The sequence below is a fragment of the Bacteroidota bacterium genome (genome assembly GCA_019637975.1).
GTDB lineage: Bacteria > Bacteroidota > Ignavibacteria > UBA10030 > UBA6906 > CAADGV01.
In genome coordinates this window covers 1-57671 of sequence record JAHBUR010000013.1, presented here as the reverse complement: position 1 = coordinate 57671, position 57671 = coordinate 1, and the positions used below count along the sequence as shown (strand labels likewise).

Annotated in this window: 56 protein-coding genes (1 of these 56 running past the window's edge); 23 read left to right on the top strand and 33 right to left on the bottom strand. The window is 52.9% G+C overall.

Annotated elements, in window-relative coordinates; genetic code table 11:
• A protein-coding gene (locus KF749_09150; GenBank protein ID MBX2991324.1) for a trypsin-like peptidase domain-containing protein crosses the window boundary here: on the bottom strand, positions 1 to 902 show its 5' portion. Its footprint begins 31 nt before the window's first position; 902 of the gene's 933 nt are visible here — the first part of the coding sequence; the start codon lies at positions 900 to 902; its stop codon lies off the left edge, out of view.
• Between the two features lie 340 nt (positions 903 to 1242).
• On the opposite strand from KF749_09150, the gene KF749_09145 reads away from it, so the two are divergent.
• Positions 1243 to 2613 (top strand): insulinase family protein, encoded by a 1371-nt coding sequence (locus tag KF749_09145; GenBank protein MBX2991323.1) that lies wholly within the window; start codon positions 1243 to 1245, stop codon positions 2611 to 2613.
• Positions 2610 to 4076: an insulinase family protein gene (locus KF749_09140; GenBank protein MBX2991322.1), complete on the top strand. Its 1467-nt coding sequence runs from the start codon at positions 2610 to 2612 to the stop codon at positions 4074 to 4076. The genes KF749_09145 and KF749_09140 overlap by 4 nt, the downstream gene beginning before the upstream one ends.
• A 62-nt stretch (positions 4077 to 4138) precedes the next feature.
• Here KF749_09140 and KF749_09135 read toward each other — a convergent pair whose 3' ends face one another.
• The 7 genes from KF749_09135 to KF749_09105 form a co-directional block, all read right to left on the bottom strand.
• Positions 4139 to 5164, bottom strand: a complete 1026-nt coding sequence (locus KF749_09135) for a PP2C family protein-serine/threonine phosphatase (protein ID MBX2991321.1) — start codon at positions 5162 to 5164, stop codon at positions 4139 to 4141.
• Positions 5165 to 5223: 59 nt separating this feature from the next.
• Positions 5224 to 6156 carry a bifunctional enoyl-CoA hydratase/phosphate acetyltransferase gene (locus tag KF749_09130; GenBank protein MBX2991320.1) on the bottom strand — a complete coding sequence of 311 codons (933 nt, stop codon included), beginning with the start codon at positions 6154 to 6156 and terminating at the stop codon, positions 5224 to 5226.
• A 53-nt stretch (positions 6157 to 6209) separates the two neighbouring features.
• Positions 6210 to 7358: a butyrate kinase gene (buk, locus tag KF749_09125; protein MBX2991319.1), complete on the bottom strand. Its 1149-nt coding sequence runs from the start codon at positions 7356 to 7358 to the stop codon at positions 6210 to 6212.
• Positions 7274 to 7900 carry a PAS domain-containing protein gene (locus tag KF749_09120; GenBank protein ID MBX2991318.1) on the bottom strand — a complete coding sequence of 209 codons (627 nt, stop codon included), beginning with the start codon at positions 7898 to 7900 and terminating at the stop codon, positions 7274 to 7276. Before KF749_09120 ends, buk begins: the two co-directional genes overlap by 85 nt.
• Before the next feature lie 6 nt (positions 7901 to 7906).
• The gene (gene gltA, locus KF749_09115; protein MBX2991317.1) at positions 7907 to 9343 is read right to left on the bottom strand and encodes an NADPH-dependent glutamate synthase; all 1437 of its coding nucleotides are present in this window, start codon (positions 9341 to 9343) and stop codon (positions 7907 to 7909) included.
• 35 nt (positions 9344 to 9378) lie between these two features.
• Entirely contained in the window at positions 9379 to 10233 is an 855-nt protein-coding gene (locus KF749_09110) for a sulfide/dihydroorotate dehydrogenase-like FAD/NAD-binding protein (protein ID MBX2991316.1), read from the bottom strand.
• Positions 10234 to 10488: 255 nt separating this feature from the next.
• Entirely contained in the window at positions 10489 to 10866 is a 378-nt protein-coding gene (locus KF749_09105; protein MBX2991315.1) for a co-chaperone GroES, read from the bottom strand.
• Between the two features lie 141 nt (positions 10867 to 11007).
• On the opposite strand from KF749_09105, the gene KF749_09100 reads away from it, so the two are divergent.
• The 4 genes from KF749_09100 (at position 11008) to KF749_09085 (ending at position 14076) form a co-directional block, all read left to right on the top strand.
• A complete protein-coding gene (locus KF749_09100; protein MBX2991314.1) occupies positions 11008 to 11805 on the top strand; it encodes an alpha/beta fold hydrolase in 798 nt (265 codons plus the stop codon).
• A gap of 52 nt (positions 11806 to 11857) precedes the next feature.
• Complete coding sequence (locus tag KF749_09095; GenBank protein ID MBX2991313.1) at positions 11858 to 12160, top strand: hypothetical protein; 303 nt, start codon at positions 11858 to 11860, stop codon at positions 12158 to 12160.
• A complete protein-coding gene (locus KF749_09090; GenBank protein MBX2991312.1) occupies positions 12157 to 13548 on the top strand; it encodes an amidase in 1392 nt (463 codons plus the stop codon). The genes KF749_09095 and KF749_09090 overlap by 4 nt, the downstream gene beginning before the upstream one ends.
• Positions 13549 to 13725: 177 nt before the next feature.
• Positions 13726 to 14076: an RNA-binding protein gene (locus KF749_09085; GenBank protein ID MBX2991311.1), complete on the top strand. Its 351-nt coding sequence runs from the start codon at positions 13726 to 13728 to the stop codon at positions 14074 to 14076.
• A 495-nt stretch (positions 14077 to 14571) separates the two neighbouring features.
• Here KF749_09085 and KF749_09080 read toward each other — a convergent pair whose 3' ends face one another.
• Together KF749_09080 and KF749_09075 are read right to left on the bottom strand one after the other, a co-directional pair.
• The gene (locus KF749_09080) at positions 14572 to 16593 is read right to left on the bottom strand and encodes a hypothetical protein (protein ID MBX2991310.1); all 2022 of its coding nucleotides are present in this window, start codon (positions 16591 to 16593) and stop codon (positions 14572 to 14574) included.
• Positions 16594 to 17068: 475 nt separating this feature from the next.
• Positions 17069 to 18127 (bottom strand): hypothetical protein, encoded by a 1059-nt coding sequence (locus KF749_09075; protein ID MBX2991309.1) that lies wholly within the window; start codon positions 18125 to 18127, stop codon positions 17069 to 17071.
• 283 nt (positions 18128 to 18410) lie between these two features.
• On the opposite strand from KF749_09075, the gene KF749_09070 reads away from it, so the two are divergent.
• The 4 genes from KF749_09070 (at position 18411) to KF749_09055 (ending at position 22676) form a co-directional block, all read left to right on the top strand.
• Positions 18411 to 19355, top strand: a complete 945-nt coding sequence (locus KF749_09070; protein MBX2991308.1) for an ATP-binding cassette domain-containing protein — start codon at positions 18411 to 18413, stop codon at positions 19353 to 19355.
• 70 nt (positions 19356 to 19425) lie between these two features.
• Complete coding sequence (locus tag KF749_09065) at positions 19426 to 20148, top strand: ABC transporter permease (GenBank protein ID MBX2991307.1); 723 nt, start codon at positions 19426 to 19428, stop codon at positions 20146 to 20148.
• A 7-nt stretch (positions 20149 to 20155) separates the two neighbouring features.
• Positions 20156 to 21742 (top strand): Gldg family protein, encoded by a 1587-nt coding sequence (locus tag KF749_09060; GenBank protein ID MBX2991306.1) that lies wholly within the window; start codon positions 20156 to 20158, stop codon positions 21740 to 21742.
• 31 nt (positions 21743 to 21773) lie between these two features.
• Positions 21774 to 22676 (top strand): DUF4340 domain-containing protein, encoded by a 903-nt coding sequence (locus KF749_09055; protein MBX2991305.1) that lies wholly within the window; start codon positions 21774 to 21776, stop codon positions 22674 to 22676.
• A gap of 70 nt (positions 22677 to 22746) precedes the next feature.
• On the opposite strand, the gene KF749_09050 is transcribed toward KF749_09055, so the two are convergent.
• From KF749_09050 to KF749_08980, 15 genes are all read right to left on the bottom strand, one after another.
• Positions 22747 to 23787, bottom strand: a complete 1041-nt coding sequence (locus KF749_09050; protein MBX2991304.1) for a PorV/PorQ family protein — start codon at positions 23785 to 23787, stop codon at positions 22747 to 22749.
• A 13-nt stretch (positions 23788 to 23800) separates the two neighbouring features.
• Positions 23801 to 24394 (bottom strand): hypothetical protein, encoded by a 594-nt coding sequence (locus KF749_09045; GenBank protein MBX2991303.1) that lies wholly within the window; start codon positions 24392 to 24394, stop codon positions 23801 to 23803.
• A gap of 2 nt (positions 24395 to 24396) precedes the next feature.
• The gene (locus tag KF749_09040; protein ID MBX2991302.1) at positions 24397 to 26115 is read right to left on the bottom strand and encodes a hypothetical protein; all 1719 of its coding nucleotides are present in this window, start codon (positions 26113 to 26115) and stop codon (positions 24397 to 24399) included.
• The gene (locus tag KF749_09035) at positions 26112 to 28007 is read right to left on the bottom strand and encodes a hypothetical protein (GenBank protein MBX2991301.1); all 1896 of its coding nucleotides are present in this window, start codon (positions 28005 to 28007) and stop codon (positions 26112 to 26114) included. The genes KF749_09040 and KF749_09035 overlap by 4 nt, the downstream gene beginning before the upstream one ends.
• Before the next feature lie 143 nt (positions 28008 to 28150).
• Positions 28151 to 30655: a TonB-dependent receptor gene (locus KF749_09030; GenBank protein ID MBX2991300.1), complete on the bottom strand. Its 2505-nt coding sequence runs from the start codon at positions 30653 to 30655 to the stop codon at positions 28151 to 28153.
• Between the two features lie 130 nt (positions 30656 to 30785).
• Positions 30786 to 31463: a nitroreductase family protein gene (locus tag KF749_09025; GenBank protein ID MBX2991299.1), complete on the bottom strand. Its 678-nt coding sequence runs from the start codon at positions 31461 to 31463 to the stop codon at positions 30786 to 30788.
• A gap of 4 nt (positions 31464 to 31467) precedes the next feature.
• Positions 31468 to 31656, bottom strand: coding sequence for a type II toxin-antitoxin system RelE/ParE family toxin (locus KF749_09020; protein ID MBX2991298.1), 189 nt, complete (start codon positions 31654 to 31656; stop codon positions 31468 to 31470).
• Positions 31653 to 31841, bottom strand: a complete 189-nt coding sequence (locus KF749_09015) for a hypothetical protein (GenBank protein ID MBX2991297.1) — start codon at positions 31839 to 31841, stop codon at positions 31653 to 31655. The genes KF749_09020 and KF749_09015 overlap by 4 nt, the downstream gene beginning before the upstream one ends.
• A 75-nt stretch (positions 31842 to 31916) precedes the next feature.
• Positions 31917 to 32909 (bottom strand): GTP 3',8-cyclase MoaA, encoded by a 993-nt coding sequence (gene moaA / locus KF749_09010; GenBank protein ID MBX2991296.1) that lies wholly within the window; start codon positions 32907 to 32909, stop codon positions 31917 to 31919.
• Complete coding sequence (locus KF749_09005) at positions 32906 to 33346, bottom strand: molybdenum cofactor biosynthesis protein MoaE (protein MBX2991295.1); 441 nt, start codon at positions 33344 to 33346, stop codon at positions 32906 to 32908. Before KF749_09005 ends, moaA begins: the two co-directional genes overlap by 4 nt.
• Positions 33347 to 33378: 32 nt before the next feature.
• Complete coding sequence (locus KF749_09000) at positions 33379 to 33609, bottom strand: YgiT-type zinc finger protein (GenBank protein MBX2991294.1); 231 nt, start codon at positions 33607 to 33609, stop codon at positions 33379 to 33381.
• A gap of 182 nt (positions 33610 to 33791) precedes the next feature.
• Positions 33792 to 34040, bottom strand: a complete 249-nt coding sequence (locus tag KF749_08995; protein MBX2991293.1) for a MoaD/ThiS family protein — start codon at positions 34038 to 34040, stop codon at positions 33792 to 33794.
• Between the two features lie 4 nt (positions 34041 to 34044).
• On the bottom strand, positions 34045 to 35025 hold the full coding sequence (locus KF749_08990; protein MBX2991292.1) for a glucokinase: 981 nt from the start codon (positions 35023 to 35025) through the stop codon (positions 34045 to 34047).
• A gap of 42 nt (positions 35026 to 35067) precedes the next feature.
• Entirely contained in the window at positions 35068 to 35805 is a 738-nt protein-coding gene (pgl, locus tag KF749_08985) for a 6-phosphogluconolactonase (protein MBX2991291.1), read from the bottom strand.
• Positions 35802 to 36956 carry a glucose-6-phosphate dehydrogenase assembly protein OpcA gene (locus KF749_08980; protein MBX2991290.1) on the bottom strand — a complete coding sequence of 385 codons (1155 nt, stop codon included), beginning with the start codon at positions 36954 to 36956 and terminating at the stop codon, positions 35802 to 35804. Before KF749_08980 ends, pgl begins: the two co-directional genes overlap by 4 nt.
• Positions 36957 to 37165: 209 nt before the next feature.
• Here KF749_08980 and KF749_08975 point away from each other — a divergent pair, with 209 nt between their 5' ends.
• The 9 genes from KF749_08975 to KF749_08935 all read left to right on the top strand — a co-directional run bounded on the left by KF749_08975 (position 37166) and on the right by KF749_08935 (position 44652).
• Positions 37166 to 37876, top strand: coding sequence for a hypothetical protein (locus KF749_08975; GenBank protein MBX2991289.1), 711 nt, complete (start codon positions 37166 to 37168; stop codon positions 37874 to 37876).
• Positions 37877 to 37882: 6 nt separating this feature from the next.
• Positions 37883 to 39553: a S8 family serine peptidase gene (locus tag KF749_08970; protein ID MBX2991288.1), complete on the top strand. Its 1671-nt coding sequence runs from the start codon at positions 37883 to 37885 to the stop codon at positions 39551 to 39553.
• A gap of 68 nt (positions 39554 to 39621) precedes the next feature.
• Positions 39622 to 40287, top strand: coding sequence for a DUF4230 domain-containing protein (locus KF749_08965; protein ID MBX2991287.1), 666 nt, complete (start codon positions 39622 to 39624; stop codon positions 40285 to 40287).
• A complete protein-coding gene (locus tag KF749_08960; protein MBX2991286.1) occupies positions 40287 to 41180 on the top strand; it encodes a homocysteine S-methyltransferase family protein in 894 nt (297 codons plus the stop codon). Before KF749_08965 ends, KF749_08960 begins: the two co-directional genes overlap by 1 nt.
• A 53-nt stretch (positions 41181 to 41233) precedes the next feature.
• Positions 41234 to 42043, top strand: a complete 810-nt coding sequence (locus tag KF749_08955; protein ID MBX2991285.1) for an aminotransferase class I and II — start codon at positions 41234 to 41236, stop codon at positions 42041 to 42043.
• Positions 42021 to 42404 (top strand): DUF3037 domain-containing protein, encoded by a 384-nt coding sequence (locus tag KF749_08950; protein MBX2991284.1) that lies wholly within the window; start codon positions 42021 to 42023, stop codon positions 42402 to 42404. Before KF749_08955 ends, KF749_08950 begins: the two co-directional genes overlap by 23 nt.
• A gap of 65 nt (positions 42405 to 42469) precedes the next feature.
• Complete coding sequence (locus KF749_08945) at positions 42470 to 42994, top strand: DinB family protein (GenBank protein ID MBX2991283.1); 525 nt, start codon at positions 42470 to 42472, stop codon at positions 42992 to 42994.
• Positions 42995 to 43043: 49 nt separating this feature from the next.
• Positions 43044 to 43628 (top strand): thioredoxin family protein, encoded by a 585-nt coding sequence (locus KF749_08940; protein ID MBX2991282.1) that lies wholly within the window; start codon positions 43044 to 43046, stop codon positions 43626 to 43628.
• Between the two features lie 160 nt (positions 43629 to 43788).
• Entirely contained in the window at positions 43789 to 44652 is an 864-nt protein-coding gene (locus tag KF749_08935; protein MBX2991281.1) for a polyphosphate kinase 2 family protein, read from the top strand.
• Between the two features lie 68 nt (positions 44653 to 44720).
• Here KF749_08935 and KF749_08930 read toward each other — a convergent pair whose 3' ends face one another.
• Both KF749_08930 and KF749_08925 read right to left on the bottom strand, forming a co-directional pair.
• Positions 44721 to 46181: a DUF853 family protein gene (locus KF749_08930; protein ID MBX2991280.1), complete on the bottom strand. Its 1461-nt coding sequence runs from the start codon at positions 46179 to 46181 to the stop codon at positions 44721 to 44723.
• Positions 46182 to 46313: 132 nt separating this feature from the next.
• Positions 46314 to 47834 (bottom strand): OmpA family protein, encoded by a 1521-nt coding sequence (locus tag KF749_08925; protein ID MBX2991279.1) that lies wholly within the window; start codon positions 47832 to 47834, stop codon positions 46314 to 46316.
• Positions 47835 to 48050: 216 nt separating this feature from the next.
• On the opposite strand from KF749_08925, the gene KF749_08920 reads away from it, so the two are divergent.
• Positions 48051 to 48497 carry an isoprenylcysteine carboxylmethyltransferase family protein gene (locus KF749_08920; GenBank protein ID MBX2991278.1) on the top strand — a complete coding sequence of 149 codons (447 nt, stop codon included), beginning with the start codon at positions 48051 to 48053 and terminating at the stop codon, positions 48495 to 48497.
• Here KF749_08920 and KF749_08915 read toward each other — a convergent pair.
• Genes KF749_08915 through KF749_08900 form a run of 4 tightly spaced genes read right to left on the bottom strand, consistent with a single transcriptional unit; the run spans position 48487 to position 52158 of the window.
• On the bottom strand, positions 48487 to 48927 hold the full coding sequence (locus tag KF749_08915; GenBank protein ID MBX2991277.1) for a DUF309 domain-containing protein: 441 nt from the start codon (positions 48925 to 48927) through the stop codon (positions 48487 to 48489). The genes KF749_08920 and KF749_08915 overlap by 11 nt on opposite strands.
• Positions 48928 to 48930: 3 nt before the next feature.
• Positions 48931 to 49803 (bottom strand): SDR family oxidoreductase, encoded by an 873-nt coding sequence (locus KF749_08910; protein ID MBX2991276.1) that lies wholly within the window; start codon positions 49801 to 49803, stop codon positions 48931 to 48933.
• 5 nt (positions 49804 to 49808) lie between these two features.
• Complete coding sequence (locus KF749_08905) at positions 49809 to 50840, bottom strand: MBL fold metallo-hydrolase (GenBank protein MBX2991275.1); 1032 nt, start codon at positions 50838 to 50840, stop codon at positions 49809 to 49811.
• 52 nt (positions 50841 to 50892) lie between these two features.
• On the bottom strand, positions 50893 to 52158 hold the full coding sequence (locus KF749_08900) for an NAD(P)/FAD-dependent oxidoreductase (protein ID MBX2991274.1): 1266 nt from the start codon (positions 52156 to 52158) through the stop codon (positions 50893 to 50895).
• Positions 52159 to 52265: 107 nt separating this feature from the next.
• On the opposite strand from KF749_08900, the gene KF749_08895 reads away from it, so the two are divergent.
• The 3 genes from KF749_08895 to KF749_08885 all read left to right on the top strand — a co-directional run bounded on the left by KF749_08895 (position 52266) and on the right by KF749_08885 (position 56346).
• Complete coding sequence (locus tag KF749_08895; protein MBX2991273.1) at positions 52266 to 53255, top strand: cation transporter; 990 nt, start codon at positions 52266 to 52268, stop codon at positions 53253 to 53255.
• A 99-nt stretch (positions 53256 to 53354) separates the two neighbouring features.
• Complete coding sequence (locus tag KF749_08890; protein ID MBX2991272.1) at positions 53355 to 53912, top strand: hypothetical protein; 558 nt, start codon at positions 53355 to 53357, stop codon at positions 53910 to 53912.
• A 91-nt stretch (positions 53913 to 54003) separates the two neighbouring features.
• On the top strand, positions 54004 to 56346 hold the full coding sequence (locus KF749_08885) for a carboxypeptidase-like regulatory domain-containing protein (GenBank protein ID MBX2991271.1): 2343 nt from the start codon (positions 54004 to 54006) through the stop codon (positions 56344 to 56346).
• Positions 56347 to 56352: 6 nt separating this feature from the next.
• Here KF749_08885 and KF749_08880 read toward each other — a convergent pair whose 3' ends face one another.
• Positions 56353 to 56985 carry an SDR family oxidoreductase gene (locus KF749_08880; protein MBX2991270.1) on the bottom strand — a complete coding sequence of 211 codons (633 nt, stop codon included), beginning with the start codon at positions 56983 to 56985 and terminating at the stop codon, positions 56353 to 56355.
• Positions 56982 to 57671, bottom strand: a 690-nt coding sequence (locus KF749_08875; GenBank protein ID MBX2991269.1) for a cation:proton antiporter, incomplete at its 5' end; no start/stop codon positions are given. The genes KF749_08880 and KF749_08875, both read right to left, overlap by 4 nt.

Sequence of the window (57671 nt, the reverse complement as noted above, 5' to 3'; positions counted from 1 at the left end):
CCGAAAGTCTCTGGGAAAAAGCCTTTTCTGAAGACTGTGAGACTCATCTGTTCTTGGTCGGAGCGAAAGAGATACTTGGCTTCAAGCTCAGTGCCAGCATTGTATAAAAACTCCACGCTTGAATCATCACCTATTTCATAACGGGACTGCAACGTCATCCTCCCACCCTTCTTGAACCATCCCCCACGAATCACATCTCCAAGGGGGGCAGACGTATTTTGAAAGACCACGGTCCCATCCTCATAAAACCGAAAATAGTACCACAGCTCATCGATGTGCACTTGCCCATCATACTCTCCTCCACTTACAGTACCTTTTGAAATATGCCCCTCACTTTTGTAGAGTCCGTCACAGCGAGGTATTGGTGCTAGGCTACCAAGTGTCTGAACGCTATCTAGATGCTTGAGCAATTTCTTCAAATGGTTGCTCGGCACAGCGAAATTAAGATTCTGACCTTCCCCCAGAAGCGCTGTCGCGATAGCGACTACTGACCCACTTCTGTCTAGAACGGGACTGCCACTACTGCCCGGTGATATCGGTGCTGTCAACTGGATATGCTTATCGCCTCGGCGTGCGCTGATAATTCCCTTCGACAAGGTTCCTTCCAATCCTATTGGGTTGCCAGCTACGTAGACATCGTCTCCAACCCTAGCGTTATCAGAATTCCCTATCACCAGGGGCCTGTTGCCATTTGGCGTTGCTAGCCTAAGTACGACCAAGTCGTGCTTGATGTCTATTCCGACAACCCCGATCACTTTGAATTCATCAGTGTTATTCACGAATCTGATAACGATATCCGATGCCCCTTTGACGACATGAAAATTGGTGGCCACCTCATCTGGCCGAACCAGAAAACCACTGCCAAAGGCGATCTCTTTTTGTTGATTATCAAATGCCTTCACAATCGCGACTGAGGGGAGAACTCTTTGTGCGATTCTGCTCCCCTCGTCTTGAGCTCGAAGGTTATTCGTTGCGCGTATGCTGGAAGGACTGAGCAAGCATAAGCAACAAAACGACGATACGAGTAGCCGAACTTTGTGTGTCCCAAACGGTTTCATTCTCCCTACCTAGGTTGTTCGCAGAATTACACTCGCTGGATTTAGCATACCAAATCCCACCTCCATTGTCAAGCAGCAAAATCGCCCAAAATTTTGCTTTTCCGGCCATGTTTGGGTAACCTTTCACATGTGCTTTTCGTACCACGAAACACCTGTCACACACTCTCACACTCAGGAGTTATTCATGAAACGTTTTCTTTTAGCCGCACTCCTTTGCTCGGCGGTTCTCTCCGCCGCTGCACAGGATGTACGGATACGCGTGCCATACACGCGGGTTGTTCTGCCCAACGGGCTGAACGTGATTCTGCATCAGGATCGCTCGACGCCGACGGTGGCCGTGAACATCTACTATCTCGTCGGCTCGGGACGCGAAAAGCCGGGACGCACGGGCTTTGCGCATTTGTTCGAGCATATCATGTTCGAAGGCTCGAAGAATGTGCCGGAAGGAATGTTCGACCGCTGGCTCGAAGCGGCGGGAGGCAACAACAACGGCTCCACCAACACCGACCGGACGAATTACTACGAAACAGTCCCGAGCAATGCGCTTGATCTCGCCCTCTTCCTCGAATCCGATCGGATGGGATTCTTGCTGGATGCAATGTCCCCCGCGAAAGTGGACGGACAGCGCGATGTGGTGAAGAACGAGCGCCGCCAGTCGTACGAGAACAGGCCTTACGGAATGGCATACCTCACACTCTTCGAGCAACTCTACCCGAAAGGGCATCCCTACTCGTGGCCGACCATCGGCTCGATGGCGGATTTGACCGCGGCGAGTTATGACGATGTTGTGAATTTTTTCAAGGATTGGTACGTGCCGAACAACGCGGTGCTTGCCATTGCGGGCGACATCGATATCGAACAAACGAAGAAAGCGGCGGAGAAGTGGTTCGGCGAAATTCCCCGCGGAAGAAACATTCCTCCCATCGATCCCGTTGCAGCGTATCTCGAAAGCGAGAAACGGCTTGTCATGGAAGATAACGTCCAGCTTCCGCGTTTGTACATGACGTGGCATGCGCCGGGCGTTTTCACCGGAATGGATGCAACGAACGATATCATGGCAAGCGTTCTTGCAGGCGGAAAAAACTCCCGCCTGTACAAGCGCCTTGTGTACGACCTGCAGGTTGCTCAGGATGTTTCGGCGTACAACTATTCGATGAGGTTGGGTTCCATCTTTATTATTGAAGTCACCGCACGCAGCGGACATACGCTGCAGGAAATCGAAAAGCTTGTGCAGGAGGAAATTGATCGCATCAAACGCGAGAACCCGACGGAGCGTGAAGTGCAGAGGGCGGTGAACCAGTACGAGGCAAGCTTCCTTGCCCGGCTTGAATCGGTGGAGAACAAGGCCGATCAGTTCAACAACTATTTCCAGTTTACCGGCAACCCTGATTTCTTCAACGAGGATTTGTTCCGCTACAAGGCCGTTGACGCGGACGACATAACCGCGGCCGCAAAAACATTCTTGCATAACGACAAGCGTGTCGTGCTCAGCATCGTTCCGAAAGGAAAGAAAGATCTTGCCGCGACGTATACGCAGGAGGTAACAAAGCAATGAAGAGAATTCGAAGTACAGTCGCTTTAGTCTGTTTAGTCTATTTAGTCTGCAGCTATTGGTCATTCGGCGTTGCGCAAACGGTTGACCGCAGCAAGCCGCCTGAGCTCGGTCCACCGCCGTCGCTGACGCTTCCCGCAATCCAGCACCTGAAGCTTTCGAACGGCCTGAAGGTTGTATTGATGGAGAAGCATCAGGTTCCGCTTGTGCAGGTGAATTTGCTGGTGAACGCAGGCACAGCCATGGATCCGGCCGGGCAACGTGGACTCGCAAGCATGACGGCTGCAATGATGCAGGAGGGCGCGGGCAGCCGCGATGCGCTTGCGTTTGCTGATGCCGCGGATTTTCTCGGCGCAAACATATCGGTGAATGCCGGAATGCATACAACAACAGTCTCGCTCTTCACGCCGCTCAGCAAGCTCGATTCGGCGCTGGCATTGTTTGCGGATGCAGCGCTGCGGCCCAAGTTTCCCGCTGAAGAGTTGGAGCGGAATCGTGCCGAACGTTTGACAACATTGCTTCAGTGGCACGACGAACCGCGTGTCGTCGGATCGACGCTGTTCAACGATGTTCTGTTCGGCAAGAATCATCCTTACGGCCCGCCGACAATGGGCGATGAAAAGACGATCCGCGGGTTCAACGTTGCCGAGCTGAAGAAATTCCATTCAACCTACTTCCATCCGAACAACGCGACGTTGATTGTTGTGGGAGATGTAACGGCAAAAGCGCTTCTGCCGAAACTGAACGCGCTGTTCGGGAAATGGAAGACGGGCAAAGTCGCAAGCTCGACCTGGCCTTCCGCCCGACAAGTTGAATCGAGAAAGATTTACCTCGTTGACAAGCCCGGGGCTGCGCAATCAGTTATCCGTATCGGACGCATCGGCGTGGCTCGTACAACCGAGGATTACTACCCGATTGTTGTGATGAATACGATCCTCGGCGGCTCGTTCACCTCACGCTTGAACAACAATCTGCGGGAAGAACACGGCTACTCGTACGGCGCGGGATCGCGGTTCAGCTTCCTGCCGATGCCGGGATCGTTCATTGCATCGTCGGATGTGCAGACGGATGTAACGGACAAGGCGCTAACGGAGTTCATGAAGGAGCTCACGAACATCTCTACTATTACCGAAGACGAATTGACGAGAGCGAAGAACTACGTTGCTCTCAGCTACCCCAGCGACTTCCAATCCGTGGGCGATATTGCAGGCCGGTTGGCCGATCTCGTCATCTACAATCTCCCGGACAACTACTTCAACAACTACACGAAGAACATCCTCGCCGTGACGAAGGATGACGTTGTGCGTGTTGCAAAGAAGTACGTCGACCCGGAGAAGATTGCAATTGTTGTCGTTGGAGATATGTCGAAAGTCGAGGAAGGCATCCGGGCATTACGCTTAGGCCCGATTGAGAAGCTGACAATTGAAGAGGTGCTGGGGAGTAAGCCGGTATTGGGAAAGATGTAAGCGTGTTGTAGACTGCTGTTTCCGAAAGGCAAAGGGCAGAACACTGTTCTGCCCTTTTGTTCTTATCCCACCACTTTCCCCGCCACAAGCGTTAAATCATCTGCATATTTTGCCGAGCCGGTGAAGTCGCGGAGTGAAGTCCGCAGACCGTCAAGCATAGGTTTTGCATCGAGATGGGAATTGGCAGTCAGCCACGAGGTGAGCCGCTGCTCTCCAAATTCTTCGGAGCTCGCATTGCGCGCTTCAGTCAAACCGTCTGTGTACAGCAACAGGGAATCACCCTTCTTCAACTCGACTTTTGCGTTTTCGTATACCATCGTTTCCGTCAATCCGATGGCAGCACCTGTCGGCATCAGTTTGCTTGCCGCAAGTCCGTTGGATGAGTGCAGATGAACAGGCGGGTTGTGCCCCGCGTTGCAGTACTCCAGCACATGGGTCTCGGGATTGTAACGTCCGAGGTAAATCGTAATGAACTTGATGAGATGGATGTTATGGCAGAAGAGATGATTCAACCGCTTCATCACATCCGCGGGGGAGTCGTTGTCGGGAACGAGAATGCGCAGCGACGCCTGCATGCTGGCAACGAGCATACTCGCAGGTAATCCCTTTCCCATCACATCGGCAACGGCGAACCCGTGCGAGCCATCCTTGAATCGGAAGAAATCAAAATAGTCTCCCCCGACAATCTCGGCAGGTTGAATGAACGCCGCGATGCGCAAACCCGGGATAGCGGGCGCTTCCTTCGGCAGCAATGCCTTCTGCACTTTGTGCGAGAGTTCGAGATCCTGCTCAAGTCGTCGTCGCTGATCGTCCGAGAAATGATCAAGACAGACACATGAGGTGAAATCCATTTCCAACAGTTCCGCATCCACATCTTCATGGCAGACTGTGCACAAGCCAAACGTTTGATGCTCGGTTCGAGTAATGGCTTCATCAAGCTTTTCCAGCCGCGTCTTGATTTCCTGTTCAGAGACGGGGCCGAGATGAATGTGCTTCTGTTCAGGCGGAGTTCCTCGCAGCCACTCAAGAAGATTCTGTCGCTGGCGTTCTAGGTTGTGACGAAAGCGCTGGTACGTTCCGGTTTCCATAGTGAGCCTCCTGACTGCAGGGTAATACGACAACCGTGTGAGGCTTGTTTCGGCGGGTATCAGCCGGGCGGATTTTGCTCGTAATACGCATTCATCAGCACGCCAAGGGCAATCGAGAGCATCTTGGCTTCACTTTTGTCCGCCCTCGACGGTATCAGGATAGGTACTTTGCCGCCGACAATTACATGGGCAAGCCTGAGTCCGGCAAAGTACGTTGTGCTTTTGGCGAGACTGTTAGCGGATTCGATGTTCGCGGCAATCAGAATCTCGGCGTGTCCGGCAACAGGCGAACCGATGGCTTTTTCGGCGGCGGCTTCGGCGGAAACTGCATTATCAAGCGCAAAAGGCCCGTCCACGATGCAGCCTTTGATTTGTCCGCGTTCGTTCATTTTCGAAAGCGCAGCCGCATCGAGTGTTGATTGGAGTGATGGAACAACGAATTCAGTTGCCGAGAGCACGGCGACTTTCGGGTTGGGATTTCCGAGGGCATGGGCAACTTCAACAGCATTGTTGATAAGCTCGACTTTGTTTTTGAGATCGGGCGCGAGAGTCATTCCGCCGTCGGTGATCATCACGAACTTGTTGTCGATGCGTTGCGGGAATTCGAGAATGAAGATATCGCTCAACAATCGCCCCGTCCGGATGCCGGAGTCTTCATGCAGAACGGTTTTCATCATCGTTGACGTATCAACGCCGCCCTTCATCAACACGTCGCATTTCCCGTCACGTACATAGTAGATGGCCGTGTTGAGCGCTTCATGTACCGTGGCACGATGCACAATCTCAAACGGCTTGCGGGTCTCGCCCATCTCCGCAATTTTGCGCTCAATTATTTCCTGATCCCCGATTAGAATAAAGCGGGCGAGAGTTCGCTCGCAAGCATCGTACACCGCCTGCAATGTTTCCGTGTTGTTCGGATACACAACAGCAACCCGTTTGCCTTTGTGTTTCAGCGCTTCGCTGAGCAGTTGGCCAAAATTGTTGATCATCATTCACTCTCCTGATCTCCTTGAACCGCGGGTTTTGGGAATGTAGGATTTCGGTTTCAGTATCTCTTCGCTTCTTCGTCTCCCCGAAGTACTCGTAGCGCCCCTTGTGCAAGCGCCGCCATTTCATCTTCACCTGCATAGATCTTTACCGGGGCGATGAAGCGTACCCGATCCTCGATCCATGACGTTAGCATTTTGGAGTTGGCCGCTCCTCCCGTGAGGACAATGGCATCGACCTTCCCCTTCAACACAGTTGCCATCGCCCCAATTTCCTTTGCGATCTGGTACGCCATTGCTTCATACACTTGCGCGGCCTCGTTGTCTCCGCCGGCGATCCGCCGCTCAACTTCCGTCAAGTCGTTCGTGCCGAGATAGGCTGCCAACCCGCCATGACGTCGAACGAAGTCACGGATTTCCATCTCGCCATACGTTCCGGAGAAGCAGAGCGTGATGAACTGCTGAAGCGGAAGTCCTCCAGACCGCTCGGGTGAGAAGGGCCCGTCACTTGACGCATCGTTCACATCGATGATTCTCCCGCCGCGAAGCGGGGCCACGGAAATGCCGCCTCCGAGATGTGCCACGACGAGCGAGGATTGTTCAAAACGCACGCCGAGGTCTTTCGCTGCGCGGCGACCAGCCGCATGAATATTCAGCGCATGGGACAGGCTCTTCCGTTCAATAAACGGAAGTCCCGAATATCTTGCCAGCGGCTCGAACTCGTTCACCGAAACCGGATCGACGACATAAGCAGGACAATTATATTCCGACGCAAGTTCATGGGCAAGTACACTGCCGAGATTGGATGCGTGTTCACCCTGCAGGTTTCCCCGTGCATCATCGATCATATCCACAGTGACGAGATATGTTCCGCCGGGCACGGGCCGCAACAACCCACCGCGCGCAACAACAGCCGAGCACGTTCCGAGCTTCGGTGCCGACCAATGACGGCAGAGCATCAGCCGATAGTTGAACTGATCCCAAATCGCTTCGTACCGGGCCAGTTCGCTGCTTTCGTGGCGCAACGTTTCGGACGCAACAATACTTTCATCCTCCACGATTGCCATCTTGGTTGATGTGGAGCCCGGGTTGATAACCAGAACAGTGAAGCGCTTCGAATCAGTCACGAATGGTTCCTTCCGTTTGCACGGTTGGAAATGCTGCGAAGAATCGCTTCGCTGTGTTCGGGATAAAGTTCCGTGATGCATTCCTGACACAGACTGTGCGTTACATCGGCATTGAATTCCGCTTTGATGTATGCTTCGACTGATTGCCAGAACTGCTCGTCATTCCTGACCCGGCGACATTTTGAGCACATCGGCACGAGGGTGCGCAGTCGCACGATTTCCGTGATATCTTCCAGAATCAACAGCGCGAGTCTTCGGTTGTGAATCCACACAGGTGATGTGGTTACCATCAGTTCGATCTCCTTCACGATGTCGCCTCGCACAAGCTCCGCTTTGGTCCGCTGACGGTGTACCGGTTTCCCGGACAGCGATGCCGTCACCGAATTACGGATGACGCAGTCGCCGCAATGAGGGCCCCGGCCGCAGCCGCCGGGCGAGTCGTTTGCGTGAATGCAGTCAAGCGCCTCACCGCCGCGAATGTACAATACGTCGAGCCGGGCTTTGTTGACCAATTCCATCGCCGCCCTGTTCAGGTCGATGATGTTTACATCATCATCCACAAGCAGAACGGGGTGTGGAATCGCGTCAAGAATTGTTCTGTAAAGGGTCTCGTTGTCTACCATACCGACCTATGATTGTTGGGCTGTTGAAAGGGATGTCATTTGACTTGATACCGGACGATGATTCGACTGCAAATAGTTGTGAATTTCCGCCGCGGCAATCTTTCCATCCTTCATGGCAAGAATCACGGTCGCTCCACCGCGCGACAAATCGCCACCGGCAAAAATACCGCGACGCGTGGTTGTTTGTTTCTCGTCCACCTCAACAACTCCTCGCTTGCCTGTTTTCAAGCCGGGGGTTGTTGATTGAATGATCGGGTTTGGCTTTTGCCCGATTGCTTCGATGACAGTCTGGACATCAAGCACAAATTCTGAACCAGCGACTGCGACAGGTTTGCGCCGTCCTGATTCATCCGGTTCACCCAATTCCATCCGCTGGCATTCGAGACCCCGAACCCAATTGCCCTCTGTGCTGAGAATTCTCGTCGGATTGGTGAGCAGGAGAAACTCAATTCCCTCCTGCTCTGCATGATGAATCTCCTCCTCGCGTGCCGGCATTTCTTGACGCGAGCGGCGATAGACGAGGTATGCCTTCTCGGCCCCGAGACGTTTGGCTGTGCGGACGGCATCCATGGCGGTGTTTCCTCCGCCGATCACCGCAACCTGATTGCCGATTTTCACAGGGGTATCATTGTCCGGAAACTTGAACGCGCCCATCAGATTCACGCGTGTGAGAAATTCGTTTGCCGAATATACGCCGCTGAGATTCTCGCCCGGAATTCCCATGAATGTCGGCGTTCCCGCGCCGGTTCCGAGAAATATCGCGCTGAAGCCCCATTCGTCGAAAAATTCATCAATTGTTGCTGTGCGTCCGACAAGGAAGTTGGTGTAGATTTCCACGCCGAGAGCTTTGATGCGCTCCATCTCGATGTCCAGAATCTCCTTCGGAAGACGAAACTCCGGAATACCGTACCGCAACACGCCGCCCAAAGCGTGCAGCGCTTCAAAGATCGTCACGTTGTAGCCCAACTTCGCAAGTTCGGCCGCACAGGTGAGTCCCGCCGGACCCGAACCGACAATTGCCACTTTCTCCTTACGCCGGTCGCTGACAAACGGTGCATTGAATGTGTTGTGCAACATCTCGTAGTCGGCGACAAAGCGTTCGAGCTTGCCAATGGCAACGGGATCGTGTTTCTTGCCGAGCGTGCATTCGGCCTCACACTGACTTTCCTGCGGACAGACTCTGCCGCAAATGGCGGGAAGGTAGTTCGCTTCGCGGATTTTATCGACGGCACCGCTGTAATCCTTCCTCAACATTAATTGGATAAAACCGCGAATATCGATGTTCACGGGACATGCATCCTGACAGACAGGGTTCTTGCATTCAAGGCATCGCTGCGCTTCGATAGCCGCACGCTCTTCGTTCAATCCGAATGATACTTCCTGAAAGTTCCGGCTTCGTGCATCTGCCTCCTGTTCGATGGAATCCTGACGGGGGATTTTCATTCGTGCGGATGGCTTCAGAGTGTTGATGGTTTCCATCAGGCAGCTCCCTCCATTGCATCCGCCTGCTTGTACAAATTGCAGCGGTGGTCCGATTCTTTTTCCAAATCAAGATATGTCCGATTGCGCATGATCATCTCATCGAAATCCACAAGATGGGCGTCAAACTCCGGTCCGTCAACACACGCAAACTTCATCTCTCCGCCCACCGACACGCGGCACCCGCCGCACATACCGGTTCCATCAACCATGATGGCATTCAGACTGACGAGTGTGTGGATGTTGTAGTGTTTGGTAAGATTGGCGACTGCTTTCATCATCGGCAGCGGCCCGATTGCATACACAGCTTTGATTCCGAAATCTCCATCAAGAAAATCTCTCAACTGATCGGTAACGAGCCCCTTGCGACCGTACGAGCCGTCATCTGTTGTAACAAAGACTTCTTGAGAACATTCCTTCATCTCTTCTTCAAGAATTGCCAGCTCCCGTGTTCTCCCTCCGATAATAGAATAGATCGTGTTTCCCGCGGCGTGCAGAGCTTTGGCTATCGGCAGAAGTTCTGCCGTCCCGACTCCGCCTCCTATACAGGCAACGGTTCCGTGATGCTCAATCGGCGTGGGATTGCCGAGAGGGCCGAGAACGTCTTTGATGAACTCACCTTCCCGTTTTGTTGCGAGAAGTTTCGTTGTTTTGCCGATAGCCTGAACAATGAGCGTGACTGTTCCGGCGGCAGGGTCGCTGTCAACAATCGTGAGCGGGATGCGTTCGCCTCCTTCCATCACCCGGATGATGACAAAATTGCCCGCCTTGCGTTTGCGGGCAATGAACGGCGCTTCGATGATGTACTTGCTAATCGTTGGTGCGAGCTGTTGCTTGGCAACAATCCGAAACACGCGCTACCCCCTTATGCTTGTGACTGAGTTAATTCTTGAGATTACCTACAGCAGGCAAACGGGTCAACCATTGTGCCATGGAGTTCTGAAGAAAACAGCGGCAAAATCTACATTTTGAGGTGTTAGTTTTGGGGGAAAGGGCTTTGCTGGCCAAATATGAGAAGGGAATTCTTATTCTTGGGAGGGATGAAAAAATGCCGGAAACGGCCTCAGTTTGGGCAATTCGAGTGGCAGGAAATTACACGGAAAAGCAGGCTACAGTTCCTCGTGAAGTTCGTCCCGGACGATCATCAGAATGGCTGTTTGCGGAACGACAAGGTACTTTTTGTCTTGAAACTCAACCTCAATTGCCTGTTCACGAAGGAACAAAACCTGGTCGAGTTCCTTCACTTGTAGAGGGATGTAGCGTGCCGGATCTTTGGGTTTTGACCACGGTTCATCATCCGTGTAGTTCGGATTCGGCACGGCGTATCCGGGCCCGACCTTAACGACGCGCCCCGTTGCCACCTTGTCCTTCTCTCGAACAGTTTCGGGCAAATAGAGTCCGGCTTTCGTTTTGTCCTGGCCGGTATCGAGTTCAACAAGAACGCGATCGCCGACAACGATCATTTGCTTTTTGAGTTGAATGGGCATCGTTTGCTCGCCTGATGTCTGGTGCATTGCTGCAACACCAACATACAAAAATCAGTCCGGATGGGCAAACGGGCTTGAATCTCAGCCCGTGCTGTTGTATACTTTCAGGAATTCAATTCAGCCAATTCCTCTGCTCTCCTCATGTCTTTGATTTCCTCAAAGGATTGCGCCATCTATTATGAAGAACACGGCTCGGGTGAGCCGCTGATTCTGTTGCCCGGACTTCTCGGCACGATAGAAAGCCACTGGCGCCGGTTCATCCCCGACTTCGCCCGTCACTTTCATGTGATCGCCGTTGACTTACGCGGACACGGAAGAACAAACAACCCTTCCAGGCGGATTCGTCTCCATCAACTCGTTGCCGATCTATTCTCGCTGTACGAAACATTGCAGATCGATTCGGCACGCATCTGCGGCTATAGTCTCGGAGGATATGTGGGGCTTGCCTTCGGCATTCAACATCCGGGCAGAGTTCAATCGCTGCTCATGCATGCGACAAAATTCTACTGGACTCATGAAGCGGTCGCGTCAACCGTCAAGGATTTTGACGCGGAGAAGATTCGGGAGAAGGTGCCACAGTGGGCGGCGCAACTTCAACAGGATCATGCGCCCGCGAATGGTGATGATGGATGGAAGGCCCTGCTTGCTTCAGCGAAGGAGTTCATCGAAACCATGCCGGCTGAGGGACTTACGGAAAATGCCGTGAAACTTGCAGCCTTTCCTGTTCTTGTTTCCGCGGGAGATTCGGATGAGATGATTCCCCGTGCGGAAGTTGAGAGGCTTGCCGCGGCGCTTCCGAACGGAAAGCCGGACGTTCTTCTCAACACACGTCACCCGATGCAGCATGTACAGAAGACTCCGTTCCTTGAACTTGCAATTCCATTTCTTCGAACAGGCAACGGAGTCATCATCTCACAACAAGCAAAGACACAAGACTGAGAACATCTCTTCGTGCCTTTGCGACTTGGTGGTTTTTTAGGAGGAAACCCTCATGCACCGACTTACCCGCCGTTCATTCGGCAAGAAATTGCTTGCAGCCGGCGCGTTTTCTCTGATCGAGCATTCGCCGATTCTCCCGCAAACCTCGAACGCCGAACCCGACATTGAGATACCGGACAGTATTGCGGGCTACACGCTATCGGCAGAAGATAAGCAGCTCGCAGGAAAGTTCTTGATGAATCATGAACAGAACATGAACGCGCTACGGGAAACAGATCTGCCCAACAGTCTCCCGCCCGATTTCATCTTCTCAAGTCCGAAAGTAAAAGGGGAGATTGGGGATGCGAAGAGATGATTGCTGAAGAAGTTCTCTATTCTCCCATCTCCGGGCTGGCGAAGTTCATCAAGCGCAAGAAGCTCTCTCCCGTCAAGCTGACGGAGGAGTATCTGAAGCGCATTGAGAAGATTGCGCCGAAGTTGAATGCATTCGTAACAGTAACAGCGGATCTTGCATTGCAGCAGGCGCGGCAGGCAGAGCGCGAAATCAATTCCGGTTTGTATCGCGGCCCGTTGCACGGCATCCCCTATGCAGTTAAAGATCTGTTTGCCGTAAGAGGCTACCCGACCACGTGGGGTGCGAGGCCGTACGCCGGGCAGACTATTGATGAGGACGCGACAGTGATCAAGAAGTTGCATGAAGCCGGCGCCATTCTCCTCGGAAAAGCGGCGATGAGTGAAATTGCCGGGGGCCCGCCAACGGCAACAGCAACCGGCGCGTGCCGGACGCCCTGGGATCTGACGCGATGGTCTGGCGGCTCGTCCAGCGGATCGGGAGCGGCTGTTGCTGCCGGGCTCTGCGTGTTCGCACTCGGTACGGAAACATGGGGCAGCATCATGACGCCCTCCTCGTTCTGCGGTATCACAGGGTTGCGCCCCACGTTCGGTCGCATCAGCAGGGCGGGGGCAATGGCACTTTCGTGGACGATGGATAAAGTCGGGCCGATGTGCCGGAACGTCGCGGATGCTGCAACGGTGTTTTCAATTCTTCACGGGAGGGATGCTGGCGATGCGATGAGCGTGCAGGCTCCGTTCAAATTCACTCCCAACAAATCACGCGAGAACATCATGAAGCTTCGCGTGGGATTTATCAGGGAAGATTATGAAAAATGGGGCGAGCCGGATGTTGCACTCGCGTTCATGCAAGCTCTGGAAATGTTCAAGCAACTCGGACTTGACCCGAAAGAAATTCATCTCCCCGATCATCCTTACGAAACTATTGCGGCAACAATCATCTCGGCCGAAGAAGCCTCGGCGTTCGAGCCGCTTGTGAAGGCGGGGAAAGTCTCAGGAATTATCGATCCCGACCGCCGAGGCGAGTTGTTAGGAGCCCAACTCATCACGGCCGTGGATTATCTCCGTTGCCAGCGCATCCGGACAAGAATTTCTCACGACGTTGCGCACCTGTTCACACAATACGACATCATTCTCGGCTCCAGCACGCTGCAATGCGCCCCGCCGATAGAAGCCGATATGCAATCAATCTTTGGTGGAGGCAACACGATTGAAGCAGTGGAAAACCTTGCAGGGTTGCCCGCCGTTTCTGTTCCCTGCGGTTTCAGCAAAACGAAGCTGCCGATTGGATTGAAAGTCATCGGGCGCCCCTTTGCGGAATCCGATGTTCTGGCGATGGCGCATATGTTCCAGTCGGTAACGGAGTGGCATACGAAGCGCCCGCGGGTGTAGCGGACAAATCTCCATGGAATTAAATAGGGTTTCTTCTCCCTTTTTTGTATTCTGTGAAGAGCACGGGTACGATATTCGGGTTTTCGTCACAAACATTCAACCTGCTGCCTTCCGGCTCATGCCGAACGACATGCACACAGTTGGAATATCACAAATCAATCAAACAAGGAGTCCGGTATGAAACTATTCGTAGGCAACCTCTCGCGTGAAGCAGGCGATAGCGATCTGCAGCAGCTCTTCGAGCCGTTCGGCAAGATCATGTCTGTTAACGTCATTAAAGACAAGTTCAGCGGCGAGTCCAAGGGATTCGGATTTGTCGAGATGTCGAAAAAATCAGAGGCCCAAGCCGCAATCGAAGCATTGAATGGAAAGGAGTTGATGGGACGCGCATTGACTGTGAATGAGGCCCGGCCGAAATCCGAGAGCGGCGGACGCGGAGGCAGAGGAGGTGGATTCGGTGGTGGGAACCGAGGAGGATACGGCGGTGGAGGGAACAGGGGTGGCGGCGGTGGACGGCGGCCGTTCTGAGCCGGCCGACGAACGCTGCAAGCGTCTCTTCCCAACTTCAAATACAATACTGAATTCGCATTGCCGATACTGCGCGTACTATGCCCCGCAGCATGCAGACTGCGTATCAGGGCTTTTGTCGTCTGAAATCGAGGAACTCCCGGACCATCATACTGGAAAATTGCCTCACAGTGAAGAGTTCAAGGCTGTTCCAAATCGTCTGAACACCGACCATCATAACAAACACCGCCACTCACGAGGCGGTGTTTTTTTTGTTACTTGCAGCTGTTTCGCAACGGAAGACGTACGAATCTTCGTAGTATCTTGAAGATGCGGAGTTCTGCGATCCAACGTTTGAATATCTTCTACAGATCGGCTTCCCTCCAATTTGAAACCCCAATGAACTCGTCTCCATTCTCGTAGCACTCCTCACTTGTATTTAGGTCTTGAGCACATAAATTACCGCCAAACCGGTAAAAAATGTCAGGCTCCTTCGTCATCTTGCAGGTTTCACATTTACAGATTCACTTCATACCCCAGCTTGAAGAACTGTCCGCTCTGTTGAAAGTTCTCGCCAACCTGGTTCAGCACGAAATAGACATTGCTGCCCGCGAAGAACTCGTATTGCAGCAGTGTGTTCCAGAGTCCTAACTTGCGGTAATTATCCTTCTGTACAAATGAGCGGAGGTACAGCTGCTCCAGCAAGCGAACGTCCATCTTGACACGGATGATCGTCTGGCTCACATTGGCATAGTCAAGATGGTTCAGCGTGATGTTCCAGGCAAGCCGGTCCCAGAAAATAATGCGGGCGTTCACGTAGGGATTCTTCAGATACGTGCCGAAGTAGGGGCCGAAGTTGTAACCGACAGTGATTGCCTGCGGACCGAGAATGACCTTCGCGCTGTGGTCTTGCAGTGTGTTCTTGTGCGTGATGATGCCGGCCGCGGTTGCCTGTTCGGGACGGTTGATCTCCACGCGGTGATCGAGCTGGAGATTTTCCAGAAGTTTGTTCGAGAGATACACGGCGCCGTATTCCTGGTAGATGAACCCGCTTGAGAGGGTTGAGGCTTTGAAATACTCCCCGCTCACTTCGATTTGGGAAAAGAGCGGCCGGTTGTTGACGCTGCGGTAGCCGATCTGCGCGTACCGTTCATGGTACTCGGTGCCGTAGTTGTTGAACAGGGTCGAGACGTCGAAGTCGTAGCCGAACTTCCGGTACGACAGGGTGCCGTAGAATCCCCCCGCCCAATTGTATAACTTGGCAAGTTGAAGCTGGAACGCGTTCCCTTTTGTGTTGGTCGCGAACTGCGGCTGGAAGCGGAAGCCCCCGGGCAACTCGACACGCCCGTCCACACTCAGGACGCGCTCGGTTGCCTTCGTGTCCGAATTCCTCCCGTACAGCAGCGTTCCTCCCACGTTCACATCGCTCCCCTGCCAGGTCGTGCGAGCAACGGTAAGATGGCGTTTTTCATTCCTGCCGTCGCCGTCCGAGTCAAGCTCATCCTGCACGGAAACCACTCCCCCCTTCACGTTGTTGCTGCGGAAGGTATAGTTCCCTCCCCATTGAATATCCTGGATGGCGCGTGTGTAGAAAAGCGTGATGGGCATCCGGTAGATGTCGAGGTCTTTGCTGAGGAACGGACGCTTCTCCTGCAGGAAGATTGATTGTCCGTAAAGCGAGAATTGAAACGGATCGGCTTCGAGCGTTGATTCATCCGTGTTGTATGTTGCCTTCAGCTTGTGCTTGTCGAGCGACATGTGCAGGTCGCCGCCGAATGTTCCTGTTGTCGGTGTACCTTGCGCGCGCTGCGCGACGACAAAGGGAATCGCCGTAACATCAGGCGTGAGGCTTTCTTCAAACGGTTCGATGTCGAATTTGTACGTGCTTTTGACAGTCAGGATTTCGCTCTCGGGGGTCAGCGCGTAGAAGTAGGACGAACCGTCGGGCTTGTACGCAAACAGTTGCAGGTCGATGCCGATTTGTTCGCGGCTTTTGTTCTGTATCTTGTCAACGGGGATCCGTACTTCGGTTTCGATGTATCCGTTCTCATTCACCGTCGGCTCCTTGTACACCACCGATCTGCATTGCCACACCCAATCCCATTCGAAGGTAATATTCCGTTGGTTGTAGATTGCCATGTCCCGCTGGTTGTTGATGAAATTGAAGACGAAGATGTAGCCGTTCTGGTTCTTGTTCTCAAGATCGAGAACGATGAAGAATTCATTTTCCTCATCGGAACTCTGATCCCGAATCAACGATTGGGTGATGACTTTGCCGCGGGGATGAAACTTGAATGCAAAATAGAGGGCATCGGGAGATTGTTTGACGAACACTATCGTGCTGTCCTCATGACGGTTGCCGGTTTTCGGAACGACAGTAAAGAAGTTGTCGAACACCTTGGCACCCGACCATTCCGCTTCTTCAATTCTTCCGTCAATGGACGGCAATCGCGCCGGGACGATTTCAGACGCCGGTAAGACTGCCGGTTGAATGAGAAGTGCAACTGCTGCTGAGAGCAACTGTTTTGCATACCGCATACTACCCTCCGTTATGAAAAAGAACATTACCCGTGCAAGAAAAGAGAACCCTGGGGCCGGTACAGAAACGGCCCGCTGCAGTACTTGTAGAGGTTGTTGCGGATGGTGTTTGCAAGCCGCCGGAAATCACTCGTCGCAGCTGCATACGGAGGTACGAACGGAGAGGGGAAGAAGTTTCAACACGCTTGCCGATTGGCTTGTCCCGTACACTGCCGCGCTCGCGTTGGTGCCGGGCAAATGAAAGAAACGGAACGCACGACGCCCAACGGAACAACCAAGGGCAGGAATCCTACCCCGGACCGTAACGTACCTTTCGGAGGACTTACCCAAGAAACCCGGACGGGTTCTATACTCTCGGACTTGGTTTAGCGGACAGGGTGTTTTTTTGCGGCGGCGGCGATCTGCGAGGAAGCGCTGCGATGGAGATACGGCATGATTGAATCGAACGACAATACCAATTCGTTCGCCGTCTTTGTTACTCCCCCATCCACCGCGCGGAAAGGAACTGCAACATTCTTAAATGGCGGAAGAACAGTTCATCCGTATGATCGCCGCGGAAAATGAAATGCGTGTGGCCGATGCCGTAGCGAACCAGTTCACGGAGAAAATCTTCGGTTCCGAGTGTTGTTTCATCTTCCCCGTGGTCGATATAGATTTGATCAAGAGAGGAGAGTTCGTCCCGATAACGGCCGACAAGGGTGAGAGGATCTTCATCCATCCACTTCTTCCACACCGGGTCCCGATCATCCGAACCGGACTGGAACGGAAGATCGAGGAAGAGTTGGGGCTTTCGCGGGTTGGGAGATAGCGCCGCCGCTTTTGCGTATGCTGCAGCCAGGGACCAGTTCTTCTCAAAAGGAATCTTCTCTCGCAACTCGAGAACATGAGCCGGACGGCTGTGCCCAGCAAGGGCCCTGCGATATATGGTCTTCCGGTAGCGGACTGACAACGGGCTGCCGCTCAAGCTCCCCACCTGCCCGAACACGTCGCTGTGCTTCATTCCAAACTTAATTGCGCCGTATCCCCCCATGGAGAATCCTGCAATGGCACGCCACTGTCGTCCGGGATTCGTTCGGAAGGAACTATCCGTAAACGCGACTATCTCACGCGCAACATAGCCTTCAAAATTGCCGATTGTCGGCGAATTGACGTAGTAGCTTCCGCCGAATGCGGTCGTGCCGTCGATGGCAACCAGAATCATCTCCGGAAGCTTGCGCTCCTTTATATGCTGAAACAGTTGTTGGAATCTTCCGACACTCTCGCGATGCCCGTCTTCGCGCATTCCCAATCCGTGCAGATAATACACGACAGGGTAGCGGGTCTTGGTTGACTGGAAATACGAAGGCGGCAACAGAACACACATTTCGCGAACATGCGGGTCGCCGATCAAATTCCCTTCGAGTGACTTGCTTTCCATTTTCGGAAACTGGAGATGCCGATCCGAAAACTGCGTATTCTCTTGCGCGCACGCGGGAATGGTCGAAACGAACATCAGTGGTACAAATAACCACGTACGTATTGCAGTAAAGAACATTGTATCCTCAATCTGTCCTTATCAAACTACGTACATCTTCCGAGAATATCCACGAATGATAGTTGATTCAGAACTTGCATACGGCGGGAGGCAAACCGTTCCGGGTAGCACCGGCTCTCAAAATCAGGACACTGCCGTTTCGATTTCTCTTGATTTTTTTTCCCTCCGTGTTTAGATTTTTTGCGCCTTTGCAGGCGGCCAATCGGCAAGTCTTGACTGATGGGCAGGAATGTGAATACGACTATCCGCTGTTCAATTTCTCTGTATAACAATATCAACGCCTATGTCAATTGCAGTCCGCAATCTTACCAAATTGTACGGCGATCAAAAGGCCGTCGATGACATCTCCTTCGATGTAAAGTCGGGCGAGATTTTGGGGTTCCTCGGCCCGAATGGCGCCGGAAAAACGACAACCATGAAAATCATTACGTGCTACATGCCGCAAACCACCGGCACGGTGGAAGTTGACGGCCTGAGCACGATTGACCGCTCGCTTGATGTCCGCAGGAAAATCGGCTACCTGCCCGAAAACAATCCTCTCTATCATGAAATGAATGTGCTGGAATACCTCGAGTACGCCGCGCAGCTTCATGGAATGAACGGAAAGCAGATCAGCCACCGTATCAAGGAAATGGTGCACGTCTGCGGACTCGAAAGCGTGCGGCACAAGGATATCGGCGAGTTGTCGAAGGGATACCGGCAGCGCGTCGGACTCGCGCAAGCAATGATTCACGAGCCGGAGGTGCTGATTCTTGATGAACCGACCAGCGGCCTCGACCCCAATCAAATTGTCGAAATCAGAAATCTGATCAAGCAGCTCGGCCGCGCAAAGACGGTGGTTCTTTCCACTCACATTCTCTCCGAAGTGCAGGCTACATGCGATCGTGTGCTGATTATTAATGAAGGGAAGATCGTTGCCGACGGCACGCCCGAGAAACTTCAGCAGGAGTTCCGCGGCTCCGAGTCATTGACGCTTGAATTGCGTTCCGGCATTTCCGATCCGATGCAGCAAATTTCGCCGAAGCTGCGAAGCATTCCCGGCGTCGGCAGCGTCGAGCTTCTCGGACAAACCAACGGCATTTCACGTTTCATGTTGCATGTTGAAAAGGGGGCCGATGTTCGTGAGTCTGCGTTCAGGATGGCGGTTGTCGAAGGCTGGGTGATTTTGGAGATGCACCGGAAAGCCACGACGCTGGAAGAGGTGTTTCACAAGTTGACAACGTCTTAGGGATGAGAGGTTCCTAAACTCTAACAACTCATCACTTATTTTCAACACGATTCTTTAACTACACAGCACCATGAACTCCTATCCTAACATTCTCCCTATATTCAAGCGCGAGCTGAAGTCGTATTTCAACTCGCCCGTTGCGTACGTTGTGATTGTCGTGTTTCTGGCCATCCTCGGCTGGTTCTTCTCGACAAATCTCTTTCTGAACAACGTAGCGTCGCTGTACATTATCTTCGATTCACCGCTGGTGAAGATCCTCTTCCTCGTGATTGCCCCGGCAATTACGATGCGCCTGCTTGCGGAAGAACGGAAATCCGGCACAGTCGAGCTGCTCACCACGAAGCCCGTCAAGGATGTTGAAATCATCATCGGCAAGTTTCTTGCGGCCTGGGTAGTACTCGGAGCGGCGTTGCTGCCGACGCTCCTCTACGTCATTACGATGGCGATTCTCGGCTCGATTGATTTCGGCCAGGTGGTAACCGGCTACATCGGATTGATGTTGATGGGAGGCGTGTTCATAGCGCTCGGATTGCTCGCATCCAGCCTCACCGACAATCAGATCGTTGCGTTCATCATGGGATTCATTCTGGCGTTTGCCGTGTTCATGTTGGACAAGGTTTTGATTTACCTCCCCTCATTCATGGCATCAACGCTTGAGTTCGTCGGTGTGGATTTTCATTACTCCGGCATTGCCCGCGGCGTCATCGATTCCCGCAATATCATCTACTTCGCATCAATGCTCGGCTTTCTGCTGATGATGGCAACTGTTTCACTCGAACGAAGAAAGTGGTAGATCGGCCATGTCCAACAAAAATCTCAAATCGCAAACACTCATGAGAGTCGGCATCGTTGCCGTCATTCTCATTCTCGTGAACGTCATTTCCATCAGAATGTTCGGGAGATTGGATTTCACGAAGAACAATCTCTACACGCTCTCCGACGCGAGCAAGAATCTCGTCAAATCGCTCGACGACCGGCTGACCATCAAGGCGTACTTCACGGAGGAACTTCCCCCGCCGTACAACAATGTTCGCCGAACCGTTCTTGATCAACTCAACGAATACAAGGCCTACTCACAGGGCAATCTGCAATTCGAGTTCATCGATCCGTCGGGCGAGAAGGGAGAGCAGGAAGCGCAGCAACAGGGGATTCAGCCTGTGCAGGTTCAGGTGATCAACGACGACAAGCTCGAAGTGAAACGCGGCTACATGGGAATGGTGATGTTGTTTGAGGACAAGAAGGAAGTCATTCCCGTTATCCAAAACACTTCAACACTTGAGTATGATCTGAGCAGCACTATCAAGCGACTGACATCCAAATCGCAGAAGAAGATTGCTTTCCTGACGGGGCAAGGCGAACCCGCGTTGCAGGAATTGCAGCGGGCACAGCAACTGCTTTCGCGCCAGTATATTGTTGAAACCGCCGACATCGGCAAGGGGCCGGTCGGGCACGACGTCGCGGCGCTGATTGTGATGGCTCCGCAGAATGCATTTTCTGAAGCCGTAAAATATCAAATCGATCAGTACATTATGCGTGGCGGGAAGGTTGCGTTCCTCCTGAACAAAGTTGACGCAAACCTGCAACAGCAGTTCGGCCGCACACTCGACCTGAAGCTGGAGGATATGCTGGAACATTACGGGCTTCGCATCAACCCCGACCTCGTACGTGATGTGCAATGCGCCCCCATCAACATCGTCCAGCAGCAAGGCGGCTTCTCGATTCAAAGCCAGGTGCAGTTCCCGTACATCCCCATTGCCAGCGACGTAAGCAAAGACAACACGATGGTGAAGAACCTCCAGAGCATTGTGTTGTTTTTCGTGAGTTCGATTGATACCACAAATCTTGCTGCGCGGGGATTGAAGGGGGAGATTCTCATCCGTTCATCGAAGCAAAGCGGGCGGCAAACGCAGGTGTTCTACTTCGATCCGATGGCGCGCTACACGCAGGATATGTTCACGGAGTCGGGTATTCCGCTTGCCGCCGTTGTAAGCGGACAGTTTTCCAGTTTCTATGCCGACAAGCCGATCCCGCATGACACAAGCGATGAAGTTATTCCGCAGCCCGGACAAAAGCTCGCGCAGAGTTCCGACACACGGATCATTCTCGTGGGTGATGGTGATTTTGCAAAGGATCAATTCCTCGGCGGACGCGACAACCTGAATCTCTTTGCCAACATGATCGACTATCTCGTTGATGATGCCGGATTGATCACGATCCGCTCGAAAGATGTTTCTCTGCCGCCGCTTGAGCAAGTGTCGGACGGCTCGAAGAAGATGTACAAATTCGGCAACATGATTGTGCCGCCGCTTCTTGTGTTGGGATATGGTCTGTTGAGATGGCAGATGCGGAAGGCAAAGAAGAAAGCTCTCGAAACATCGACATTCTGATCCTCGAAGTCCGATTCAACGAAGGAAGAGTATGAAACGCAACACAACAATTCTGATCGGTATCTTTGTACTGCTTGCCGTCGGGACGTATTTCGTTCTCCAGCAAGAAGGAGAACAAAGCCGTGCCTCATCAGTCGGCGATCCGCTGGTGAAGTACGACTCGGCCTCGGTTGACAAGCTTGAAATCTTTGCAAACACCAATACCGTGGTGCTGGAGAAGCAAGCGGGCAAATGGATGGTGACGTCGCCCTTCAACTACCCCGCCGATGAAGCGGGCGTGACATCCGCTGTCGGCAAGGGGAAGGAGATGAACGTCACGGGACTCATCTCCACCAATCCTGAAAAGCAGCATGTGTACGCCGTCGATTCGACGGGAACCCTGGTGAACCTGTTTGCCAACAACAACCGTGTCGCATCGGTCAGAATCGGCAAGCCGGCGACAAACTGGACGGAGACCTACGCCCGTCTCGAAGGCTCGGACAATGTGTACACGGTGAGCGGCACGCTCGGCCCGACCTTCATCAAGGAGCCGGATATTTGGCGCGACAAAACTATCTTCAAGGCCGATCAGAGTACCATCAACGAAGTGAAGTTCCGTTATCCCGCACAGCGCGGCTCCGCCGATACGACATTCGTTCTCGTGCGAAAGGACAGCGTGAACTGGGCGATCGGCAGCGACTCTGTTGGATCGGCGGTTGTTACGTTCCTCAACTACCTCTCAAGCTTCCAAACCGATGAGTTCCTTTCTTCCCCCGAAACAACGGCGAAAGATCTCGCCGCCGTGATCGAGGTATCAGGGACACAACTTCACTTCTACAAACGATCGGATGGCAAGTATGAGGTTCGCACTTCCGCGTCACCGCACTGGTACTCTGTATCGGAGTGGAAAGCGGGACAGGTGCTGAAGAGGAAGAAGGAGTTTGTGCAGCATTGACGGCAACATGAAGTAAGAGATGTGTTTCCAAAGTCCGAAAGCCTGAGCATTGTGATCAGGCTTTTGAGTCTCAGAGCACGATCCCGATGCTAAATCTGTGGCCGCTTGAAAAGCGCTGAATGTCCGCAAAAGCATAGTCGGCGTAGATGGCCCACGAGATTGAATTCCAACGGACTCCCAATCCAAGATTCAGCCCAAGCTCTACAGCATTGAAGATATACCCCGACCGGAGGATGAGAGTGTTGTTCCATGCGTACTCCGCACCGATGTGAAATTTCTCAGGGTTATCGGAAGTCTGTGCAACATCAACTGCGACGAGCAGGCGCTGGCTCTCACTCTTCTGTCCGAAAGCTTCAAAGAGTTCCGAGGCGACTCCCGCACGATAGGTCAAAGGCAAAGCAAACGGTGTATTGTAGTATGATGCACGGATCGGATCGGCTCCGGGAAAGGGCGGGACTTGCTGAAACTCAAGACCCGGGCCGGAGAAATTACGTTTTGCGCTGAGGTTCGAGACCGACAGAGCGACGTGCAGCCCGTGAAACTCGGTATTGAACTGTGTCCCTGCGTCGAATGCAATGCCCGAAGACGAGAGAGAGTAGATTTCATTCCTCAAATACTTGAGGGACGCTCCAAACGAAAGCTGTTCTGTCGCTGCCCACCCGACTGCTGCAATCGCCGCCAGGTCCTTCGCCGTGTACGTCTGACCCGTTCCCCTTGGCTGTTCAATCGTCGTGATTTCGATATCGCCGGAGTTTAAGAGAATGACGCCCGCGCCGACTTTGAATTGCGATGACAACGGAAACACCAGTCCGGCAAAGTCATGCGCAATATCGGCAACCCAGTTCGTGTGTGTTGCAACGAATGCCGTGCGGTCGATACGCGATATACCTGCAGGATTCCAATAGAGGGCTGTGGGATCATCGGCGATCGTTGTATAGGCACCACCCATGCCCATGGCGCGTGCACCGACACCTATTGTCAAAAACTGGGCGCCCGACGCACCGGAGTTGTTGACGCCCGTTTGCCCATGCGCAAAGACGTGGAACAACAGAAGCACGAACGAAGAAATTGCGGTTATGAATCGCGGCTTTATGGACGTTTTGGTTTTCATGAAACTTCCTCCTTCATTGGGCGCCAAGCCGCAATTCTTGAATAACGAGTGTAAACGTTATGGGCTTCAAGGGAACCGCCTGAACACGTTCGAAAATCTGTATCTCACCCTCCGCCGTAATCGAGATCGGTGCGAAGGTTCGGATTCGCGTCGTGCCCTGATAGCGTTCTGTGTATTGAAGACTGTCATACAAACGACCTCCGCCGATAACGGTATGAGACCACCCGATCTCGAGCTTTGCAGAATCACCCGGAGGAAGCGCTACATGTTGTTGAAAAATCGGCGGTGAAAAAAGATTGCTTCGCCCAAGTGAAAGAGAAGCCGCCCGCGGCAATGGAACAAATGAAAACAGATTGATTTTGCCGTTGATGAGTTGTGCTCCCTCGAGAAGTTGAATATGTCTGTTCTGTACATAAACGCGAAGTCGGGTTGGTTCGCTGCCAAGAAATCGTTCCAGTGAATCGATAACGACGGTAACCGTATCACCCGTCGTCTTCTGTAGAAAGGCTGCAAGAACATCTTTCGGCTCTTGGTACGACGGGAGTTGTTCGTCGCAACCACTCAAGAGCGTCACGAGCAATAAAGTCATTATAACAGCGTGCTTCACTCTCATTCTCCTGTAATCACTGCAAACTTCTTCGTAACTGCCGCACCGTTTGGGGTTTCGATATGGGCTATGAACAGTTGGCTTGCCACAAGACTCCCTTTCTCGTTCAGAAGATTCCACTCTTCACCGCCTCCTCCTTGATGGTACAACGTCCTCACGAGTTCAAGCCCCAACGAATATATCCTGATCGTACACTCCTCCGGCAAATACTGGAATAGCAGCCTTCTTTCAGATGGAAATCGTTGTGCTTCGTGGCGGACAATGTACGGGTTGGGCACAATGCGGATGTCATTGAGCATTGATGACGTCCCCGGATTTTTCGAGGGTTGGCCGACAGCGAAGGAGTATACCGCATCAAACGGCAACACACCGCGCACACCTCCGGAAACAACAACAATGATCTTGTCTCCGACGCTAAAGTCGCGGGTTCCCCTTCGTCCAACCCTTGGCCACGGTCTTCCGATGCCGCGCCCTTGATCTGCATAATCACAGACGAAGCGCGTTCCTTCAATATAGAATGCGTTAGAGAAAATATAGGAGGTCGCACTATCCAGCGTCGTTGCAACATAATAGCGATTAACGGCGCGACGTGTGTCTATGCTTGCGCCGGTTGCAGCGTCAAACCCCCACCGTGATACTGTCCACTGACCGATGTCGGGGACCTCCTGCGAGCCGGGGACTCCTCCGGGTCGTAGTTCCCGCCCGGTTTTCCGTTCTCTGATTCCAACATTCAAATAGTGGAACAGACGGTTTGACGAGAGATTGACTGTGTCAATCCCGCCGGGAAGAAACTCAATTTCATACTCCATCTCTCCCAACGTTCGCATCCGCGAGAGAACTCCTACATACGGTGCTACTACCGTGTCTCGATAAATGATGGGAGTGTCAGTCGAATCGTTGCGACGAACGGCAAGATAGGCACTGTCTAAACCGATAGGGTTTCTGAGTTGTTCGAATCTCCAATTGAACATTACCGCGAGCGAACCGAAATCGAAGAGATTATCTTTCGCGAACGTTCCCTGACGAATTCCCGGAGAAACCGAGTCGCCTGCGGATGAAAGTGAAAAGTCCATGATGAACCTGGATTCTCCCGGATAGGCACCATCGGAGACAGTCACGGGAAAGAGGTAGCTTGAACCGGTGCTGATCGTAGAGACGGCAACGGTCAGTCGATGACCCGCATGCAAACGATCGAAGTTGCCGACATTTGTTACTTCAAAACGCGGAACGCCTATGTCGCCTCTTGCGCCCGACTCCTCGACTAACGAGATCGTGCCGTTCATGACGTCTCTTGCAGCAGGAACCGGAGTAGCGGAAACAACCTGCGATACCGATTCGATGAATGGTCTCGGCGGATTGTACGAGCTATCTGAAAACGCAGACACACGATAATAATATTCGACATTATTCTTGAGCCGTTCGTCAAGTGTGACAGTTCCGTCTCCGTTGTCATCTCCGATGTCGAAGAATTGGTTAGAGATGGAACCCTGTATGGTTCTCTTCCATTCGCGAATCATCGCATAAGGTCCACTGATTACCCTTCCACGATAGAGACGATAGCCGGTAAAGGCATTTGAACTCTGAGCAGTGGAATCCCAGAGGACGAGAACGGCGTGTTCAAGCGCCGTTGCCCGTAGGGTTGGCTGGGGAAGTGTTTGGCCGAAAAGAGAAGTTGCCGTCAGCGTACTCAATAAGATATTTACAGTGTGGGAGTGTCTCATTCTCCAATCATGACGGCAAATTTCCGTATTGCTGTTTTCCCTTCCGGCGTGGTAATGTGTGCAATGTACAACTGGCTTGCTACCTGTTGCCCCGATTCGGTTCGCAAATCCCACGTTGCCGCTGCTCCACCATTGTGCTCTATTACTCTCACCAAATCCAACCCGACTGTGTATATGCGAATCACACACTCTTCCGGCAGATAGTTGAAGTAAATGACCGGCTGGTCAACGCTCCGTTGTCCTTGATGCGACACGAGGTACGGGTTGGGCACGATGCGGATTTCACTAACATCTCCCGCCACCCGTGGCCGGGCGCCGGGGCGTGCTTCAACGATTTTTCCATTGCTCTCCATGGATTGCAAGCTCAGGCTCGACGCACCTTCGTCGTAGGCTGTAAGTTTATAGAAGTAACTTACGTTATTCAGCAACGTTGTACCTACGGGAATCGTCGGGTCGTTGCCATCGGTTCCCCTGTCGAGATACTCGTGTACAAGGGAGTCTCTTCCGATCTGCCACTCCTTGAGTTTGTAGTATGGCCCCTCGATCGTGCGGGCACGGTACAGCCGATAACCGAGAAACGGTCGCCCCAGTGAGTCGGGCACGATGGGGTCTGTCGACCGTTCAGCGGCATCGTCCCACACGAGGTGAATTGCCCCATCGAGTGCTGTACACGAGAGTGTTGGATCGGTTGGAGGTTGCGGTAAGAAAAGATTGTTGGAATAGGCGCGGCGCACCAAGTCGTGAATGCGCAGAAGGTTGCTCAAACCATTACCGACCATCAAAGCGACAGCGAATGTAATCGAATCGCCGGGGAGCATCCTGAAAGGCCCGCTGCCCGTAAAAATGGAATTGTGAATCGGTTGTCCTTGTCCTTCAAATAGATGCCTGACTCTTTCAATACTGTCTCGGGCGATATAGTCGTACCTGTACACATCTGTAAAGTGTGAACGTGGCCGATTGTACATGTTATGATAGATATCCTCTGTCCAGAACTTCATTCCGTTCTGCTCACCCGTTTGGTTTCTTGGAGTTTCCAGCATTCCGATGCCGAGATATGGGTTCAGAGTAGTTGAATCTTCTCTTAATGCAGGATTATATTGATACCCGAGATTCCTTGATGGATCATCGCTGAAATAGACAATGACGTTCGAATCGCGTGAAACAGGCACCGGGGCAATTGATCTCATTACGAAAGGCCATATCTGAAATCCGACGTATGAACTGTCAAGAGGCTCGGTGGACTTATTGTGTATCTCATAAGTGATTATCAACACGTCATTCAAAGGAGAGGACTTCCATGAATGAATCATTTGCCGGACTTCTATACCGATTGGGACGCTCGTGGTTTCCTGATTTGCATATCTTCCCATGTATTCAGGATCCGCTTGAGTCTCGGTGTCCTTATATACACAAAACAGGTCCTCGTCTGAACGAAAGAGAGGTTGGTAGCGGGAACGTTCAAGTGTATTCCGAATATACGCGGGCCCGCCGTTTACGGAACGTATCGGCCAATCGGGAAAGTTGCTGCCGCTTAGGTCTATTCCTCTGCTATCAAAGTCTTTGCTGCTATACACAACATAGTTGGGATCATCAGAGTATTTCCAACCCACTCCATTAAATGCTGTGTCGATTCCCGCATTAGGATCACCAACTGTGCCCGGTACAAACTTGTTCTTATGACGTACAAACCCGCCTGTAATGCCTATTGCAGTATTGTGTGAGGAAACTACTTTTCGTCCTGCCCTCTTGCCTGCAAGCAAAATGCCACATTGGCCGACGTCCCACAGAGTGAACACAACAAAGCGCTCTCCTCTACGACGCGGCCATATACTGTCGAAATCGTCCCGCACCCGCAGGTTTGTGGCGATGACTCCATCATTGTAGACCCTCATTTCGAAGTTGCTTGCAACAGTTGTTCGTCCAAAAACATTGGAAGGAACATACAATCCACCTCCCTGTGCAAAGAGGCTCGTAACAATAACAAATGGAAGTACTAAAGCAGAAGCGATATTGACCTTGCACATATGCGATAGATCTACAATTCTAAGCGAACGCCGATAGTTGTACGTCTCGGCTGGCTGAATGCCGAAATGTCTCCAAGTTCACCGCCGATCTTCCCGCTTGAATCAACCCACAACACATTTTCTTTGTTGAGCAAATTCCGAACGTCAACGAACACCGTCAGCCGAAAGAAATCGGTCAACGATGCAAAAGTCTTCGAAGCCTTTACATCCACCTGGCTGTATTCGGTCATGCTCCGGTTGTTCGGCTGGAATTTTATTGTCGAATCGAGCGGCGTGAATCCGTCGGTCGTAGGATAGTAGGTAAAGGGCCTGCCCGAATGAAAACTCCAATTGATGTTGATGTTGACATCCCAGGGCAGCGACATGTTTGCGACGAGCTTGATGTTGTGGCGCTCATCCCAACTCAAGGGAAAAAGCCTTGCTGGTATCTGTAAGCCCCATTGATAGTAACTCAACCCTTGCCGTGCATCTTGAGAGAGCCCTTCCGCCTGCATAATGGTGTAAGAAAGCGAGCCGGTGAGCCAACTTCTTTTTTCTCGAGCAATCGTCAACTCGAGCCCGGTCGCTTTTGCATACGGGTTATTCACGAACTCGGCGAAGCCGTAGTCGCCGGCAATTCTTGCATTTGAGGGAATGAACGTCTTGACATCAATCTGATTGTAGGTTGTCTTGTCGAAGTAGGTTGCGGAAAAAACAATCTCGTTGTGCAGTGCGTACTTGATGCTGATCTCCCACGCTTTCGTTTTCTCGGCTTCAAGATCGGGGTTGCCTATCAACACACCGACGCCTTTGCGCAAACTGACATTGTTCAATCCCGAATAGAGATAATCGAAGAGCGGGAATTGAACAAAATGCCCGTAGTTCACAAACAGATAGCCGTTCTCCGCAAACGGCGCGGCGAAGCCGATGCGCGGGCTGAAGTACTGTTTCCGTCGTGCCGGAACATAGTGTGTAATTTTCGTCTCGAATTCATCCTGCCCGGTTTGCGCCAGTTCGGTGGCGGGCCGCTCAGCGGTCGGATCGAGAAAGTCATACCGCAATCCCACACTGAGAAGCATGCCGTCTTTTCGTAACTCAACTTTGTCCTGTACATAAGCGCTGCCCGAATACGGACGGTAGCTGTAGTCGGTACTGTAGTTCAAGAGAGGTTTGCTCACGAAGGGCTTGCCGAAGACATTCAGACGAGGTTCGTACCGCACCACATCGGAGGTGATCGAATACATATTCATTTCCACTCCGGCCTTCATCAAATGCTGATCTCCCAACTGATGGTCAAGATCGCCTTTCAGCGTGTACACTGTTTGCTTCGACTCCGCCCACCAGGAGCGATTGCCGTGCAGGATGTATTGCAGAAAGAAATCGTACTCGTAGAGTGTCGTGTCAATGGCATTCCTGTCGCCCCCGATTCTTGTGTTCAGCCAATACCGGCTGAGTGTAACGGAGTATGTCGTTGTAGTGGAAGGTGTGTGGGAGAAGAGAACTGCCGTCCTGTAGGAATTACGGTTGCGGGGCGGAAGGCCGGTGAGATTGAAACGCCAACTGAATTCGTAATCACGCCAATCGCGAAGGGAATATAACAACTGGGCAGAGAGGCGGATTGTCGGAGAACCACGGTAGTCCACTTTTCCAAAGCCCGTGCACTGCCGTGAAATCGGCGATGAAAAGAACCGCCGAAAGTCTTGCCAGTAGCGCGTATCCGTGTACTGAAACCGTGCCGAGGCAAAGTAGTAGAATTCGTTAAGCGCTATCGGTCCACTTGCCGAAAGCTCAACATCATGTGCACGATTCACCTGCTTGCCCCCGAAGAGGTTATCCTTCTCGGCGCGCAAGAGAACCTCATGGCTATCGCCGCCTCTGCGCGTCACAACGTTCACGACACCCGAAAGAGCGTTGCCATGCTCTGCCTCGTAACCGCCAGTCTGAACAAGCAATCCTGCGATGGAACTTTTAGGGATGTCACTTCCTGCTCCTCCGCCAATCAAATCTTGAATCGGGAGGCCGTCGACAAGATAGACTACCTCCGAAGTCTTCCCTCCGCGCACGTGGAGATCGCTCGTAATGCCGGGCTGCAAGCCGACAACGTCTGCAAAGGAAGAGACCGGCAGTGCCTCGATCTGTTCTTGTGAAACAGCATGCGTGGTTCCCACCACATCTTTCAGAATGGGCGGGCGCTCGGCGATAACCTGCACTGCATCAAGCTCAATCGGGGTTTCGTCAAGTTCGATTTCAATTCTTGTTCGAAGACCGGGATTGATGCCAACCAGTCTTATCCTCTTAGCGCGGTAACCGATGGAAGAGATTTGCAGAGTATACCTGCCTGCAGGTATGCCGTTGATACGGAAAGAACCGGCAGAGTCTGACACGGCGCCTCGCTGCAAATCAACAACCACGGCATTGGCACCAACAATCGGCAGGGCTGTTTTTGTTTGCCGGATGGTTCCTTCTATGCTTCCTTCGATCTGTGCAAAACCAGCAAGAGGAAAAGCAGGCGGCAGGTAGAGAAGAGTGAGAAGCATGTGAACAATCGGCTTCAAGAATCGACCTCACGCAGAGTGCGAACAAGAACCTTTGTACAGAACGTTGGACAACAACGGCACGTAACAAAAACGGGGAACTAATGTCAAGACGAATCGGCGATGGGAGCTTTCACAATATTCTGAGAGGATTCGTTATGAGGATATCGCCAAGCTTCTTCCGATGAAGGTCCGGCACCTTCACTCCCTCCTTCGGATACCCGACAGGAATGAGAAGGTAGGGAACTTCGTTCGCAGGCCGCTGCAGAATGTCGCGCAGAAAATTCATCGGGCTTGGTGTGTGCGTGAGCGAAGCCAATCCGGCGTTGTGAATTGCCGCCAGCAGGAATCCGCATGCAATCCCGACCGACTCTTCAACGTAGTAGTTCTTTTTCTGCTTTCCCTCTTCCATCCGGTACTTCTCTTTGAATACAACAATCAAGCAGGGCGCAACTTCCAGAAACTCCTTGTGCCAATCCGTGCCGAGCGGTTCAAGGTCGTCGAGCCAATCCTGCGGCATACGGTGTTCGTAGCTTTCCTTTTCTTCCCTCTCCGCCGCAATACGAATCTCGCGCTTGAGGTTCGGATCGTCCACCAACACAAACTTCCATGGCTGCTTGTTCGCGCCGGATGGCGCCGTGCCGGCGGTGGCGATAATCGTCTCAATCAGTTCGCGGGAGACGGGCTTGTCTGAAAACTCCCGCACCGATCTACGACGCCGGCAAAGATCGAGAAACTCTTTTGCACGTCGGAGTTGTTCTTCTTCCGGCAGGTTCTGAAAATCGAGAGGGATGACATTGAACCGTTGCATGTCGCTATTCGGTCGGTAGAATCTGTCGAGCCCCGTGAACAACGCGCCCGGATAGTGGAAACACTGCAATTTGTTGAGTCCGCCGGGTGAGCCTGTCAACCCACCGGAGTGCATAGCGCGGAGATGTCTGCGCGATGTAGTCGTGAATCCCCTGAAGGTGACTCTCCGCGGTGGCAGTCCAATGAACCGTCATTGCGGGAGTTTGAATTTGGCGCGGACTTCTTCAACACGGGAGGTTCGACCTGCAAGACTGTCGGCAAGGCCGGCTTCAACGGCTTGCCGAACATAGATTTCATACATCAGATCATCCCACGTTGTGTTCTCGGGAAGCTTGTCAATAAGGCGTTTCGCTTCTTCCTTTATGCTTGCAGATTCCATACATAACCCTTTGCAGTGTTCATTGCTATGATACTACTCCTTCTTTGCAGAAGCAACCGTCTTTGATGTCTGATTCTATCCTCCGATCTGACTCATTGTCCGTTCGGGACGAACAAAGCCGGGTTGGTTGATGAGATGACCCTCTTCTTTCTTCCACACCGCATGAACAAGGGCGTCGGCAATCTCTTCATCATCCGCTCCGCCGCGAAGCATTCCGCGCAAATCTGTTTCGACAAGTGAGAACAAACACGTACGAAACTTCCCGTCACTCGTCACGCGAACGCGGTCGCAATCGCCGCAGAACGGTTGACTGACCGAGCTGATGAATCCGATTTCGCCTTTGCCGTCTGCAAACATGTACCTCTCGGCGGGCGATTTGCCGTTCGGGTGCGGCATCGGAATGAGACGGAAGGTGGAATTGATGTTCTCAAGAACTTCGTGCGTCGGCACAACCTTGTCCAATGCCCAGCCATCATCCTTTCCGATGGGCATGAATTCGATGAAGCGAATAACAAACCCGCGGGTCCGGGCGAGTTCGGCGAACTTCAGTATCTCGCCATCATTCACTCCACGAATGAGTACAACATTGAGCTTGATCGGATGAAGCCCGGCACGGTCGGCTGCTTCAATTCCTTCCCACGTCTTGCTGAAGTAATCCCGCCGGACGAGATCTGCGAAGAGTCCGGGAGAGAGAGAATCGAGACTCACGTTAATCCGGTTCAGCCCGGCGTCAGCGAGGCGTTGCGCCTGCCCGGCAAGAAAATAGCCGTTCGTCGTCAACGCAATATCGTTGATACCATCAACTTTCTTCAGCATCGCGACAAGCCGCCACACTTCTTTGCGCATCAGCGGCTCGCCCCCTGTGAGGCGGATTTTGTGAATACCGAGAGACGCAAAGATGCGAACGAGACGCGTGATTTCTTCGTAGGTGAGAAGTTGGTTCCGCTTCAGCCATTCCATTCCCTCTTCGGGCATGCAGTAGGAGCAGCGGAAGTTGCATCGATCGGTGACGGAAATGCGAAGGTTCGTCACAACGCGGCCGAACGTGTCGATGAGTTGCCTGCTCACCCTTCTCCCCCTCCGACAAAATCAACATCATGCTGCCCGACGACCCATGCCTGTCCTTCTTCGTAGATTTCTTTCTTCCAGATCGGCACAATCTCTTTGATGCGGTCGATGGCGTAGCGGCAGGCTTCAAATGCTTCAGCGCGGTGGGAAGCGGAAACAGCCGTGACAACAGCGACATCTCCTACGTTCAGCGAACCGATGCGATGCACAAGTGTGACGTTATGGAGAATCCATTTCTTTCTGAGATCCTGTTCGATCTCCGCCATCATCTTCTCCGCCATCGGAACGTACGCAGAGTATTCGAGTCCCTTCACACGCTTGCCGTGTGCGTGATTGCGCACCGTGCCGATGAAGCAATCGATGCCGCCTGCCTGCGGTGATTGAATGGCGCCGAGAATTGCAGAAACATCAATGGGATTGGGAGTGAGGGAGACCATTGTACAGTCAAATGATGTGTGTAACCAATCAGCTACGCATAGTCAAAAACATCGACGGCAATTGAACGTGCGGGCTTTGATTCTCCGCGCAGCATCGTTCGAATCTTCTCTCCCACAGCAACATCAAACGTCGCATCGCCGCACCGGACGCACACAGTCGCTGGAATATTCTCAACAAGAATCGGCTTTCCATCCACATCGAATACCTGGTTCACGCGCTTCTGAACCGATTCGTTCGATCCGCAAACGCTGCACTCAAACATCATCACCTCCTCTTTGAGTAATCAATCCATTCTGTTTCATCGGGCTGATATAATGTAATGATTTTTGTCAAAACGGAAATTTGTCGTGATACCTGCATATGCAATGGCCTGCCGCTTTCACAAAAGCCGAGCAGGTGGAATATCCCCACGAGAAAGTTGCGCTTGTATTTCTTCAATTGGTTTCATCCTCCACTTACCGGAGGAATGAAACTGATCTCATCATTCTCTTTCACAACATGATCGAATGATACGTATTCGAAATTGACGGCAAGACGAACACTGTTGCGCCACTGTTGCAACGCAGGCAACTGCCGCGCAAGAACATCAAACGCGGCATCTCCAGTATGCGGCGGCGGCACGTCGAGCAGTATTTCATCCTTCTGAACAATATCCTTCAGCGGACCGAAGACTTTTACCTTAACCCGTACCATCGGACTATTCATTCATCGTCAGTGCATAGTGGGCGGCACCGTAGAGTGCAATCGTATCGTTCAGTATGACGTGAACCGGCATGTTCTTCAGTACACCGGACAAACGTCCCTTCGATGTGAACGAGTCAATAAAAGTTGATTGCTGAAGCAACGGCAGAATCTTCGGCGCTATGCCGCCGCCAATGAACAATCCTCCGGTGGAGAGAAGCTTGAGTCCGAGGTTTGCCGCTTCCGCGGCATAGAGTGAGACAAACAGCTCCATTGCCTTCACGCACGCTTCGTCTTTCCCAGCAATGCCTGCGGAGGAAATCGCCGCTGCCGGATCGCCCGAGGCAATTTCGTCTGCAAGCCATGCGGGTTCGGTATATCCCACTTGTGTCCGGAAGAATTGATAGAGATTCTCGATTCCCATTCCGGAGATCACGCGTTCGTAACTGACGCGCTTGTATTTTTTGAGAAGAAAGCGAAGCAATTCAATTTCGGTTTCATTGCGCGGAGCAAAATCCGTATGGCCTCCCTCGGACGGCAAGGCCTGATAGCGTGAGCCTGTCCAGACGAGTCCGCCTTCGCCCAAACCTGTTCCTGCCGCGATTACGGCAATGGCTCCGTGCGGTTGTTGCATACCCGCGTTCAGCATCAACTTGTCATTCTCCTGCAAACGGAGGGTCCCGTATGCCGTCGCTTCAAGGTCGTTGATGAGTTCGGCTCTCTTCAGGCCGAATGCGGAGGCGATGTCCTTCGCATCCACGATCCAGGGCAAGTTCGTTGCGGTGCATCGGCCGTTGACAACGGGACCCGCAATCCCGAATGATGCCATGTCGATCGTAGCCGACATCTCCTGCTGGAAACTCTTGAGAATCAGAGTCAGGGAGGAGTATTGCTTGCTCGGGTAGCTCTTGACAGGCCCCCGGCTCAGTTTACCGTTCTCGACAGCAAAGCATGCGAGATTGGTTTTCGTTCCCCCGATATCACCGGTCAGAATCATGGCCTTCTCTTTCGATGTGTGTGTGACATTCTCTCGCGATATCTACAGACTGCGGAGTTTGGATCCGGCAGCTCTGTCAATATACCAAAACAGACTTCCATTTCGCGGTCGAATCTTTCCCGCCGGATAGGGGTCCGCATCACCTTCCAGTACATCACGCAGTATTGATGCCTTGCCCCCGCCTGTGACGATGAATGTTACCGTTCCGGAGTTGTTCAACACCGGATACGTCACGCTAATCCGTTGGGCATCGAGCTTCGGAACATATACATTGGCGACAAGCAGGGATGCTTCATTCAAGATCGTCGTTTCGGGAAACAATGACGCCGTATGGCCGTCTTCTCCCAATCCCAACAACGTGACATCGAACCGCGGTAGATCATCATTGTTGAGAGAAAAGAACTCCCTTATTTCCTGCTCGTATTTCTCTGCGGCAGTCGTTGGCGTGAGTTCACCCCGAATGCGATGAATGTTCTGATCGGGAATCGGAACATGCCCCAGAAGTGCCTCGTACGCCATACGGTAGTTACTTTCCTTCTCAGTCGGAGGAACACATCGTTCGTCGCCCCAGAACACATGCACGGCACGCCAGTCAAGCTGTGACTGCAGAGGCTTCGAAGCAAGTTGCCGGTACACCGCACCGGGAGTGGTCCCTCCGCTCAACATCAGCGAACTTTGTCCCGAAGTCCGAATCGCGCCGTTCAGCATCTGAATGATGTCGCTTGCCGTCGCGCGGTGAAGCTCCTCCGCGCTTTCGAAACACAACACTCGTGTGTTCATGCCGGGAGCGTGCAGATGTGAGTGAACGTGTTCAGTGCCGCCTCATATCCCGTGTCGCGAAAATTCACTTGCAGCTCTTCGGCAACCAACAACGCCTCGCTTTTTCTTCTCCGGACGGTCAGCAGTTCATCGGGCGGTGATGCGCTATCGTGTTTTGTGAACCGGACGCATTCCGCATGCCCCGTTGTTGCAAATCTCAGCGTAAGGTTGCCTCGTGTTTGAATGATAACAGATTCCATGCCGCCCCGGGAATCATTGCCGATAGAAGCAGGACTGATTACCACCTCAATACTGTGATCCGAGTGGCCGAATTTGCCGTGATATTTGCCGTAGTCACTTTTGCGAAGCCGGTCCAGGGGCGTCCAGTTCAGTTTTTGCGCAAGCCAACTCACAAACAACAACGCCTGACTCATCCCCGAGTGACGTGGAGTGGTGGTGGATGAATATTCAAGCTTGACTGAATTGATATCCGTAAGCGCTGCGCGCATCTCGTGCGGATTGAACGCGCCGGCGACAAGCGAACGCCATTCCGTGAGATGAGTCCATGCAAGGTCGCTGAATGTCGCGTACTGGCCGGGAGAGACGACGATCTTCTCCCACTCAAACAAGCTTGATTCTGGAGTGAGATTCTCGGAAGAGTCGATGATAACCTTGTTGACAACACGAAGAAGCGAATGAAGTATGCCATCGTTCGAGTCCAACGACGGTTTCCAGAGCAACACGCTCGGAACGTCGGCAACCAGCAACGATGTGACAATGCTGGGAATTTTGTGTATTTCAGTACCCGAAGCGGTCAGCGTGATCTGCTCGCAACAGACTTGCTTACCACCGGGAACCGGCATTGTGCATCGGGCGGAAATCCAGGAATCAAGGGCCGGTTGTCCGGCCAGCCGGTCAATGTGGACAAGGAAGATGCGCGCAGGATGCTCAATCGTAACATCGTCGACAAGTCCTGCAAGCATTTCCAACTCGCTGTCATCTTCCGTAACGATAACGAAGTTAAGAGCGCATGCCCGGATGACAGGCGCGGAATTCCCGTCACCAGGATCTTCTGCGGCGTTTTTCCAGAGGCTCGCCAATTCCCGCTCGATGGCAACAATATCGACCTCCCGCGGCTCGCCCAATAATTGTGTCTTCTCTTCCGGTCTCATCGGTACCTGCAAATTTGTCTGAAAAATATACTGAACTCGTTGCAAAATTGCTCACGCTGTCCTTTCCATTCTACAATGTACAAAACCCTATTACCCATCTCATGTCGTTCAATCAGAAAATGACTGTTGATTCTTTTGGCTCGATTTTTATACTTATGAGTGATGGCAGGTTCTTTGAAAATCCTGTTTTACATTTTCAGGGAGTCGATATGTACAGGTTGAGTCTCGACGCATTTCTCACGGGTTCGAGCGATATGGAAGCGCGGCAATATCACGTGCTTCAAGGATTGAAAGAGTGTTACGGCGAGTTCTCGCATAACAAGTTGTATCCGGCACTCGCGGAGTTGGTGGATCTTCACGCGGCACTCGTCCGCGTGCTCAACGGGATGAATGATATTCAGGGACACATGTCGCACAATCTGAAGGAAGTGGATCTGGAGCAGGGAAAACTTGTGTACGAGCATGCCATGAGTGACGGTGATCTTGAGCGCGCAGCAGAACTCATCACGTGGGGACTCCCTCTCCTGCAGCAGGTCATTGAAGAAGGTGCCGGCATTTACAACTTCGTCGAAGAACACATGCATATTGAACAGGTCGGGATCATGCCGATGTATCGAGAAGAAGGCTACTGGTTCGTTCCTGACCCCAAAGCAGCACTTCTGCATTTGTTGCGGTATGAAGTGTCGTTGTTTACATCTGCAAACGAACGCTATCGTCGATTGAAGACGACGAATTTGGGAGAGATCGGACAGGAGCTTATTCATCAATCCCCCGAATCAATCAAACTTGACTTGATAGAGAAATATCGTGATCTCCCCAATCCGGCAACATTCATATGTGAAACAGATTTGGATTTTCCCTACACCGAAACCCTTCTTCCCATTGCCAAGCGCAAGCTGATGGCGCAAGTATTCTCCTGAGGATTCATGTTCTCTCCCAAATGTCCGATTTGCAAGCAGTACGTTGAGCAACTTCTGCATGACTTCACCGGCAACGGCGAAGAAGCGGTTGTGAAGAAGATGGAAGCGCGCTATCCCTCCTGGTCTGTATATCAGGGAATGTGCGAGCGTTGCCTGTACTTGAATGAATTTGAATCGGCGGATGATCACTTCCTTCCCGATCCCGACTTTGTACCCGACGGGAGATCGTCCGGTGAAACGGCTGTTCGCAGCACACTCTTCCGCAATCGTGTCTCCAATGAGTTCGCATTACTTCCCACACCGCTCCGGCTCAACGCCGACCCGCGTTTCAGGGGAAGAGGAATTACCATTGCGTTCATCGACTCGGGCTTCTACCCGCACCCCGATCTTGCAAAGCAGCGCAATCGCATCAAGGCGATTGTTGATGTCACGAACGAAAAACGGCGGCGAAGTTACTTCAACAAGCCGCATGTCGAAAGCTGGCACGGCACGATGACCTCCGTTGCTGCGGCAGGTGACGGCTGGCTATCGAAAGGAATGTATCGCGGCATCGCGTCGGAGGCGGATGTTGTTTTGATCAAGGTGATGGATGCAAAATCCGGTTGGATCAACACCGAAAACATCACCCGCGGCATCCGTTGGGCAATCGATCATGCGGAGGAATTCAATATCCGCATCATCAGCCTCTCGGTTGCAGATGATGAGCCGGTGTCGTCAAAGGAAAGTCCGGTTGATCAAGCAGTAGAAGAGGCAGTAGCACAGGGAATTGTCGTCGTTACGGCAGTCGGCAACAATCCCTCGAAGCCGATCATCCCGCCGGCGAGTTCGCCATCGGCAATCACAGTCGGCGGACTGAACGATCAAAACGAAATCTGGAAGAACTTTCGCACGATGTTTCACTCGACCTACGGCACCACAGTTGACGGTTACTCGAAACCTGAACTGATTGCGCCGGCAATCTGGGTTGCGGGGCCTATTCTTCCGGGAACCGACCAGTTCAAGGAGGCGCCGTTTCTCTTCAAACTCCTTGACTTCTCACCGCGCATGGCGGAAAAGCTGCTCGCACGCAACCGGAAGAATCTCCCCTCAGCTCCCAAGGAATTGAAGAGAGAGAAAATTCATTCATGGGTGAAGGGGAGAATCGGGGAGATGAAATACATCGCCCCTCACTACAAGCATGTCGATGGCACATCGTTCGCATCGCCGATTGTCAGCTCGGTCGTGGCGCAGATGCTTGAAGCAAACCCCGATCTCACGCCGGGCGAAGTGAAACACATCCTGATGGAAACAGCCGAGCCGCTGAAGAATGCGCCGGAAGAGCAGCAAGGGCGCGGCGTACTCAATCCCCGCGCAGCAGTCGAGCGGGCGCTGAAAAAGCGGCATGCCTCGCTGCAAGCGGGCGTACATGCCGTTGACGGGCGACTTCTTTTTGTGTATCACAATCGTGTTCCGCGGACTGTTGCTGTCGCAGGAAGTTTCAACAATTGGAACGCTCAGGCGTTGCGGTTGCAGGAATCCGCCGAAGGCTGGTGGAGTGTCTGGCTGCCAAAACCCCGGCCGGGAAAGCATCAGTACAAGTACGTGATTGACAGCGCCGTTTGGTTGGAAGATCCTGCCAACAAAGAAAAAGAGCCTGACGGTATGGGAGGATGGAACAGCACACTTGATGTTGCCTGACGTTGTAACGGCGTGTACACGATCATAAGGCCCGCAGCAAGAGCGGGCTTTTTCATTTCAGTGGTTGCATGGTTATATTATCCACAGACAATCTCATCCCAAAAATGATGAACTCAAAACACTCGAAGCTGATGATAGCGGGCGGAATCGGATTGCTGCTCGCAGCGATAGCCGCTTACATTGTGTTTGTAAGAATCCCGACAGATCTTGCGACCAATGTGGCCAACGGCATCAAGGAAGCATTCAACTTCACGCCGAGAGTTCAAATCAACGAAACCGTCGTCATCGAACAAAACACGCCGATTCTTGAAATTGCGACGGTCGCACGGGATATGATGGTGGAGTATTCATGGTCGCATCAATGGTTAGGAAGCACGAAGACGATTGCGCTGCGCGGAACATTCACGGCAAAAGCCGGATTTGACTTGCACGAGCCTTTCACCATCACCATCCGAAAGTATCCGTTGAGAGTCGATGCCGACATGCCCGCACCAAAACTTCTGTCGGTTGAGATGAATTCCTACAAAATCATTCTTGATGAAAATGGTTGGTGGAACAGAATCTCCGACGCCGACAGGGAAACGGCGGTGCAAGAACTTCATCGCATTGCCCGCGAAAAAGCGCAGAACTCCGGCATGCTTGCCGAAGCCCGCTCGACCATTGAGCAGCGCATCAAGGAGATTGTGGAGCGGAACGGCGCAATGGTGGAATTCAAATATCCCTGGCAGGAGTAATGCGCCGGATATTGACAGAAATGTTGGCAAAGAAATCGCCGTTGATTCTCAGCGGCGCGATGGGGACAGAGCTTGAGCGTCGCGGCATCGATATCGGGTTGCCGTTGTGGTCTGCCAATGCGTTGGTACATCATCCCGAAGTGGGGTTGCAGATTCATAAGGATTATATCCAAGCGGGCGCTGACATTATCGTCACGAACACCTTCCGAACCAACCAACGCGTGTTCAAGAACGCCAATCTTCCCGATCATTCACTTGAACTGACGACAAAGGCGGTGCAACTTGCACGGCAAGCGCGAGACACATTCCCCGATCGTGAGATTCTGATTGCAGGTTGCATTGCGCCTGTTGAGGATTGTTACCATCCGGAGTTGGTCCCGAACGAAAACGATCTGCTGGCGGAACACACAGAGCTTGCCGGACGTCTTGCAGAACTCGGCGTTGATTTCTTTCTGGTCGAGACGATGACGACAATTCGCGAAGCGTACGCAGCATGCAAAGCGGCAAAGGCAACGGGCAAGGAAGTGGTAGTCAGCTTCACATGCAAGAAGGATGGAACACTTTACGGCGGCGAGCAACTAACCGATGCAATCAAAGCAATTGCTGAACTTCAACCGACGATGTTTTCGCTGAACTGCATTTCGCCGCGTTATCTTACACCGCTCATCCATCAACTGAAATCCGTAATCGGTAATCTCCAATCACCAATCCCCTTCGCAGTCTATGGCAACATCGGTAAGCCTGAGGTTCGTGAGGGGGCAATGGCTCGCGATGTTGATGAGAAGGAATACGCCCGGTTTGCGCTCGAATGGCGAAATCTCGGGGCATCCGTCATCGGCGGATGTTGCGGTACGACGCCGGAGTATATCAGACGGATTGCATCCATCCTCTGATTGCTACTCGTGCCAACGCGGAGTATATTATTCCATCAACTTCAAGAATTCCCGTGCCCCATCCCCCGACAATCCGAACCGTCAACGTTACGCGCTACGTTACGCCGTTGCGCGAAGGGAGTTCTCTGCCCGCCATCGTCGAAGCGGATGACGACGGGCTGTATGTGCTGAAGTTTCGCGGCGCCGGACAGGGTGTCAAGGCCCTGATTGCCGAACTCATTGCCGGGGAAATTGCACGCACGCTCGGGCTTCGCGTTCCGGAGATTGTTTTTGCGACACTCGATGTCGAACTGAGCCGTCTTGAGCCTGACCCGGAGATTCAGGACTTGCTGCGCGCGAGCGCCGGGCTGAATCTCGCAATAGACTATCTGCCCGGGGCGGTAGCATTCAACCCCGTTGTAACAGCTGTGGAAAGCCGTCTCGCTTCGCAGATTGTGTGGTTGGACATTTATCTGACTAACGTTGACAGAACACCGCGCAACGCCAACTTGCTTGTGTGGCACAAGAACATCTGGCTTATTGATCACGGGGCATCGCTCTACTTCCATCACGTCCCGCAGAACTGGAACTCGGTAGAAGCTGTAAGCCGCCGTCCGTTTGAACAGGTGAAGGATCATATCCTTCTCAACGAAGCTCATGAGCTTGCAGCCGTCGATGAAGAGATGAGGGCAAGCCTCCCTCACGAACGCCTTTCGGAAATTGTGCGGCTGATTCCCGACGAATGGTTGACCGGGGCTGCTGTTGGTACGGAGTTCTCTGCTGAAGATTTGCGGCGGCTCTACACTGCATTTCTGACGGAACGATTACGATCATCAAACATTTTTCTCGAGGAGGCACGCCGTGCCCGCGAACGATCTGTTTGAATACGCCATCATCCGCATTGTGCCGCGGGTCGAGCGGGAGGAATTCCTCAACGCGGGCATTCTTCTTTTCTGTCCGGCACAGGAATTCCTGCGCATCGCATACGAGCTGAACGAAGAGAAATTGCGTGCGTTCAGCGAGGCAGTAGATATTGGCGCAATCAAGGAACAGCTTCGCGCATTTGAGCAGGTTTGCGCCGGAGGCGAACAGGCTGGGGCAATCGGCAAACTTCCGCCAGGCGAGCGGTTTCGCTGGCTCACTGCGCCCCGCAGCACGATTGTGCAAACGTCACCGGTTCATACGGGATTGTGCGGGAATGCTGAAGAGACGCTCACGCATTTGCTGGTAACTTTAGTGAGATAGAAATGTAATGAGCCACAGAGGCACAAAGACACAGAGATTCTCTTACAAATAGGATTAGAAAAACCATGGCTGCAGATGCAACCCGCTATCCCGAACCAACTGAATACGCCCCCTACTACCGGACGTACGTCTCTCTCGTTCCAAAGGAAGACATTCTCGCAACGCTCAACCGTCAGAAGGATGAGACTCTTCGGCTGCTGCGCGGCATCCCGCAATCGCAGGAGCAATTCCGCTATGCGCCGGGCAAATGGAGTATCAGGGAACTCCTTGGACATGTGATTGATTCCGAGCGAGTGTTTTCCTACAGGGCGTTGCGCATTTCCCGCAACGATAAGACTCCGCTTCCGGGATTTGAGCAAGAGCCGTACATCCAGTTCGGCAACTACGATGCATGTCCGCTTGCCGAGCTTTCAGAGGAGTTCTCGCATGTCCGGCAGGCAACGACAGCATTGTTCAAGCATCTCAGTGATGAGGCTTGGCTCAGGAGTGGCACTGCAAGCAACGCCGAAGTTTCCGTCCGGGCGCTTGCGTATATTATTGCAGGGCACGAGGTGCATCATAGGAATATCTTGCAAACGAAGTACCTGTAACCGGGCCACAACAACGGGTTGAATGACGAACTCCAAAGGAAGAACTCTCATGGCCAGCACCCTTTCCACAATGCTTCCCCTCGGCACGCCGGTACCGGCATTCAGTCTGCCGGATGTCGTCAGCGGAAAAACAATCTCGCTCGAAACTTTCAAAGACAAGAACGCTCTGCTCGCGATGTTCATCTGCAGACATTGTCCGTATGTGAAGCACATACAGGACGAGATTGCACGCATCGGCAGGGACTATGCGAACAAGAGCGTCGGCATCGTGGCAATAACATCGAACGATGCCGTGCAGTATCCGGACGATTCCGCGGAAAGCTCGGCGGAGATGGCGAAGGAACTCGGCTTCACATTCCCGTTCTGTTTTGACGAAAGTCAGGAAGTCGCCAAGGCGTACAACGCCGCCTGCACGCCGGAGTTTTATCTGTTCGATGCATCGAGAAGGTTGGTGTACCGCGGCCAGCTCGATGACAGCAGACCGAAGAACGACATCCCCGTTACGGGCAGAGACGTACGCGCCGCCCTCGACGCCGTTCTCGACGGCAAGTCGGCGAACCCGAATCAAATTCCGAGCATCGGGTGTAACATCAAGTGGAAGAAGGGAAACGAGCCGGTGTATTTCTGTGTTTAGTAGGCTTGGATAAGAGATTCAACACTTCCGAAGGAATGCCTTCGGCAAAAGACACAAAGAGCACAAAGGTTCACAAAGAGAAAAGAACACTTCGTGAATCTTCGAGTCCTTTGCGCCTTCGTGTTGAAATCTTTTCCACTTGTTCAATCAAGGAGACATCATGAACCACGACAACCTCATCGTCCCGCCCGGAAAGAAGATCGCCCTCAAAGATTATGATCCTGCTTACACCGGCGATTTCACATCCAAGAACGAAGCGAAGGAGAAGCTCGAAAAGGATATCGAACGACTTGCAAAGTTGCAGGAAGTTCTCTACGCGCACGATCGGTACGCGCTGTTGCTGATTTTTCAGGCGATGGATGCGGCGGGAAAGGATGGCGTCATCAAGCATGTCATGAGCGGCGTGAATCCGCAGGGGTGTCAGGTATTCAGCTTCAAAGCACCGTCGCAGGAGGAGTTGGATCACGACTTCATGTGGCGTACAACGAAAGCTCTGCCTGAACGCGGGCGTATCGGCATCTTCAACCGATCGTACTACGAAGAAGTCCTGATCGTGCGCGTGCATCCGGAGATTCTCAACAATCAGAACATCCCCGATGAAGAGCGCAACGAAGACATCTGGCAGCATCGCTTCGAAGATATCAACAACTTCGAACGCTATCTCACACGAAGCGGCACTGTGATTCTGAAGTTCTTTTTGAATGTATCAAGAAAGGAACAGAAGGAACGCTTTCTCGAACGGATTGAAAGGCCCGAGAAGAACTGGAAGTTTTCGTTCGGCGATGTGAAGGAGCGTGCCCGCTGGGACGACTATATGCACGCCTACGAAGAGATGCTGAATCACACCAGCACGAAATGGGCGCCGTGGCACGTCATTCCCGCCGACCGCAAGTGGTTCACGCGAGCCGCCGTCGCTGATATCATCGCGTCAAAACTCGAATCACTCGACATGGAGTTTCCCGAAGTCAGCGAAGCACACCAGGCGGAACTGCAGAACGCAAAGGAAATGTTGGAAAGCGAATAGCTTCCAAGAACGCCACTGAGAAACGGAGATTCTTTGTACACTTCGGAGTCTCCGTGTGTTTGAAAACCTCAACGCCGCTTCGATCCCCCCATCAATCCGCCGAGAATTCCGCGCATTAACTGGCGTCCTGCCGAACTTCCCATGGCGCGCAGCGTGCTCTTTGCAACGGATTCCAACATGCTGTCGGGTTGGCGGCCGCGCGGTTTCTCCTTTGCGGCAGCTTGCCGTTGCGCGATCGCCTGCACCTTCTCCTGCTCGACGCGTGATGTGAGCAACTCATAGGCGGACTCACGATCAACCACTTTCTCATAATGCCCGGCAACGATGGACCCGGCCATAATGCTCTGTCGCTGGCCCGCATCAATCGGCCCGATACGGCTGTACGGCGGACAGACGAGTGCGCGCTGCACAATGCCGGGCGTTCCCTTCTCATCCAAAAATGATACCAACGCCTCCCCCACACCAAGCTCGGTAATCGCCTTCTCGACTTCCAGATCGGGATTTGTCCGGAATGTTTGTGCCGCCGATTTCACCGCTTTCTGATCACGCGGCGTGAAAGCGCGCAACGCATGCTGCACGCGGTTGCCGAGCTGGCCAAGAACAACGTCGGGCACGTCAAGCGGATTCTGCGAAATGAAATATACTCCCACTCCTTTTGAACGGACGAGGCGGACGACTTGCTCGATCTTCTGAAGAAGTGTCGGCTGCGCGTCAGCGAACAGAAGGTGGGCTTCATCGAAGAAAAAGACAAGCTTCGGCTTTTCCAGATCACCAACTTCCGGCAAGCGTTCAAACAGTTCCGAGAGAAGCCATAACAGAAACGTCGCATAGATCATCGGCGATTGCAACAGCTTGTCGGCGGCGAGGATGTTCACCATGCCGCGTCCCTTGCTGTCTGTTTGCATCAGGTCGTCGAGATCAAGCGCCGGTTCGCCGAAGAACTTCTCCCCCCCTTGCTGCTCAAGCTGCAAAAGGCCGCGCTGAATCGTTCCGATGCTTGCGGCCGAAACATTTCCGTACCGCGTCTTGAACTGCGATGCGTTATCGCCGACATATTGCAGCATGGAGCGAAGGTCCTTCAGATCGAGGAGAAGAAGCCCCTCATCATCGGCAATCTTGAAGACCATATTGAGCACACCCGCCTGCGTCTCGTTCAGGTTCAAAAGTCTGCTGAACAACAACGGCCCCATTTCCGAAACCGTCGCCCGGACGGGATGACCCTGCTCGCCGAAGACATCCCAGAACGTCACAGGTGAGCCTTCGAATTCGAATTCCCCCAATCCCAATTGTTGAATACGCGCATCGACTTTCGCATTCCCGCCGCCCTTCTGGCTGATACCGGAAAGGTCGCCCTTCACATCCGCCATGAAGACGGGAACACCGATACGGCTGAAGCGTTCAGCCATCACTTGCAGCGTTACAGTTTTTCCCGTACCCGTTGCGCCCGCAACCAGTCCATGCCGGTTTGCCATTTTTGGAAGAAGAAACAGCTCGCTGTCACTTTTCGCGATAAGCATCGGATCTGCCATGGAATTTCCTTTTTCTGAATGTGGCGGGATGATAGAGGTTTGATAGAAGATAGCAAGAGCCGACTTCAGATTCAAAAAAGAAAGGTGCCTTCACTCAGAATGAAGACACCTTTCAATGCGTTGTGGAGTTTTCTATTTCGTGCGGAAGAATTCGATACGCCTGTTCCGGGCTCTTCCCTCCACTGTTCTGTTGTCGCCGATCGGGAAGCTCGGGCCGAATCCGCGTGACGTGATGCGCCACGACTCGATGCCCTTGAAGATCAGCCACGAACGAACCGCTTCGGCGCGGCGCTGCGAAAGCGTATAGTTCAACGATTCCGAGCCGGTATTGTCGGTGTACCCGCGAATCTCGACGGAAATTTCGGGATTGTCTTTCATTGTCGCGAATGCGCGCATCAACGTCGGCTCCGATTCGGGCTCGATCGCCGATTTGCCGGTTCTGAATGTGATGCCCTCTAAAATAATCGCCTTGCCGACTTCGAGAGGCGGAGGAGGCTTCGGTATATCGTCATGACGCTCAAGCGGATTGGTGCCGCGGGCAACTTCAAGTCCGTCTTCAACTCCGCCTCCGTCAGTGTCGGGATTCAGTGGATTTGTGCCGCGGGCAATCTCGTCAGCGTCGGGAAGTCCGTCGCCGTCGGTATCGGCTTTCAGCGGATCTGTTTTGTACTTGAGAACTTCCTCTCCATCGCTCAGCCCGTCGCCATCCGAATCAACCTTGAACGGATCGGTGTTGTGACGGAAGATTTCGTCTCCATCGCTCAGCCCGTCGCCGTCCGTATCGGCCTTGTTGGGATTGGTCTTGTAGATGAGGATTTCGTCGCCGTCACGAATTCCGTCACCATCGCTGTCCGCTTTGCGGGGATCGGTCATATACAGCTTCAGTTCCTCGCCGTCGAGAAGACCGTCGCCGTCCGTATCGGGATTGTCGGGGTCTGTGCCGAACTTTCTTTCTTCGGCGAGTGTCAAACCGTCGGCGTCATCATCGTCGTAGTTGCTGCTGCCGAGAAAGAACATCAGCCCCGCTTTCGCCGTCGGGTACCAATCAAGAGCAATCACCGTTTTATCCGCCACATCCCGTTTCAGCGCATCAGTGAGGTCGTCCACAATCCGGACGCCGACATCGAGCGTGAAGCCGACATATTTCGAGAACATCGCGTCGAGTCCGAAGCCGGCGGGAATATGATACGTCGTGTAATTCTTGTCGTCAGGGTAGAAGATATCACCGGAGACCTTGCGCTTGTACCGGTACACGCCTCCGCCGATATACGCGTACGGCGTGACAAAGCTTCCCGATATGAAATGAAACCACGCAACAAGATCCGCGGAGAAACCTTTGGTCTCTACATAGTCAAATTGCAGCGGCGTGTTGCCCGTACGGTCGAGGTCGCGTTGCCGCGCCTGCAGCACGTCATAACCTCCCATAACGCCGAGAGAGAACAGATTCGTGAACGAATATCTCACAAACACATCGCCGCCGCCCGAAACCTGCCTTCTCTCAAAGTCATTAATCCACAGATTCGAGCCGCCACGCACGCCGAACGAGAAGCGGCCGTCACGATTGAAGGTTTGTTGCGGAAGAATTCTCTTCAACTGAGCTAAGCCGGCATTCGAGACGACAACAAGCAGAAGTACCAAAAGCATTTTTTTCATAGCGCCCCTATTCTCTTGTGCTACAATACAAGAAGGGTTGCCCGAGAGCTTCCCCGGAAATAATGAAGCATGCCCTACCCCGCTTCGTTCCCATGCTATTATAGGTGATGAAATATATTTGTTCATGCGGTGATTCACAACACCGGGCTGAACAGAAGGTGAGCGAAAATCGGCAATGTTTTCCCCGTCAGGATGAAATTTTCTTTATCTTCCCACATGTATGCACCTCCGAAGTTCCGTTCATATCTTCTCGTCGCGCTGCAACTTTTGTGCATTGCGTTATTTGCCGCCGCGGGACATATTGTAGCGCGCAATTCCTTTCTCCTGATCGTCGAGGCGGGGGCTTGGGGATTGGGAGTGTGGGCAATCGGCATATTGAGATTGGGCAAGTTCAACATAACGCCTGATGTTCCCGCTCACGCGGAGATGACGGACCGGGGACCGTACAGACTCATCCGCCACCCGATGTACACATCGCTGATAGTCGGAGCGGGCGCGCTTGTTGCCGATGACTTCAGTTGGTTGAGATGTTCGTTGTGGATATGTCTTGCGGCCGTACTGGTAATGAAGCTCCACTACGAAGAGAAACTGTTGCGGAATGCCTTCAGCGGTTACGAGGACTATGCAAAGAGAACATACAGATTAATCCCCTTCATGTATTAGGCAGACGAATTGAAACGACGGGGATAACGGAAAGATCACAATCTGCCAGGTGTTCAGCGCCAACCCGCCGGATTTCAGCCCGAGCCCTCTTGATAGCCTGCAACAAACCATCAACATCTACCCCGAGAAAAAACGGAGGAAAGAGTTTCAGCTTTTCTTCCGCCTTCTCGAAATTCCGCATCATGCCGCCGTAGCGTTTCTTGACGACAAGAAGATGGTATGCCGCCGCAAGCTGAATAATGCCCTGAAAGAAAATCCGGCTCTCCTCCGGCCGTCGTCTCCAGACATTCTCCCATGCTTCATGCGCGTGCCAGAACTGCCGCTCGTTGAACAGCCGCCAGCCTTCTTCGTACTCCTTCCAATCTTCGAAAGAGAGTTCAGGTTCGGAAAGCAATGCGACATCAATCTCGCTGACGGATTTCTTCCTCATGCATTACTCTGACTTCTTCACCCGTTCGTACACATCGCGCTCGCCCAACACAACAGGAATCATGTGATGCTCGGCTTCTTCCCGGTTGCGTGTTGCGAGTTCAACGAATTCCTTCGCTCCGCTCTGCGTATAGACTTCGGCAACGGGGTTCTTAATACATTCAAGAATTTTCTCTGCGACGGCTTCAGCGGAAAGGACTCCCTCGATTTGTGGGAGAGGAATATCCCGATCAGCGGCAATCTTCTTTATGATCGGACCCGATTCGGAAAACATCGGCAGCATCGAGCCGCCTTCGGTGACGCTTGCCCAGTCGGTTTTCACGCCGGCAGGACAAACAACCGTTGCGTGAATTCCGGTTTCGAGAAGTTCCTGACGCAATGCCATGGTGAAGCCGACCACCGCGTGTTTTGCCGCGACGTACGCGCTGTTGTACGGATAACCCAACTTGCCCGCCATGCTTGCGATGTTGATGATGTGGCCGCTTTCCTGCTGCTTCATGTATTTCAGTGCCGGACGGACTGTGTACCAGAGGGAGAAGACATTCAGCTTGAACATGCTTTGAATCATCTCGTCAGTTGTATCTTCGACATTGGCGAAATGCCCCCGGCCGGCATTGTTCACGAGAATGTCGATTCGCTTGAGATCTTCAAGGGTTTGATGAATGAGATGTTCGGCCTCGGCTTTGACTGTCACGTCGGTCGGATGAATAACGGCCTTCCCTCCTGCCAACTTGATACTCTGCGCAAGCTCGTACAGCTTGTCTATGCGGCGGGCGGCCAGGACAACCGTTGCTCCTTCGCGGGCAAGTATCTGCGCAAGTGCTGCACCGATGCCTGATGAGGCGCCGGTAATGATAGCAACTTTATCAGTAAGCATGAAGTCTACTCAGATGTATTGGTGGCGGTTGGTACTGTTGCAGTTGAAGCGGCCGTCCTCGGCAGTGTCCAGGTCTGCCCGATGCTGTCAATCACAATCCGGTCGGGGTCGTGAGCAGCAGCAGCCTTGAGGCGTTGCATTGGTTCGGCTGTCGGTTCTTCACTCTGAATGAACGTGTTCCAATGCATCGGCAAAATGCGGCGTGCATTCATGTGTCCCGCCATTTCCAGCGCTTGCTCGGGCGTGCAGTGATTGTGAATCCACGGATCGTACGCGCCAATCGGCACCATCGCAAGCTCGACCGGAATGTTGCGCTCGCCGATCTTCTTGAAGTGTTCGTGGTATGCCGTGTCGCCGCCGAAAACGATCTGCTTTCCGTTCCTCGAAAGAAGATACGCATTGTAGCTCCTGCCGTCATGATAGCCACGCGAACGATCCTGTTCCCACGGATACCGCCAGCCGAAATGCTTCACCTCAAGCGCCTCAACTCGTACATCGCCAATCTGCGCCCACTGACCCCAATCCAACTGATACACTTTCTCGAATCTGAAATCTTCAACAACGTCGTGCGTATTCTGCGCAATCACCATCGGGATGTTGCGGTTGAATTTTCTGATTGTAGGAGTGTCAAGATGATCCATGTGTGCATGAGACAGCAGAATAAGATCAATGGGAGGAAGTTCGTCGAACGTCAGAGCAGGATAAACGAGTCTCTTCGGGCCGATCGTGAACAAGTGAGCAACATTCAATCCGATCCGATCCGAGAATACCGGATCGGTGATGATGTTCGTGCCGTAGAAATTGATGAGCACGGTCGCGTGTCCGATCCACGCTGCCGTGATCGTATCGTTGCTCCACGTACGCGGCTCCGGCTTGAATTGCGGAACCGCAATCGGCTCATCGTTGGCAAACATCTCGCGTCTGCTTCGACGGCGCTGCCCGTCGGCAAGCATTGACGGAGCGGCAAGCAGACTCAATCCTAACGTTTTGACAAATGATCTGCGGGATGACAAAAGCAAATCCTTATTGTTCGACAAGTTCTTTCATTCTAACACATTCAGAGGCGGGATGATTCCGCCGGGATGCGGCTCAATCACCCTGCAAAGCCAGCCAATCCTTCGCCGCAGTTTCCCCCGCCACGAAGCCGGTGGAAAACGCCGCCTGCAGATTGTAGCCGCCAACCGGGCCTGCAATATCGAGAACTTCTCCGCAAATGTACAGCCCCTTCACCTTTCTCGAACGCATCGATTTCGGGTCAACTTCGTCCAGCGCCACGCCTCCCGCCGTCACTTCGCCGCGTTCAATGTTGATGGAGGAAACATTGCCGAGTTTCCAGTCTTTCAGAAGCTGGACGATTTTCCGCCGTTCCTCCCTCGTCAGCACATGCCCCCGCTTTGCAGCATCAATGCCGACTGATTGCAGGAGCGGATGAACAATTCTATTGGGCAGCCACGATTCGAGCAGGGTGGAGATCATCCTGTCACGTTTTGAGAGAACGAGTTTGTTCAGATCATCATCAACGTGAGTAAAGTCCTTTTGAGGGAAGAAATCAAACCGCAATTCCACGTCGTGTGCAAGCATCGCTTCCGCCGCAACGCGGCTGACTTCGAGCGCAGCAGGCCCCGTTATGCCTTCGTGAGAGAAGAGAATATCGTCGCGCCATTCCGTCAGCTTCCTGCCGTCGGCGAACACCATCAGGCAACCGTCCCGCAGAGCAACGCCGCGCCAATCCGCAGGAAGCTTCGGCTCAATGCCGATCGGGGCAAGCGCGGGACGAACGGGCACGATCGTATGTCCGAGTGCTCTTGCCCATTCAAAGCCGTCGCCCTTCGTTCCCGTTTTGGGATACGATGCGCCGCCCGTTGCGAGAATAATGTGTTCCGATTCTATCTCAACATTCCCGATCATCAATCCCCGAACCGCATCCTCACGATGTACGATCCCGGAGACTCTTGCGTTCAGCCTCAATTGAACTCCTTCTTTCTTCAGGTATCCCGCCAGCGCGTTCACCACATCATCCGCGTTGCCGCTGACAGGAAAGACTCTGCCGTTCGGACGCGTGTACGTTGCAACTCCGGCATCCTCAATCATTCTTACAATATCATCGTTGGAGAATGTATAGAAGGAAGGTTTGAGAAATCGCGCTTCGTGAGGGACAAACGCTGCCCGGACTTCCTCCATCGGCCCCGCGTGTGTAATGTTGCATTTGCCTCCGCCGGAGATAAGCAACTTGATGCCCAATTTGCTATTCCGTTCAAGAAGAAGAACGCGGGCACCGAGCGAAGCAGCACGACACGCTGCAATGATTCCGGCTGCGCCGCCGCCGATGACAAAGATGGGATTGGGGCGAGACATGCGGTAAATTACGGAAGCGAATTGGGAAGTCCAAGTGAATGGAATTGCCTGAGGGCAATCTTCTTTCGACTTTTCTCACTATCTTGAATTCAAAGATCAGATTTGTCATGCCAACCGACAGCGACTATCACCGTAAAAAGCAAGCAGCAATCATCTCGCTGAGTGTCGGCGGGCTGATGCTCGTCATGAAAACGGCGGCGTACTTCATCACCAACTCCGCCGCAATTCTCTCCGACGCCTTGGAATCCATCGTACATGTTGCCGCCACCTCGATGGCATTCTACAGCGTCGTGCTCAGCTCGCGCCCCGCGGACAAGTCCCACCCCTACGGGCATGGCAAAATCGAGTTCTTCTCCGCCGGCATTGAAGGCGGATTAATCGTTGTTGCCGCGCTTGCCATTATCTATGAGGCCGTACGCGGCATAATTGTGGGTCGCGAGCTTGTGCAACTGGATACCGGCATGCTGCTGACACTCGGCGCCGCTGTTATCAATCTCGGGCTCGGGTGGTTTCTTATCAAGCGGGGAAAGCAAACGAAGTCACTCACACTTGTCGCGGACGGCAAACATGTGCTGACCGACTCGTGGACAAGCTTTGGCGTTGTTGCGGGATTGCTGCTGGTCCGGTTCACGGACATCGAACTGCTTGACCCCCTCGTTGCTATCGCCGTCGCCATCAATATTCTCGTTTCGGGCTACAAGCTGATGCGTGTTTCTGTCGGTGGGTTGATGGATGAATCTGACGCGGAAACACTTGACAGCGTTGTCAATATTGTCAACAAAAACCGGACTGCCGAATGGATTACTGTGCATCTTCTGCGCGTGATGCGTTCCGGACAAATGCATCACGTCGATTTCCATCTAACTGTTCCGTTCTACTGGACTGTTGCAAAGGCGGAGACGTTCCAACATGCGATACAGAAAACACTGACGGAAGGGTTGGAGAATCATGCACAGGTATTGATTCATCTCGACCCGTGCCTTCCTTCCTGTTGCCGGATGTGCAGCGTTCCATCATGTCCCGAACGGTCGGCACAGTACGAGCAGTCACCCGCGTGGGATGTTGCCGCTTTGACGGACCGCCCGCCTTATCAGTAGCGGATGTGCTTGGCATCATCTCCGCTCATCATTCCTCTCTGTATGATGTGTCACCGGCCTCTGCTCACACAGCATTCGCCGGCGTGAGCAGAGTACATTGTGCCATCGTTTGCATTGTGCCAGAACATGGATACCCGCGTCACCCGTCTGATTACCGAAGCCGAACAGTTCATCGAATCGCGTCTGTATGGCGAAGCTCTCGAACTGCTTGCCGACGCCGAACTGATCGAGCCGGAAAATAAATCAATTCATCTCATCCGCGAGCTTGTACGGAATCTCCGATCCGAACAAGAAAAGCCGTCCGCTTTGAGAAGCCTTTTCACGTTCACCGCAACGGAGGAAGAGCCGGCCAGCAACAGGGAAGAACAGGAGCGCACAATTCAGAAGCGTGTCAGGAATCTGATTGTGAGTGCAGAACATTTTCTTTCACGCGGAGCGGTCGACAATGCTTTCGAGTCGTTGATGCGAGCCTACCTGCTCGATCCCCTCGCACCGGAAGTGCTGGAATGTGAGCGGCGCGTTCTTCCCGCTTGGCAAAAACTGCACGGAATTTCCACCTCGAAGCCTCACACGGAATGGCGCATCCGCAGCGGGGCCAAGCGCCAAGCTCGCGGCACATTGTTCGAGCGGCTGCGCGCGGGAAAACTGCTCGGCTGATTGATGCCGGGGGTTTTGTGTTACGAGACGGGGGCAACTTTGATCTACGCTTTTCGTATCTTTCCCTGTCAACCTTCATCCCCTATCCGATATGAAATACCTTCTGGCGGTTCTTCTCCTCTGTTCAACGGCAGCGTCACAGGAGTCTTTCGTTCTCACGGGCGTCGTGCAGGATGCCGTCACCGGCGAGCCGTTGCCGTCGGCGAATCTTCGTGAGCCCGGTACGGCACGCGGAACTGTCGCAAATGCGGACGGCAAATACCGACTGCTGCTGTGGCCCGGCAAGCGCATTGTGGTAGCAAGCTGTCTCGGCTACAAACCGGACACGCTGCATCTGATGCTGACGGAAAACGAAGTACGCAACATCTCACTCACCCCGTCCGATATCGTTCTTCCCGAAATACTCGTGCGCGGCGAAGACCCCGCCATCGAGATCATCCGTCGAGCGATTGCCAACAAGAAGAAATGGATGGAAAGGCTGAATTCGTTCGAGATGGATGCGTTTACGCGCCAGGTGTTGAAGCGGGATGACGAGATTGCGAGTATTACCGAGTCGTTTACAAAAGGATATTGGCAGAAGGGCGATACGCTGCGCGAGATTGTGAAGCAGAAGCGCCAGACGGAGAACATCAAATCGGAATTCAACTTTGCCTCGGTCGGAAGAATTATCAACTTCAACGACGATGAAATCCGCTTCATCGGCTACACGTTCATCGGGCCGACGGCGGACGATGCTCTTGACTACTACGACTACAAGCTGTTCCGGACGCAAGTGAGTTACGGAAAAGAAATTTATGAGATTAAGATGATTCCGAGAACGCGTACGAGACCGTTGTTCGACGGCATCATCAACATTGCGGACGATTCGTATGCGCTGATGGGTGTTGATGTCCAGCCCAACGAGTCGTTCAACATTCCGTTTGTCAAAATGAAGCATCTCCGTTACCGCCAGCAGTTCGGGTTGTACGACCATTCGTTCTGGATGCCGGTGGATATCCGCATCGAGGCGGCGGCGGAGATTAGCATTCCGCTCATCAAAATTCCGACGATCGATTTCTCCCAAACGTCCGTCATCTCAAACTACGACATCAATATTCTCCTTCCCGACACCATCTTCCAAAAACCCCGACTCTCTGTTGACACCATTTCGGTTGCAGAACTGGATACGTCGTTCTGGCGGGAGAACAACGTGTTGCCGTTGACGCTGGAGGAAGAGAATGCGTACGCTACACTCGACAGCACACAATCGCTTGATGTTCAGTTCCGGCCGCGGGGAGTTGCGTTTCAAATCGGCGCGGATGGCAAAGCCGCTTCACTCGTTGAGAATCTCGACTTTGCATTCAACAGGGTCGAGGGATTCCGCCTTGGGGCACGCATCGAAGTCGATAGTCTCAGCCCGATCGTGCAATTGCGCGGCGGTGTTGCATACGGCTTTTCGGACAAGAGAGGAAAATACACTGTCGGCGGAACGGTGTTCACGTCGCTAAAAAAAACCTGGGGCGTTGGCGGCGATGTGTATCGCACAATGCAGTATCGACCTGATGCGGGGTACTACGGGGTGTTCTTCAATTCAATCACTTCCCTTCTTGCTAAGAACGATTACAGGAACTATTATGAGGCCGAAGGTTGGCGTCTCCTCATAACACATGCTCCATCAACAACATTGGAAATGACATTATTCTTCGCGAACGAGGAACACCGCTCTGTGCCGCAGAACTCCAACTTCAGCCTCTTTGCCCGCTCGCGTGCCTACAGGACGAATCCCGCAATTCAGAGTGGCCGATTCACCATCATCGGATGGGATGCGCGTATTGGCGGTGAACCGGTACCTTTCGATATTGTCCGGCGGAATTCCTTGGGGCTTCACATACAAAACATGCAGTGGGAAGGATTACTTTCCTCGAATCGAATCTGGGCCGAAGGGACTCTCGTATTGCCGACATTCAGCAGGAGTATGCTGTTTCCACAGACGCTTTCGCTGAGGCTCTCAGGGGGAGTGTCGGAGAGAAACAGCTTCCCTCAACAATTGTTCGATCTCGAAACCTCTTCGACCGGATTTGCGCCCTTCGGCGTCTTCAAAGCGATGAACGTGAAAGAATTCAGTGGAACCAGTTTCGTTGCGTTGAATCTCGAACATAACTTCCGCAGCATCCCCTTTCTCGCGCTCGGCATTCCGTTTCTGTATGAGAACAACATTGAGTTACTCGTTCATGGCGGGACAGCGCAATCATGGGCACGACCTATGTACATATTCCAGCGTACGGGCGGTCAATTGGATCCCCCCCGCCTTGATATCACGACAACATCGGGCTGGTACGGCGAGGTTGGCTTCAGCATCAGCCGTATCTTTGAACTCATCCGCGCCGACTTCACCTGGCGACTCAGCGCGCCGCGGAATTTCCGGTTCACAATCGGCGTCGCGAGTTTATTCTAAGGCGGCTCAGTTGGCAACAGCGGGGGTTTTGCGGAGATACGTGTTGTCGGTAACCTGCTTCAGCATGAAGTCTGCGACATCGGCACGTGAGATGGAGACTGTTCGAAACCAACTTCCAATGTTCATTCCGTGACGATACTTCCCGAGTTTCTTGACGTTTGTCAACTGTCCGGGCCGGACGATAATCCAGTCTAATGTACTCTCTTTGATGTAACGTTCTTGTGTTTCTTTATCTCTGAAATAGAAAAACACAATAACGGGAATGACGAAGAGGGTGTAATACAAACCGAGCTTTCCTCTTGTGTCACCAATGCCGAGAGTCGTTTCGCACACGAATCGCTTCACGCCGTGCTTCTCCATTGCCGTGATGATGTTCTTCGTTCCTTCGGAGAGGATCGTCGTTCTCACAAACCATCGCTTATGACCGAGGGCTGAGAGGACGGCGTCGTTCCCGCGAACAGCCTTCTCAACTGATACGTAATCAAGAACATCACCTTCAGCGATTGTGAGATTGTTGTGAGTGATTTTCAAGTCCGCAGGGTTGCGCACGAACGCCGTCACCTTGTGTCCTTGAGCAAGAGCCTGTTTTACCAATTCGCGCCCCGTTCCTCCCGTTGCACCGACAATCAAGAGATTCATTGAACATCCTCATCCGGTTCCGGCTCTTTCAGCATCGGTGAGGCCTTTGCTTTCAGCATTCTCTCATACAGTTTGAAGAGGGATGTTTTATCGAGCAAGAAAATGAGAATCGATGTTGCAATGATGCTGAAGAGAATGATGGAATACGTCACGTTCTGAATCAACTCGCCGCCTTCAACGCCTTGCTGCAATGGAATCGATGCAAGCACAGCCGCCGCCAATCCCTTCGGCACAATCGTCGCCATAAACGATGCATCTTGTGCCGGAATGCGCTTCGACATCGAGAACCGGACAACGGGAACTCTTGCAACGAAGATCAGAGCCGTCAGCGCAAGTCCCACCGTCAGCCACAGCGGATCCTTCAACTGAATCGAAAGCCCGATGTAAATAAAGAAGAATGTCTTGAGCAGAAAGACGATTTCGGAAAAGAACGTCTTCTCGATTTCGTTCGGCGCGATCGGTTCAAGAGGCATGTACTGTTTCAAACGCGGCACCTTGAATGCCTCGACATTCCCCAGCGCAATGCCGAATGCGAGCGATGTGATGGCGCCGCTGAACTCGAACATCTCGGCAACGGCAAAAATCACGAACACGAATGCAGGCGTTGTAAACAGTGAATTGCGCAGCGTTCGCACACGGCTCAGCAACACCGACCAGAGAAATGCCGCCGCAACGCCGATAACTGC

What these genes read in the sequence shown, in the direction of transcription:
- KF749_09025 (MBX2991299.1), bottom strand. Translation starts at nt 31,463, where the DNA reads ATGCAACGGTTCAATGTCATCCCTCTCGATTTTCAGAACCTGCCGGAA.
- KF749_09015 (MBX2991297.1), bottom strand. Translation starts at nt 31,841, where the DNA reads ATGGAATCTGCAAGCATAAAGGAAGAAGCGAAACGCCTTATTGACAAG.
- KF749_08980 (MBX2991290.1), bottom strand. Translation starts at nt 36,956, where the DNA reads ATGAGACCGGAAGAGAAGACACAATTATTGGGCGAGCCGCGGGAGGTC.
- KF749_09000 (MBX2991294.1), bottom strand. Translation starts at nt 33,609, where the DNA reads ATGTTTGAGTGCAGCGTTTGCGGATCGAACGAATCGGTTCAGAAGCGC.
- KF749_08915 (MBX2991277.1), bottom strand. Translation starts at nt 48,927, where the DNA reads ATGAGGAAGAAATCCGTCAGCGAGATTGATGTCGCATTGCTTTCCGAA.
- KF749_08970 (MBX2991288.1), top strand. Translation starts at nt 37,883, where the DNA reads ATGTTCTCTCCCAAATGTCCGATTTGCAAGCAGTACGTTGAGCAACTT.
- KF749_09035 (MBX2991301.1), bottom strand. Translation starts at nt 28,007, where the DNA reads ATGAGGGTCTACAATGATGGAGTCATCGCCACAAACCTGCGGGTGCGG.
- KF749_09140 (MBX2991322.1), top strand. Translation starts at nt 2,610, where the DNA reads ATGAAGAGAATTCGAAGTACAGTCGCTTTAGTCTGTTTAGTCTATTTA.
- KF749_08925 (MBX2991279.1), bottom strand. Translation starts at nt 47,834, where the DNA reads ATGAAAAAAATGCTTTTGGTACTTCTGCTTGTTGTCGTCTCGAATGCC.
- KF749_08880 (MBX2991270.1), bottom strand. Translation starts at nt 56,985, where the DNA reads ATGAATCTCTTGATTGTCGGTGCAACGGGAGGAACGGGGCGCGAATTG.
- KF749_09020 (MBX2991298.1), bottom strand. Translation starts at nt 31,656, where the DNA reads ATGACGGTTCATTGGACTGCCACCGCGGAGAGTCACCTTCAGGGGATT.
- buk (MBX2991319.1), bottom strand. Translation starts at nt 7,358, where the DNA reads ATGCATCACGGAACTTTATCCCGAACACAGCGAAGCGATTCTTCGCAG.
- KF749_09075 (MBX2991309.1), bottom strand. Translation starts at nt 18,127, where the DNA reads ATGTTCTTTACTGCAATACGTACGTGGTTATTTGTACCACTGATGTTC.
- KF749_08885 (MBX2991271.1), top strand. Translation starts at nt 54,004, where the DNA reads ATGAAATACCTTCTGGCGGTTCTTCTCCTCTGTTCAACGGCAGCGTCA.
- KF749_09005 (MBX2991295.1), bottom strand. Translation starts at nt 33,346, where the DNA reads ATGGTCTCCCTCACTCCCAATCCCATTGATGTTTCTGCAATTCTCGGC.
- KF749_08895 (MBX2991273.1), top strand. Translation starts at nt 52,266, where the DNA reads ATGCCAACCGACAGCGACTATCACCGTAAAAAGCAAGCAGCAATCATC.
- gltA (MBX2991317.1), bottom strand. Translation starts at nt 9,343, where the DNA reads ATGAAAATCCCCCGTCAGGATTCCATCGAACAGGAGGCAGATGCACGA.
- KF749_08965 (MBX2991287.1), top strand. Translation starts at nt 39,622, where the DNA reads ATGGTTATATTATCCACAGACAATCTCATCCCAAAAATGATGAACTCA.
- KF749_08910 (MBX2991276.1), bottom strand. Translation starts at nt 49,803, where the DNA reads ATGCTTACTGATAAAGTTGCTATCATTACCGGCGCCTCATCAGGCATC.
- KF749_09100 (MBX2991314.1), top strand. Translation starts at nt 11,008, where the DNA reads ATGTCTTTGATTTCCTCAAAGGATTGCGCCATCTATTATGAAGAACAC.
- KF749_09095 (MBX2991313.1), top strand. Translation starts at nt 11,858, where the DNA reads ATGCACCGACTTACCCGCCGTTCATTCGGCAAGAAATTGCTTGCAGCC.
- KF749_09130 (MBX2991320.1), bottom strand. Translation starts at nt 6,156, where the DNA reads ATGATGATCAACAATTTTGGCCAACTGCTCAGCGAAGCGCTGAAACAC.
- KF749_08995 (MBX2991293.1), bottom strand. Translation starts at nt 34,040, where the DNA reads ATGGTACGGGTTAAGGTAAAAGTCTTCGGTCCGCTGAAGGATATTGTT.
- KF749_08930 (MBX2991280.1), bottom strand. Translation starts at nt 46,181, where the DNA reads ATGGCAGATCCGATGCTTATCGCGAAAAGTGACAGCGAGCTGTTTCTT.
- KF749_09055 (MBX2991305.1), top strand. Translation starts at nt 21,774, where the DNA reads ATGAAACGCAACACAACAATTCTGATCGGTATCTTTGTACTGCTTGCC.
- KF749_08945 (MBX2991283.1), top strand. Translation starts at nt 42,470, where the DNA reads ATGGCTGCAGATGCAACCCGCTATCCCGAACCAACTGAATACGCCCCC.
- KF749_08900 (MBX2991274.1), bottom strand. Translation starts at nt 52,158, where the DNA reads ATGTCTCGCCCCAATCCCATCTTTGTCATCGGCGGCGGCGCAGCCGGA.
- pgl (MBX2991291.1), bottom strand. Translation starts at nt 35,805, where the DNA reads ATGAACACACGAGTGTTGTGTTTCGAAAGCGCGGAGGAGCTTCACCGC.
- KF749_09070 (MBX2991308.1), top strand. Translation starts at nt 18,411, where the DNA reads ATGTCAATTGCAGTCCGCAATCTTACCAAATTGTACGGCGATCAAAAG.
- KF749_08975 (MBX2991289.1), top strand. Translation starts at nt 37,166, where the DNA reads ATGTACAGGTTGAGTCTCGACGCATTTCTCACGGGTTCGAGCGATATG.
- KF749_09090 (MBX2991312.1), top strand. Translation starts at nt 12,157, where the DNA reads ATGATTGCTGAAGAAGTTCTCTATTCTCCCATCTCCGGGCTGGCGAAG.
- KF749_09120 (MBX2991318.1), bottom strand. Translation starts at nt 7,900, where the DNA reads ATGGTAGACAACGAGACCCTTTACAGAACAATTCTTGACGCGATTCCA.
- KF749_09145 (MBX2991323.1), top strand. Translation starts at nt 1,243, where the DNA reads ATGAAACGTTTTCTTTTAGCCGCACTCCTTTGCTCGGCGGTTCTCTCC.
- KF749_08960 (MBX2991286.1), top strand. Translation starts at nt 40,287, where the DNA reads ATGCGCCGGATATTGACAGAAATGTTGGCAAAGAAATCGCCGTTGATT.
- KF749_08940 (MBX2991282.1), top strand. Translation starts at nt 43,044, where the DNA reads ATGGCCAGCACCCTTTCCACAATGCTTCCCCTCGGCACGCCGGTACCG.
- KF749_09040 (MBX2991302.1), bottom strand. Translation starts at nt 26,115, where the DNA reads ATGAGACACTCCCACACTGTAAATATCTTATTGAGTACGCTGACGGCA.
- KF749_09080 (MBX2991310.1), bottom strand. Translation starts at nt 16,593, where the DNA reads ATGCGGTATGCAAAACAGTTGCTCTCAGCAGCAGTTGCACTTCTCATT.
- KF749_08920 (MBX2991278.1), top strand. Translation starts at nt 48,051, where the DNA reads ATGTATGCACCTCCGAAGTTCCGTTCATATCTTCTCGTCGCGCTGCAA.
- KF749_08935 (MBX2991281.1), top strand. Translation starts at nt 43,789, where the DNA reads ATGAACCACGACAACCTCATCGTCCCGCCCGGAAAGAAGATCGCCCTC.
- KF749_09060 (MBX2991306.1), top strand. Translation starts at nt 20,156, where the DNA reads ATGTCCAACAAAAATCTCAAATCGCAAACACTCATGAGAGTCGGCATC.
- KF749_09105 (MBX2991315.1), bottom strand. Translation starts at nt 10,866, where the DNA reads ATGCCCATTCAACTCAAAAAGCAAATGATCGTTGTCGGCGATCGCGTT.
- KF749_09085 (MBX2991311.1), top strand. Translation starts at nt 13,726, where the DNA reads ATGAAACTATTCGTAGGCAACCTCTCGCGTGAAGCAGGCGATAGCGAT.
- KF749_09135 (MBX2991321.1), bottom strand. Translation starts at nt 5,164, where the DNA reads ATGGAAACCGGAACGTACCAGCGCTTTCGTCACAACCTAGAACGCCAG.
- KF749_09050 (MBX2991304.1), bottom strand. Translation starts at nt 23,787, where the DNA reads ATGAAAACCAAAACGTCCATAAAGCCGCGATTCATAACCGCAATTTCT.
- KF749_08990 (MBX2991292.1), bottom strand. Translation starts at nt 35,025, where the DNA reads ATGATTCTGACCGGTGATATCGGGGGAACGAAAACCAATCTCGCATGC.
- KF749_09030 (MBX2991300.1), bottom strand. Translation starts at nt 30,655, where the DNA reads ATGCTTCTCACTCTTCTCTACCTGCCGCCTGCTTTTCCTCTTGCTGGT.
- KF749_09065 (MBX2991307.1), top strand. Translation starts at nt 19,426, where the DNA reads ATGAACTCCTATCCTAACATTCTCCCTATATTCAAGCGCGAGCTGAAG.